This is a genomic window from Bradyrhizobium algeriense (genome assembly GCF_003062295.1).
Taxonomy (GTDB): Bacteria; Pseudomonadota; Alphaproteobacteria; order Rhizobiales; family Xanthobacteraceae; genus Bradyrhizobium; species Bradyrhizobium algeriense.
This window is the reverse complement of sequence record NZ_PYCN01000002.1, coordinates 281,541-338,858: the sequence shown is the minus strand read 5'-3', so window position 1 is coordinate 338,858 and position 57,318 is coordinate 281,541. Positions and strand designations below refer to the sequence as shown.

Annotated in this window: 51 protein-coding genes (2 of these 51 running past the window's edge); 19 read left to right on the top strand and 32 right to left on the bottom strand. The window is 63.6% G+C overall.

Going from position 1 to position 57,318, the window contains the following annotated elements:
* Window positions 1-1,486, top strand: the 3' end of a protein-coding gene (locus C7G61_RS05770) for an error-prone DNA polymerase (protein WP_108513125.1). 1,931 nt of this gene lie to the left of the window's left edge; the window shows 1,486 of its 3,417 coding nt (coding positions 1,932-3,417); its start codon lies beyond the left edge, outside the window; it ends in the stop codon at window positions 1,484-1,486.
* Between the two features lie 53 nt (window positions 1,487-1,539).
* Here the strand turns inward: C7G61_RS05770 and C7G61_RS05765 are convergent, their stop codons facing one another.
* Window positions 1,540-2,772, bottom strand: a complete 1,233-nt coding sequence (locus C7G61_RS05765; protein WP_108513124.1) for an NAD(P)/FAD-dependent oxidoreductase — start codon at window positions 2,770-2,772, stop codon at window positions 1,540-1,542.
* Between the two features lie 163 nt (window positions 2,773-2,935).
* On the opposite strand from C7G61_RS05765, the gene C7G61_RS05760 reads away from it, so the two are divergent.
* Window positions 2,936-3,958 carry an AraC family transcriptional regulator gene (locus C7G61_RS05760; protein WP_108513123.1) on the top strand — a complete coding sequence of 341 codons (1,023 nt, stop codon included), beginning with the start codon at window positions 2,936-2,938 and terminating at the stop codon, window positions 3,956-3,958.
* A gap of 66 nt (window positions 3,959-4,024) precedes the next feature.
* On the opposite strand, the gene C7G61_RS05755 is transcribed toward C7G61_RS05760, so the two are convergent.
* The 4 genes from C7G61_RS05755 to C7G61_RS05740 form a co-directional block, all read right to left on the bottom strand.
* Window positions 4,025-4,240, bottom strand: coding sequence for a hypothetical protein (locus C7G61_RS05755; RefSeq protein WP_108513122.1), 216 nt, complete (start codon window positions 4,238-4,240; stop codon window positions 4,025-4,027).
* A 455-nt stretch (window positions 4,241-4,695) separates the two neighbouring features.
* Entirely contained in the window at window positions 4,696-5,673 is a 978-nt protein-coding gene (locus tag C7G61_RS05750) for a hypothetical protein (protein WP_244608138.1), read from the bottom strand.
* 336 nt (window positions 5,674-6,009) lie between these two features.
* Window positions 6,010-6,255 carry a PilZ domain-containing protein gene (locus tag C7G61_RS05745; RefSeq protein WP_190241681.1) on the bottom strand — a complete coding sequence of 82 codons (246 nt, stop codon included), beginning with the start codon at window positions 6,253-6,255 and terminating at the stop codon, window positions 6,010-6,012.
* Between the two features lie 203 nt (window positions 6,256-6,458).
* Window positions 6,459-7,229, bottom strand: a complete 771-nt coding sequence (locus C7G61_RS05740; RefSeq protein ID WP_108513120.1) for an SDR family NAD(P)-dependent oxidoreductase — start codon at window positions 7,227-7,229, stop codon at window positions 6,459-6,461.
* Between the two features lie 148 nt (window positions 7,230-7,377).
* Between C7G61_RS05740 and C7G61_RS05735 the strand changes: the two genes are divergently transcribed.
* The 5 genes from C7G61_RS05735 (at window position 7,378) to C7G61_RS05715 (ending at window position 15,793) form a co-directional block, all read left to right on the top strand.
* Entirely contained in the window at window positions 7,378-8,775 is a 1,398-nt protein-coding gene (locus C7G61_RS05735; protein WP_108513119.1) for a CoA transferase, read from the top strand.
* 140 nt (window positions 8,776-8,915) lie between these two features.
* Complete coding sequence (locus C7G61_RS05730) at window positions 8,916-10,160, top strand: efflux RND transporter periplasmic adaptor subunit (RefSeq protein ID WP_108513118.1); 1,245 nt, start codon at window positions 8,916-8,918, stop codon at window positions 10,158-10,160.
* A 26-nt stretch (window positions 10,161-10,186) separates the two neighbouring features.
* A complete protein-coding gene (locus tag C7G61_RS05725; protein WP_108513117.1) occupies window positions 10,187-13,309 on the top strand; it encodes an efflux RND transporter permease subunit in 3,123 nt (1,040 codons plus the stop codon).
* A gap of 105 nt (window positions 13,310-13,414) precedes the next feature.
* The gene (locus C7G61_RS05720; RefSeq protein ID WP_244608137.1) at window positions 13,415-14,869 is read left to right on the top strand and encodes a hypothetical protein; all 1,455 of its coding nucleotides are present in this window, start codon (window positions 13,415-13,417) and stop codon (window positions 14,867-14,869) included.
* Window positions 14,870-14,884: 15 nt separating this feature from the next.
* Window positions 14,885-15,793 carry a methylenetetrahydrofolate reductase gene (locus C7G61_RS05715; protein ID WP_108513116.1) on the top strand — a complete coding sequence of 303 codons (909 nt, stop codon included), beginning with the start codon at window positions 14,885-14,887 and terminating at the stop codon, window positions 15,791-15,793.
* On the opposite strand, the gene C7G61_RS05710 is transcribed toward C7G61_RS05715, so the two are convergent.
* Window positions 15,781-16,746, bottom strand: coding sequence for an amidohydrolase family protein (locus C7G61_RS05710; RefSeq protein ID WP_108513115.1), 966 nt, complete (start codon window positions 16,744-16,746; stop codon window positions 15,781-15,783). The two genes, C7G61_RS05715 and C7G61_RS05710, sit on opposite strands and share 13 nt — an antisense overlap.
* Before the next feature lie 277 nt (window positions 16,747-17,023).
* On the opposite strand from C7G61_RS05710, the gene C7G61_RS05705 reads away from it, so the two are divergent.
* Window positions 17,024-18,622, top strand: coding sequence for an FAD-binding oxidoreductase (locus C7G61_RS05705; protein WP_108513114.1), 1,599 nt, complete (start codon window positions 17,024-17,026; stop codon window positions 18,620-18,622).
* 52 nt (window positions 18,623-18,674) lie between these two features.
* Here C7G61_RS05705 and C7G61_RS05700 read toward each other — a convergent pair whose 3' ends face one another.
* The 5 genes from C7G61_RS05700 to C7G61_RS05680 form a co-directional block, all read right to left on the bottom strand.
* Window positions 18,675-19,004 (bottom strand): hypothetical protein, encoded by a 330-nt coding sequence (locus C7G61_RS05700; protein WP_108513113.1) that lies wholly within the window; start codon window positions 19,002-19,004, stop codon window positions 18,675-18,677.
* 28 nt (window positions 19,005-19,032) lie between these two features.
* The gene (locus C7G61_RS05695; RefSeq protein WP_108513112.1) at window positions 19,033-20,133 is read right to left on the bottom strand and encodes a hypothetical protein; all 1,101 of its coding nucleotides are present in this window, start codon (window positions 20,131-20,133) and stop codon (window positions 19,033-19,035) included.
* Entirely contained in the window at window positions 20,126-20,548 is a 423-nt protein-coding gene (locus tag C7G61_RS05690) for a hypothetical protein (protein ID WP_108513111.1), read from the bottom strand. Before C7G61_RS05690 ends, C7G61_RS05695 begins: the two co-directional genes overlap by 8 nt.
* A gap of 149 nt (window positions 20,549-20,697) precedes the next feature.
* Window positions 20,698-21,669 (bottom strand): alpha/beta fold hydrolase, encoded by a 972-nt coding sequence (locus C7G61_RS05685; protein WP_108513110.1) that lies wholly within the window; start codon window positions 21,667-21,669, stop codon window positions 20,698-20,700.
* Window positions 21,670-21,908: 239 nt separating this feature from the next.
* A complete protein-coding gene (locus C7G61_RS05680) occupies window positions 21,909-23,324 on the bottom strand; it encodes a TolC family outer membrane protein (protein WP_108513109.1) in 1,416 nt (471 codons plus the stop codon).
* Between the two features lie 345 nt (window positions 23,325-23,669).
* On the opposite strand from C7G61_RS05680, the gene C7G61_RS05675 reads away from it, so the two are divergent.
* Complete coding sequence (locus C7G61_RS05675; RefSeq protein ID WP_108513108.1) at window positions 23,670-25,517, top strand: acetyl-CoA hydrolase/transferase C-terminal domain-containing protein; 1,848 nt, start codon at window positions 23,670-23,672, stop codon at window positions 25,515-25,517.
* 107 nt (window positions 25,518-25,624) lie between these two features.
* Here C7G61_RS05675 and C7G61_RS05670 read toward each other — a convergent pair whose 3' ends face one another.
* Together C7G61_RS05670 and C7G61_RS05665 are read right to left on the bottom strand one after the other, a co-directional pair.
* Window positions 25,625-26,404 (bottom strand): enoyl-CoA hydratase, encoded by a 780-nt coding sequence (locus tag C7G61_RS05670; protein WP_108513107.1) that lies wholly within the window; start codon window positions 26,402-26,404, stop codon window positions 25,625-25,627.
* A gap of 113 nt (window positions 26,405-26,517) precedes the next feature.
* Complete coding sequence (locus C7G61_RS05665) at window positions 26,518-27,120, bottom strand: hypothetical protein (RefSeq protein ID WP_244608136.1); 603 nt, start codon at window positions 27,118-27,120, stop codon at window positions 26,518-26,520.
* A gap of 451 nt (window positions 27,121-27,571) precedes the next feature.
* Between C7G61_RS05665 and C7G61_RS05660 the strand changes: the two genes are divergently transcribed.
* Together C7G61_RS05660 and C7G61_RS05655 are read left to right on the top strand one after the other, a co-directional pair.
* A complete protein-coding gene (locus C7G61_RS05660; RefSeq protein ID WP_108513105.1) occupies window positions 27,572-28,117 on the top strand; it encodes a sigma-70 family RNA polymerase sigma factor in 546 nt (181 codons plus the stop codon).
* Window positions 28,118-28,119: 2 nt separating this feature from the next.
* Window positions 28,120-28,758 (top strand): NrsF family protein, encoded by a 639-nt coding sequence (locus C7G61_RS05655; protein WP_108513104.1) that lies wholly within the window; start codon window positions 28,120-28,122, stop codon window positions 28,756-28,758.
* 142 nt (window positions 28,759-28,900) lie between these two features.
* Here the strand turns inward: C7G61_RS05655 and C7G61_RS05650 are convergent, their stop codons facing one another.
* Both C7G61_RS05650 and C7G61_RS05645 read right to left on the bottom strand, forming a co-directional pair.
* Window positions 28,901-30,013, bottom strand: a complete 1,113-nt coding sequence (locus C7G61_RS05650; protein ID WP_108513103.1) for a DUF2336 domain-containing protein — start codon at window positions 30,011-30,013, stop codon at window positions 28,901-28,903.
* A gap of 63 nt (window positions 30,014-30,076) precedes the next feature.
* Window positions 30,077-31,222: a GGDEF domain-containing protein gene (locus C7G61_RS05645; protein ID WP_108513102.1), complete on the bottom strand. Its 1,146-nt coding sequence runs from the start codon at window positions 31,220-31,222 to the stop codon at window positions 30,077-30,079.
* A gap of 419 nt (window positions 31,223-31,641) precedes the next feature.
* Between C7G61_RS05645 and C7G61_RS05640 the strand changes: the two genes are divergently transcribed.
* The 4 genes from C7G61_RS05640 (at window position 31,642) to C7G61_RS05625 (ending at window position 35,754) form a co-directional block, all read left to right on the top strand.
* On the top strand, window positions 31,642-32,211 hold the full coding sequence (locus C7G61_RS05640) for a sigma-70 family RNA polymerase sigma factor (protein WP_108513101.1): 570 nt from the start codon (window positions 31,642-31,644) through the stop codon (window positions 32,209-32,211).
* Window positions 32,208-32,921: a zf-HC2 domain-containing protein gene (locus C7G61_RS05635; RefSeq protein WP_108513100.1), complete on the top strand. Its 714-nt coding sequence runs from the start codon at window positions 32,208-32,210 to the stop codon at window positions 32,919-32,921. The genes C7G61_RS05640 and C7G61_RS05635 overlap by 4 nt, the downstream gene beginning before the upstream one ends.
* Before the next feature lie 60 nt (window positions 32,922-32,981).
* Window positions 32,982-34,688 carry a S8 family serine peptidase gene (locus C7G61_RS05630; protein ID WP_420836739.1) on the top strand — a complete coding sequence of 569 codons (1,707 nt, stop codon included), beginning with the start codon at window positions 32,982-32,984 and terminating at the stop codon, window positions 34,686-34,688.
* A 553-nt stretch (window positions 34,689-35,241) separates the two neighbouring features.
* Window positions 35,242-35,754 (top strand): TIGR03809 family protein, encoded by a 513-nt coding sequence (locus tag C7G61_RS05625; protein ID WP_108513098.1) that lies wholly within the window; start codon window positions 35,242-35,244, stop codon window positions 35,752-35,754.
* 18 nt (window positions 35,755-35,772) lie between these two features.
* Here C7G61_RS05625 and C7G61_RS05620 read toward each other — a convergent pair whose 3' ends face one another.
* The 6 genes from C7G61_RS05620 to C7G61_RS05595 all read right to left on the bottom strand — a co-directional run bounded on the left by C7G61_RS05620 (window position 35,773) and on the right by C7G61_RS05595 (window position 42,203).
* Window positions 35,773-37,143: a TIGR03808 family TAT-translocated repetitive protein gene (locus C7G61_RS05620; RefSeq protein WP_108513097.1), complete on the bottom strand. Its 1,371-nt coding sequence runs from the start codon at window positions 37,141-37,143 to the stop codon at window positions 35,773-35,775.
* Between the two features lie 332 nt (window positions 37,144-37,475).
* The gene (locus C7G61_RS05615; RefSeq protein WP_108513096.1) at window positions 37,476-38,120 is read right to left on the bottom strand and encodes a pyroglutamyl-peptidase I; all 645 of its coding nucleotides are present in this window, start codon (window positions 38,118-38,120) and stop codon (window positions 37,476-37,478) included.
* A complete protein-coding gene (meaB, locus tag C7G61_RS05610) occupies window positions 38,117-39,109 on the bottom strand; it encodes a methylmalonyl Co-A mutase-associated GTPase MeaB (RefSeq protein ID WP_108513095.1) in 993 nt (330 codons plus the stop codon). The genes C7G61_RS05615 and meaB overlap by 4 nt, the downstream gene beginning before the upstream one ends.
* Before the next feature lie 53 nt (window positions 39,110-39,162).
* Window positions 39,163-40,674 carry a tripartite tricarboxylate transporter permease gene (locus tag C7G61_RS05605; protein WP_108513094.1) on the bottom strand — a complete coding sequence of 504 codons (1,512 nt, stop codon included), beginning with the start codon at window positions 40,672-40,674 and terminating at the stop codon, window positions 39,163-39,165.
* Window positions 40,675-40,677: 3 nt separating this feature from the next.
* Window positions 40,678-41,163, bottom strand: coding sequence for a tripartite tricarboxylate transporter TctB family protein (locus C7G61_RS05600; RefSeq protein ID WP_108513093.1), 486 nt, complete (start codon window positions 41,161-41,163; stop codon window positions 40,678-40,680).
* Between the two features lie 44 nt (window positions 41,164-41,207).
* Window positions 41,208-42,203, bottom strand: coding sequence for a tripartite tricarboxylate transporter substrate binding protein (locus C7G61_RS05595; protein ID WP_108513092.1), 996 nt, complete (start codon window positions 42,201-42,203; stop codon window positions 41,208-41,210).
* 219 nt (window positions 42,204-42,422) lie between these two features.
* Between C7G61_RS05595 and C7G61_RS05590 the strand changes: the two genes are divergently transcribed.
* The gene (locus C7G61_RS05590) at window positions 42,423-42,893 is read left to right on the top strand and encodes an SRPBCC family protein (protein WP_108513091.1); all 471 of its coding nucleotides are present in this window, start codon (window positions 42,423-42,425) and stop codon (window positions 42,891-42,893) included.
* Window positions 42,894-42,903: 10 nt separating this feature from the next.
* Here the strand turns inward: C7G61_RS05590 and C7G61_RS05585 are convergent, their stop codons facing one another.
* The 9 genes from C7G61_RS05585 to C7G61_RS05545 all read right to left on the bottom strand — a co-directional run bounded on the left by C7G61_RS05585 (window position 42,904) and on the right by C7G61_RS05545 (window position 50,980).
* Entirely contained in the window at window positions 42,904-43,683 is a 780-nt protein-coding gene (locus C7G61_RS05585; protein ID WP_108513456.1) for a DUF3298 and DUF4163 domain-containing protein, read from the bottom strand.
* A gap of 46 nt (window positions 43,684-43,729) precedes the next feature.
* On the bottom strand, window positions 43,730-45,889 hold the full coding sequence (gene scpA, locus C7G61_RS05580) for a methylmalonyl-CoA mutase (protein WP_108513455.1): 2,160 nt from the start codon (window positions 45,887-45,889) through the stop codon (window positions 43,730-43,732).
* Between the two features lie 42 nt (window positions 45,890-45,931).
* Window positions 45,932-46,399 carry a GFA family protein gene (locus C7G61_RS05575; protein WP_108513090.1) on the bottom strand — a complete coding sequence of 156 codons (468 nt, stop codon included), beginning with the start codon at window positions 46,397-46,399 and terminating at the stop codon, window positions 45,932-45,934.
* Window positions 46,396-48,264, bottom strand: coding sequence for a methylmalonyl-CoA mutase subunit beta (locus C7G61_RS05570; protein WP_108513089.1), 1,869 nt, complete (start codon window positions 48,262-48,264; stop codon window positions 46,396-46,398). Before C7G61_RS05570 ends, C7G61_RS05575 begins: the two co-directional genes overlap by 4 nt.
* A gap of 93 nt (window positions 48,265-48,357) precedes the next feature.
* Window positions 48,358-48,849, bottom strand: a complete 492-nt coding sequence (folK, locus tag C7G61_RS05565) for a 2-amino-4-hydroxy-6-hydroxymethyldihydropteridine diphosphokinase (protein WP_108513088.1) — start codon at window positions 48,847-48,849, stop codon at window positions 48,358-48,360.
* A 1-nt stretch (window position 48,850) separates the two neighbouring features.
* Entirely contained in the window at window positions 48,851-49,222 is a 372-nt protein-coding gene (folB, locus tag C7G61_RS05560; RefSeq protein WP_108513087.1) for a dihydroneopterin aldolase, read from the bottom strand.
* Complete coding sequence (gene folP / locus C7G61_RS05555) at window positions 49,219-50,076, bottom strand: dihydropteroate synthase (protein WP_108513086.1); 858 nt, start codon at window positions 50,074-50,076, stop codon at window positions 49,219-49,221. The genes folB and folP overlap by 4 nt, the downstream gene beginning before the upstream one ends.
* Window positions 50,077-50,152: 76 nt before the next feature.
* On the bottom strand, window positions 50,153-50,560 hold the full coding sequence (locus C7G61_RS05550) for a DUF4332 domain-containing protein (RefSeq protein ID WP_108513085.1): 408 nt from the start codon (window positions 50,558-50,560) through the stop codon (window positions 50,153-50,155).
* A 54-nt stretch (window positions 50,561-50,614) separates the two neighbouring features.
* On the bottom strand, window positions 50,615-50,980 hold the full coding sequence (locus C7G61_RS05545; protein WP_108513084.1) for a hypothetical protein: 366 nt from the start codon (window positions 50,978-50,980) through the stop codon (window positions 50,615-50,617).
* Between the two features lie 326 nt (window positions 50,981-51,306).
* Between C7G61_RS05545 and C7G61_RS05540 the strand changes: the two genes are divergently transcribed.
* The 3 genes from C7G61_RS05540 (at window position 51,307) to C7G61_RS05530 (ending at window position 55,781) form a co-directional block, all read left to right on the top strand.
* A complete protein-coding gene (locus C7G61_RS05540; RefSeq protein WP_108513454.1) occupies window positions 51,307-52,938 on the top strand; it encodes a helicase HerA-like domain-containing protein in 1,632 nt (543 codons plus the stop codon).
* 76 nt (window positions 52,939-53,014) lie between these two features.
* The gene (locus C7G61_RS05535) at window positions 53,015-54,337 is read left to right on the top strand and encodes a glycosyltransferase family 87 protein (RefSeq protein WP_244608135.1); all 1,323 of its coding nucleotides are present in this window, start codon (window positions 53,015-53,017) and stop codon (window positions 54,335-54,337) included.
* A 31-nt stretch (window positions 54,338-54,368) separates the two neighbouring features.
* Window positions 54,369-55,781: a M20/M25/M40 family metallo-hydrolase gene (locus tag C7G61_RS05530; RefSeq protein ID WP_108513083.1), complete on the top strand. Its 1,413-nt coding sequence runs from the start codon at window positions 54,369-54,371 to the stop codon at window positions 55,779-55,781.
* 133 nt (window positions 55,782-55,914) lie between these two features.
* On the opposite strand, the gene C7G61_RS05525 is transcribed toward C7G61_RS05530, so the two are convergent.
* Window positions 55,915-56,898, bottom strand: a complete 984-nt coding sequence (locus C7G61_RS05525; RefSeq protein WP_108513082.1) for an NAD-dependent epimerase/dehydratase family protein — start codon at window positions 56,896-56,898, stop codon at window positions 55,915-55,917.
* A gap of 30 nt (window positions 56,899-56,928) precedes the next feature.
* Window positions 56,929-57,318: the final stretch of a class II aldolase/adducin family protein gene (locus C7G61_RS05520; protein ID WP_108513081.1), read on the bottom strand. 390 nt of this gene lie beyond the right edge of the window; 390 of the gene's 780 nt are visible here — the last part of the coding sequence; its start codon lies off the right edge, out of view — the gene reads right to left on this strand; its stop codon occupies window positions 56,929-56,931.

Below are 57,318 nucleotides of genomic sequence, written 5' to 3'. Positions count from 1 at the left end.
TCCGTCACCATCACCCGACCATGGCCCGGCGGATGAACTGTATCGCGTGCTGCACAAGACGCTCGGCGTGCCCTTGTTTCAGGAACAGGCGATGCGGATCGCAATCGAGGCGGCCAGGTTCACCTCTGAGGAGGCCAATGGCTTGCGCCGTTCGATGGCGACCTTCCGCAACCTCGGCACCATCGGCACGTACGAGACCAAGCTTATCGGCAACATGATCGCGCGCGGCTACGATCCCGAATTCGCCAAAGGCTGTTTCGACCAGATCAAGGGTTTTGGCTCTTACGGCTTTCCGGAAAGCCACGCCGCGAGTTTTGCGCAGCTCGTCTATATCTCGTCATGGCTGAAGTATTATCACCCGGATGCGTTCTGCTGCGGCTTGCTCAATTCGCAGCCGATGGGCTTTTACGCGCCGGCGCAGATCGTCGGCGACGCCCGCACCAACGGCGTCGAGGTACGCGAGATCGATGTGTCCTTTAGTTTTGCGCAGAACACGCTGGAGGAGGGGGAGGGAAAATACTGCGCGGTAAGACTCGGCTTCCGACAAATCGATGGATTTAGCTGGGTTGATGAGGATGAGGAGCGGCTGAAGCAACTTCAACTGTCATTCTCCGATGCGCCCTTGCGCATCGTGGGGGCACGTAGCGCGAATGACAATGTGGGGAAAGAGCGAGACTGGGCCGACCGCATCGTCGCCGCCCGTAAACGCCGTCCCTTCACCTCGCTGGAAGAGTTCGCCCGCGACACCGGCCTGCCAAAACGCGCGCTGATTCTCTTGGCCGATGCTGACGCCTTCCGCTCCATCGGGCTCGACCGCCGCGCGGCATTGTGGGCGGTGCGGCGGCTGCCCGACGACGTGCCGCTGCCGCTGTTCGAAGCCGCGGTCGCGCGCGAGCAGCCCGACGAGAACGCCAAGCCGCTGCCTCTGATGCCGCTGCCCGAGCAGGTGGTCGCCGACTACCAGACGGTGCGGCTGTCGCTAAAGGGCCACCCGATGGAGTTTTTGCGCGAGAGGTTTACGAAAGAACGCGTCGTCGCCTGCAAGGACGTCAACCACAAAAACGACAAGCGCCGTATCCGTTGCGCCGGCGTGGTGCTGGTGCGGCAGCGGCCGGGCAGCGCCAAGGGCGTCGTCTTCATGACGCTGGAGGACGAGACCGGCATCGCCAATATCGTGGTGTGGCCCAAGGTGATGGAGCAGTACCGGAAAGAAGTGATGGGCGCCCGCCTGATTCTGGTCGAGGGCTATATCCAGAGCAGCCCGGAACAGGTGACGCACCTGGTGGCGCAGCGGATGTTCGACCGCTCCCACGACCTGATCGGCCTCGCCAATGATGCGCCGAGCCGCAAGCATCCCGTCCCGGCCGGCCCCGCGCTGATCGAGCCGCTCAACGACGACCGCCGCGATCACGTCGACGCGCCCGCGCAAAAAATCCGCCACCCGCGCGACGTTCGCATCCTGCCGCCGTCACGGGATTTTCATTGAGCCGATTTCTTCTGCTGTGGCCATCGGAGTATAGGAGCGCAAAGCTGACGCTTTCACGATGCACTCGCCCTTTGCGTTCTCGCGGCCGCAGCGGCAAGGATCGCTTCGACGTTCTCGGGCGCAAAAAACTCCGTCGGCGATATCGTCCCGGCGTTCAGACGCGCAAAGCCGTCCATGGCCGCCGGGTTGCCGTGAACCGCTTCAAGAATCCGTTGCAGCTCGGGTGGCGGCGGCTCGAGCGTTGCGAGTTCGCAGGTGAAATCGTACATCGCCCCGACCGCCGCGTCGCGGGTGTGCTGGTACTCGCACATGGCCTCCTCGAATGGCCGTGCGCCCGACAATGATTGGTCGATTGCTCCGGCGCAGAGTTCGGCGTCCCGAAAGGCATCGAGAATTCCCTGCGCGGTTATGAAGTCCCTGTTATAGCCGGCGTCGCCCACGAGAGCCCAGCCGGGGCCGTAAGGCTTGCGGAAATAGTTCGGCACCGCCGCGCCGGCGAACGGCGCTTCGCGCGTGGCGCTGCGCAGCCTTTTGGCAAAGTCCGGCGCCTGTTCGATGGCTTTCAAATAATTGCCCTCGATATCCTTCTTGTTTTCCGCAAACTCTGCGTAAGGCCATCCGGCAATGACGAGCGTCAGATCGTCATGGGTCGGCATTGCTGCAAATGCGCGCCTGTCGCGCACAAAGGTTTCGAAGCGGCCGTCGGTCGGCAGCCCGCGCCAATAGCTGTAGTAACCCGCCAGCAGAGGCGGCTTCTCGCGGTACTGCTCGGGGTGAACCGCCTCGCTCAGCAGGGAGTGCCGGCCGTCGGCCCCGACGACAACATCGGCATATTCCGTGACACTGCCGCCTTGCTTCGACCGGCCCTTGATGCCGACGACGCGCTCTCCTTCGATCATGATTTCCTCGACGACAAAACCCTGACGGATCTCCGCGCGGGATTCGGCAGCGGCGTCGACCAGCAGTTTGTCGAGGATGGTCCGCCGCGGGCAGTAGGCCACGGGATCCTTGTTCGTGCCGGGCGCGCCGGCAATGGTGAACGCGCGGAAGTCGAAGGAGTAGGTATGGATCGGCGGGCACCCGGTCGCCACCAGCCGGTCGAGCAGCCCCCATCGCGATAGCGCATTCACCGCAGGGGGATGCACGAGATGCGTTGACACGGTGTCGCTCGGGAAAGAAGCGCGGTCGACCGCCAGCACCCGGTATCCCTTGCGCGCCAGCAACATCGCGGTCGGCGAACCGGCGCAGCGCGCGCCCACGACGATCACGTCGAATGCCTTGCCCATCGAAACCTCCTTGCAAGTTTTTCCGAGCCGGTTCATGGCAGCCAGGCTGACTGATCGCGGCGGTCGAGGCCCACAATCGATTAGCGAGAAACCGAAGCCGCAACTTTGCCGAAACTCCGTGGTTCTTTGCAGGCTGTAGGGTCCACGTTCGGGAGCCAAGGAAATGGATGCCCTATCGGAAGCCCTGGCGTCGGTGCACATGACGGGCGCCATCTTCTACCACGCGGAGTGCACAGCCCCCTGGGGGTTCCGGGTGCCGCACCTGCAAAACGTCGCCCACGTCCTTGCTCCCGGAACCGAGCGCCTGGTCAGCTATCATTTGGTCACAGACGGGAAGGCGGTCGTGCGCTTCCCGGGCGAAGACGACATCGCCGTCGCTGCGGGCGATATCCTGATCATCCCCCACGGCGATGCCCACACCGTTTCGAACGGCTCGCCATCGACCTACCTCGACAGCGGAGCTTCGATCGGTGAGTTCTTGGTCGGCCATCTGACCACGATGCGATTGGGCGGCGGAGGCGAGGCAACAAGGTTTGTCTGCGGCTATTTCGGCTGCGAACGTCATGCCGATCGACTTTTCCTTGCCGGGCTGCCGCTGATGATCAAGATCAACCTGCGCGGAGACCCAGCCGGCGAATGGCTGGAGAGTTCGGTTCGCCATCTGGTCTCCCAGGCTGGATCGGAGCGACCGGGACAGGCGGTCCTGCTCTCCAAGATGGCGGAGGCGCTCTTCATCGAAACTATTCGGCGCTACATGGAGGCGTTGCCGCCGGAACAGACCGGCTGGCTCGCGGGTGCGCGGGATCCGGTCGTCGGCGGTGCACTGGCGCTGCTGCACCGAAAACCCTGTCGTCATTGGACCGTGGAGCAACTTGCCGCCGAGACCGGCGTTTCGCGCTCGGTGCTTGCCGAGAGGTTCTCCCGGTTTCTTGGCGAGCCGCCGCTGACCTATCTTGCGCGCTGGCGATTGCAACTCGCTGCCAGGATGCTGCAAACCACCCGGGAGGCGGTGATACAGGTGGCCTCCGAGGTAGGCTACGACTCTGAGGCGGCGTTCAACCGGGCGTTCAAGCGCGAGTTCGGCGTTCCGCCAGGAGAATTCAGGGGCCAATTCAGGCGATCGTGCGCCCGATCGGATCTGGTTGGAGGTAACGGGCCAACTCGCATCCCCTCGGACGCGGCGTGAGAGCAATCAAAAGGTATCCCTGTGGTGTATGCCTTTTCCCACGATCCCCGATCAACTGGTTCCGATCTACCAGTAGATCAATCCCCCTTTCGTCTTTCCGACTCCGCTTCCGGCAAATGCTGCTGCGAGCCTTTGCTTTTCGGCGCAATGTGCAGCCAGGGTCTCGTATAGCCTTGCCTCCATGAAGTGGGTGTGTTCGCCGCTGGTGGACGCTGCATCGGCGGTCGCAGATATCAGCGCACTGATTTGGCGTATCAGCAGATCGTCTGTCGATGGCTGCATAACCTTCTCCTTCGATCGCGGTCCGACAAGATCACTCCTGATTTCGGTTCACTGCAAGTCGGCAAATCACAGGAACCGCAGATGCCGGCTGCGACAGATTGCGCGCGCTTCATCTGGCTTCAGCGAGAAACCTGCGCATCCCCCGTAGTCGAGCCTGGCAGTGTTTTCGGTAGAGCAGGCAATATTCCCGGTAAAATATTTCGATGAGGTTCCACATGATCGATTCCATGTCTAATCAAAGGATCATGGTACGACGACATTGTTTCGGGATTTCTTCTTGGTCCGAGAAAATGGCTTCGCGCAAGGCGCGGAATATTTCATGCATTCGCGAGCGGCGAAACATCCTCACGGTGCGGTGACTGCTATGTATCGTGCGTGAGATTGCTCCTCGCGGCGGACGAGCACCCGTCACGCAACCATGCGACGTAAAGTTTTTTCGGGCAACCGCGATGGCACTACGGCGCCGCGTTCTTTCTCAACGCATCTGCCGCGGAAACATTCACGGCCGTAACGGCGCTGATCGCACCATGACTAGCCGCGGCATCAGGCGACACGCTGACGATCGCCGTTTGGGTCCGGTACTGCGGCAGATGATTTTCGAGCGCGTAGAACACGCACAGCGCGAGGCTCGACCAGACCGCCAGGCTGAAATAGAGCGACATCCAGGCAATCTCGTCCTTCCACTCGGCCAGGTCGTGCGTCACCACCCAGCGCGTGCTGACGTCACGCAGGCCCTCGCGGGGCGTCAGGCGCTTGTCACCATCGGCATCGCCGGTGCGCCAGCGGTTCAAGTACATCGGGACGTCGATCGTCATCAGAAACGCCAGGAAGCCCGCAATGCCTGCGATGGCTATGGTAAGCATCACGCGAACCGCGCCGTGGAATTCCGGCAGCAGGCGGCAAAGACCTGCACCGATGATAAAGAACGCAACCGCCCACAGCGAATTTTCAATGGCGTTGCCGAGATAATTCCTGGTCAGCACCGCATACCATGAGAGGCATTCCGCGATCAGGATCAGAGGTACGATCACCCATGCGGCATTCACGGTCGTTTCCGCCCCGGTCATCGTGCCGAGTTGGTGCAGGAGCATCGCCCATTGCACCACAAAACAGATCTCGGCCACGGTCGCCACCGTCCGTCCGACCAGAACGCTCGACCACCAGGTGTCGAACAGGCAGATCCGTTGAACATCGGCGCGCGGCAGAAACGACCTGAAGGCGCAGCCAAAAACATAGGCCGCACAGAACAGCAGCATGGCCCCGATGCCGGACGTGCTGCCGACAGCGCCAGTCGGCAAGACGGGAAGCTCGCGATACAGCACGAACCAGACGGCGATATTGACGCCGCTCACCAGGGTCAGAAGCCCCCACCACCAGGACACGGGATTCGACCAGGTCAGGGAACCCGACCGTGCCTGCCATTCCAAACTCATTCGTCGCTCCGCCGTAATCGAACTGACATCTGACTGTAATAATACAGTCATACGTCGAGGCCAATCACGAGTATGTCGGCAGGAGGGGATGGAGGTGGCGGGTGTGCCGACGGTCGACGTCGGCCGCCGGTCCGATCTCTGAAAAATGACTCACTTTTCATCATGGCCGGGCATAGCCGTCCGGAAGGACGGCGTCGCTGCCGCTAGCCTATGCCCGGCCATCCACGTCTTTTCTGGTTAGAGCAAGACGTGGATGCCCGGCACAAGGCCGGGCATGACGGACGGAGCAAGGGCCCGAGGGCCTCATTTCATTGGCCGCTCTTTCGAGTCAGACTCTCAGGACAGGAATTTCACGCCGTAGGTCTTGCCCCGGCGCCAGACCACTTCGCACGACTGGCGCGTCGTATGTTCGGGCACCAGCGCCAATTCAAAGCTGTCTCTGACATCAAGCGCAGTATCGGTCGCGATCTTGGCGCCGCCCGGCGAGACGTCCAGGACGAAGCATTCAAGCTTCGTGATCCCGTTGTCGATCGTCATCCATGTCGGCCGTTTGCGCAGCTCGCGCCGCGGTTCGCGCTGCACCTTTGTCCTTTGTTCGTCGACAATCATCCTGCCCATCCGTCGTTGGACCCAGTCGTCTGGGTCTTCGAAACAGGCCGCCAGAATGAAGGTAACTTCGTAAAGTTCCCTTAGTTTATCGTTTCAAATTTACCGGTTTGCTTCGCGAGTTGTAAATCGATCTCTCTCTCTCTCTCTCTCTCTCTCTCTCAACCCTGCCATATGCCTCAGAAATTTACGCGGTTCGAGATCGCGCCGTCGACGACGAGGTTCGAACCGGTCGTGAAGGAGGAGGCCGGGCTCGCCAGGAACACGGCGGCATTGGCGATCTCCTGCGGCGTTGCCATGCGGCCGGTCGGGTTGCGCGCCAGCGCATCCTGGTAGCGCTTCGGCATGTTCTGCTCGACCATGTTCCAGATGCCGCCCCTGAAATAAACGGTGCCCGGCGACACCACGTTGACGCGAATTTTCTTGCCCGCGTATTGCCGCGCCAGTCCCTTGGCCATGTGGATCAGTGCCGCCTTGATCGGGCCGTAGGAGCTGGCGCTATCTGCCTGCGCCGCCGAGATCGATGAAATGATGATGAAGGCCGCGTCACCGGTCTTCTCGCCGCTGGCTTCGAGCGAGGGACGCGCGGCCTCGAACGCGTTGACGGCGCCGAGCACGTCGAGCCGAAAGTTCTGCTCCCATGAAGCGGGATCGCCGCCTTGCGCCATGGCCCCGGCATTGGAAAACAGCATGTCGACGCTGCCCAGCTGCCGTGCAACATCGGCGATCCACGACTTCAATGCGGCGGCGTCGGTGATATCGACGGACGCGCCGGTCGCCTTCACGCCCATCGCCTGCAGTTCGGCAACGCTGCCGGCGACCTGATCGGCGTTGCGGGCGCACACCGCGACGCCTGCGCCTTCGCCCGCCAGCGTATCCGCAATCGCCCGCCCGATGCCGCGCGTGCCGCCGAGCACGACGGCATTTCTGCCCTTCAAACCCAAGTCCATTCTGTTTTTCCTTATGTGATTCCGCCGCATTGTAGCGGCCAAGTTGACCCGGGAGAAAGCTCAAATCGCTTTACCCGGATTGCGCTTCGCGTGCGCCGGGCTACGTTGCGTGGGATGTTAAGAAGGACGTTAGGGAAGAGACACGCTTATGCAAAGCCCCAGAGAAATCCTCCGCGATATCTGGACCTCTGCCGGCGGCGAAGCTTCCGCGCTCGACGCGCTCACGCTGACCGGCGATGAGCCGCAACTGCCGTCGTCGTTTCGCGTCGCTGCCGCCGCACAGGTCAGCGTCGCCGCGACCGGGCTGGCGGCGGCCGAGATCTGGAAAATGCGCAGCGGCGAGGCGCAAGGCACGGCGGTCGATATGCGTCATGCCGTGGTCGAATGCCGGAGCGAACGTTATCTGCGCGTCGACGGCAATCCGCCGCCACCGGCCTGGGATGCGATCGCCGGTGTCTACAAAACCCGCGACAATGGCTTCGTGCGCCTGCACACCAATTTTCCCCATCATCGCGACGCGGTCTGCAAGGTGCTGCACTGCAAGCCGGAGCGTGACGCGGTTCAGGCCGCGCTGATGCAATGGGACGGCGAAGCGTTCGAGACCGCCGCCTATGCCGGCGGCGGCGTCGTCGCCTTCATGCGCTCCCATGACGAATGGTCGGCGACGCCGCACGCCAAGGCGCTTGCCGGATTGCCGCTGATCTCGATCACGAAAATCGGCGAGGCTGCGCCGAAGCCGTGGCCCAAAGGCGATCGTCCGCTCGCGGGGCTTCGCGTGCTCGACCTGTCGCGCGTGATCGCGGGCCCGGTGGCGGGCCGGACGCTCGCCGCGCATGGCGCCGATGTGCTGCTGATCTCCGGCCCAGAGCTACCGGCCATTCCGTGGCTCACCATCGACACCGGCCGCGGCAAGCTGACGAGTTTTGTCGAACTCAAGAACGAGCAGGGGCGCGGCGTGCTGCGCGACCTGTTGGCTGCGGCGGATATTTTTTCGCAAGGCTACCGGCCGCGCGCGATCGCAGGTCTCGGCTTCTCGCCGGAGGACGCCGCGCGCATCAATCCCGGCATCATTTATGTCACGCTGTCGGCCTACGGTGCCGCAGGTCCCTGGGCCGGGCGGCGCGGCTTCGACTCGCTGGTGCAGACCGCGACCGGATTCAACCATGCCGAGGGGCAGGCCGCCGGTATCGATGGACCGAAGGAATTGCCCGCGCAGATGCTCGACCATGCCACCGGCTACTTCATGGCGTTCGGCGCCATGATGGCCAAAGCGCGCCAAGCGCGTGAAGGCGGAAGCTGGCACGTCCAGGTGTCGCTGGCGCAGACCGGCCGCTGGCTGTGGAATCTCGGCCGGGTCGCCGGCGGTCTTGCGACCGAAGACCTGAAGGGGGAGGCGGTGAGGCCTTTCGTCGAGGAAGCCGGTTCGGGCTTCGGCGTGCTGCGATCGGTCAGGCATTCGGCGGTCCTGTCGAAAACCCCGGCGTTCTGGACGCGCCCGGCCATGCCGCTCGGTAGCCATCCGCCGCAATGGCCGCCACGCCAATAGGGATTCGATGGGCGTTCGACCCAGCCTCTCCAAACTTTAACGTCGACCGCTAACGCATTTTCACTTTTGGGGTTGTGTGAAACGCCAATTGGGCCCTATTAGCGCGAGGTGAGGCAAATTGTCGCGGAGCTTCAGGTCGCATGTTTATAGAATTCTACAAGCGATTGCAAATGGTTAACCCCCGGCGATGGGCCGTGGCGGCAGCGCTTTTGGCGCTGGCCGGCGGGGCCGTTTACGGCGCCACCTACATCGGCGGCGCCAAGCGCGGGCATTCGGAAGTCTCGAGCCAGTCCCGCAAGGGATTGCAGCGCTACACGCCGAGCGCCGCCGAGTGGGCCAGCCTGACCATTCAGCCCGTCACCGAACGCGGCTTCCGCGCCGAACACGTCACTGAAGGCAAGATCGCGATCGATGAAGATCGCTCGACGCCGGTGTTCTCGCCCTATGCAGGCCGCGTCACCAAGCTGCTGGCCAAGCCGGGAGATAGCGTCGTCAAGGGCCAGCCGCTGTTCGTGATCGAGGCCGCCGACAACGTTCAGGCGCAAAACGATTTCATCGCCGCGATGGCCGCCATGAACAAGGCGAAGTCCGCGCTCGATCTGGCGCAATTGCAGGGAACGCGCGCCAAGGACCTGTTCGAGGGCAAGGCCGTTCCGCTGAAAGAATACCAGCAGAGCCAGGCGACCCTGATCCAGGCCGAAAACGACATGCGTTCGTCGCAGACGGCGATGGAGGCGGCGCGCAACAAATTACGCATTTTCGGCCTCACCGATGAGGACATCGCGACCTTCCAGGAAAAGCGTCATATCAATCCCGAGACCACCATCTTCGCGCCGATCGCCGGCACCGTGGTCCAGCGCAAGGTCGGCCCCGGCCAGTATGTCAACGCCGGCGCCAGCGACCCCGTCTATGTGATCGGCGATCTCTCCACCGTCTGGATGACGGCCTTCGTCCGCGAGAGCGATTGCGCGAGCGTCGCGATTGGGCAGGAGGTGACGTTCAACGTGCTGGCGCTGCCCGGCCGTCCGCTGTCGGCGCGGCTCAACTATGTCGCCACCGCCATCGATCCGGCGACGCGCCGGCTGCTGGTCCGCGCCACCATCGACAACAAGGACTTCGTGCTGAAGCCGGAAATGTTCGCCAACGTCACGATCTATTCGGCGGGCGACCGTCCGGCGGTCGGCGTGCCGAAGCAGGCGTTGATCTATGAGGGCGATCAGGTGCGGATCTGGGTCGCGCATCCGGACAAGACGATTGAATTGCGTCAGGTCAAGCCCGGCCTCACCAATGGCGATCTCGTCGAGGTGGTCGGCAACCTGAAACCCGGCGAGCAGATCGTCACCAAGGGTGCGCTGTTCATCGACCGCGCCGCGTCCGGCAGCTGACCTCCTCATTGAAAGCTCCGGTCTGAATGCATCGCCTGGTCGCCCTAGCCGTCAGCCGCCGCTATTTGATGGTCGGCATGTTCGTCGCCGTGCTGGTCGGCGGCCTGATCGCGTTCAAGCAGCTCAACATCGAGGCCTATCCCGATCCGACCCCGCCGATGGTCGACATCGTGACGCAAAGTCCGGGCCTGTCGTCGGAAGAGATCGAACGCTACATCACGATACCGATCGAGACCCAGGTTGCCGGCATCAAGAACCTGCGCACCATCCGCACCATCTCGCTGTACGGATTGTCCGACGTCAAACTCCAGTTCTCGTTCGATTACACCTATGAAGAGGCGCTGCAGCAGGTGTTGAACCGGCTGTCGCAGCTTGCGCCGTTGCCGGGCAATGCGCAGCCGACCATCTCGCCGCTCAGTCCGACCGGCGAGATTTTTCGTTACCGCCTGAAAGGCCCGCCGAACTACAGCGTGCTCGATCTCAAGACGCTGCAGGACTGGGTGTTGCAGCGCCGTTTCCGCGCGGTGCCCGGCGTTGTCGACGTCACCGGCTGGGGCGGCAAGACCAAGACCTACGAGCTGCAGGTCGATTTCAACAGACTGGTCGCCAACGGGCTTATGTTGCCGCAGGTGCTGCAGGCCGTTTCCAACGCCAACATCAATGTCGGCGGCAACACCATCAACATCGGCGCGCAATCCGCCGTGGTGCGCGGCGTCGGCCTGATCCGCTCGATCGACGACCTCAACAACACCATGGTGTCGCAGTCGGGCGGCAATCCGGTGCTGGTCCGCGACATCGCGCATGTCACGATCGGCGAAAAGCCGCGGCTCGGCATTGCCGGCCTCGACCAGGATGATGACATCGTGCAGGGTATCGTGCTGATGCGCCGCGGTGAGCAGAGTTCGCCGACCATCGCCCGGGTCGAAAAGCTGGTTCACGAGATCAATCATTCCTCGATCCTGCCGCCCGGCGTGAAGATCGAGCGGGTCTATGACCGCAAGGACCTGATCGACATCACCACGCATACGGTGCTGCACAACATGGTGGTCGGGATCATCCTGATCGTGCTGCTGCAGTGGATCTTCCTCGGCGATCTCCGCAGCGCGCTGATCGTCGGCGCGACGATCCCGTTCGCGCTGTTCTTCGCCGTCATCATTCTCGTCCTGCGCGGCGAATCCGCCAATCTGCTGTCGGTAGGCGCGATCGATTTCGGCCTGATCGTCGACGCCACCGTGATCATGGTGGAGGCGATCTTCCGCAGGTTTACTCAAACTACCGCGCTCTCCGCGGCCGAGCAGAGCCACATCTCCTTCGACGCCACGATGGGAATGAAGAGCCACGCCATCCTGTCGGCTGCTGCCGACGTGTCGCGCTCGATCTTCTTCGCCGCCGCCATCATCATCGCCGCCTTCCTGCCGCTGTTCACGCTGAGCGGCGTCGAAGGCAACATCTTCGGCCCGATGGCGCGGACCTATGCCTATGCGCTGGCGGGCGGCCTGCTGGCGACCTTTACCGTGACGCCGGCGCTGAGCGCGATCATCCTGCCCTCGCATCTGGAAGAGGCCGAAACCTGGGTCGTGAAAAAGCTCGACCGGCTTTATGTGCCGGTGCTGAAATGGGCGGTCGCGAACCGCAAGGTCGTCATGACCGGTGCTGCGGGTCTCGTGGTGCTGACCATCGTGTTCGCGCGGCTGCTGGGACTGGAATTCCTGCCGAAGCTGGAAGAAGGCAATCTGTGGATCCGCGCCACGCTGCCGCCGACCATTTCGCTGCAGGAGGGCAACGCCTACGTCAACGAGATGCGCAGGATGATCCGCAGCCGACCCGAAGTGGAATCGGTGGTGTCGCAGCACGGACGCCCCGACGACGGCACCGACGCCGCCGGCCTCTTCAACGCCGAATTCTTCGCGCCGTTGAAGCCCAACAGCGAATGGCCCGGCACCCGCGACAAGGATGAACTGACCGCGCAATTGCTGGGGCAGTTGCAGGACAAATTCCCGGGCGTCGAATTCAACTTCTCGCAATATCTGCAGGACAACGTCTCGGAGGCCGTCTCAGGCGTGAAGGGCGAGAACTCGATCAAGCTGTACGGCAACGATCTGCAGGCGCTGACCGATACCGCCAACAAGATCAAATCCGTACTCGGCACCGTGCAGGGTGTCACCGACCTCGCGGTGTTCACCTCGCTGGGCCAGCCGACCATTCAGATCGATATCGACCGTGCGCGTGCGGCGCGCTACGGCCTGTCACCCGGCGATATCAACGCCACCATCAAGGTCGCGGTCGGCGGCGACAGCGCAGGCGATCTCTACGAGCCCGGCAGCGACCGGCATTTCCCGATCATCGTTCGGCTTGCCCCGGAATACCGCAAGAGCGCCGAAGCTATCCATAACCTGCGGATCGGCGTGGCAGGGCAGGGCGGCGCGATCACCCAGATCCCGCTCAGCGAGGTCGCCTCGATCAACCTGATCTCGGGCGCCGCCTACATCTACCGCGAGCAGCAGGAACGCTATCTGCCGATCAAGTTCTCGGTGCGCAACCGCGACCTCGGCAGCGCGATCCAGGAGGCGCAGGAAAAGGTCGCAGCTCAAGTCCAGCTGCCGCCGGGCTCGCGGGTCGAATGGGTCGGCGAGTTCGGCAATCTGCAGGACGCCATCAAGCGGCTGTCGATCGTGGTGCCGATCAGCCTCGCGCTGATCGGGGTGCTGCTGTTCTTCAATTTCGGCTCCATCGTCGACACCCTGCTGGCCATGAGCGTGATCCCGATGGCGATCTTCGGCGGCGTGCTCGGTCTGTTGATCACGGGCATCCCCTTCAGCGTGTCGGCCGCGATCGGATTCATCGCGCTGTTCGGCATTGCCGTGATGGACGGCATCATCATCCTGTCGCAGTACAACCAGCTCATCGACGAAGGCTATGAGCGGATGCGCGCGGTGATCCGCGCCGGCGAACTGCAACTGCGGCCGGTGCTGATGACCTGCGTGGTGGCGGGTGTCGGGCTGTTGCCGGCGGCGCTCTCGGAGGGGATCGGTTCGCAGGTGCAAAAGCCGCTGGCGATCGTGGTCGTCACCGGCATGATGCTGGCGCCGATCGTGATCCTGGTGACGCTGCCGGTGCTGATCTCGGTATTTTCGCGCCGGGCGAGGTAGATGCGTTGTGGGCACATGCCCATGTTTCCTGCCCACTCGGTTTGTGGTTGACGCAATCCGGTGGCCGTCCCCAGATGTCGGCAGGGACAACCGCGGGAGAACACCATGCGGATCGAGGAAAGCCAGGGATCGAACGGCGGGCAAAACGGCCACGCGCAGCCGACGAAATCGCCGCCGACCGCCGACCAGATTCTCGGCGAGATCCGCGATTATTGCCGCGAGACCCAAACCGCTGAATCGACCTTCGGGCGGCTGGTGGTCAATGACGGCAAGCTGGTGTCGCGGTTGCGCGATGGCGCCAGGATCACGACGGGCACGCTCGACAAGGTCCGCGCCTATCTCGCCGAGCACCGGCCCGCTTCGAACGAAGCGGCAGGCCAGCCGTCACCGGCCGCCAAACCGCTGAACGGCGCGGGCGCTGCCAACGCCGTCGCGCCGCCGGGCTTCCGGTTCTTCGACAACCGCCAGAAATACCTGCTGTTCGTCTCGACCTGCAGCGAGAAGACCGAGGTTGGGAATCGTATCTCGCTCGAGCTTGGCAATCTGCAGCCGGCGCCGCCGGCGCTTCGCATCTTCGACGCCGGCGTCGGCGACGGCACCGTGCTGTCGCGGGTGATGCGGGCGGTGCATGCGCGCTTCCCCACCATGCCGCTCTATGTCGTGGCGAAAGAGATCAGCTACGAAGACGTCCGCCTGATGCTGGAGAAGATGGCGGACCGCCTTTTCGAGCATCCCGCCACCGTGCTGGTCGTGACCAACCTCTATTACGCCGAGGCGCCATGGCTGACGCCGCGCTCGGTGACGTCGGCACAAGGCCTGATCTGGAAAGATGTCATGCTGACCGGCAACACCGCGCATGGCTTCGCCGAGCAGATCGGCGAGCTCGAAGGCTTCCTCGCCGAGAACTGGCGCGCGGGCATCAGCCCGACCACGGGCAATCCGGTCTATCAGCGCCCCGTCATCCTGACGCTGCGGCGTGAGGATCATTCCTTCCTGCTCGATCCGATCATGCCGCGGCCCGGCCGGGTGATGGCCGACTACGATCTGGTCATTGCTTCGCAGCCCTATCGGGCGCGGGCGAGCGTGGAGTTCAAGGCCTCAAAAGTGTTGACACCGCTGGTCAAGTCGCTGCGGCCGGGCGGGCGGCTGATCGGCATCCATTCGCACGGCAAGGATCCCGGCATCGAAATCATCGACCAGGTCTGGCCGGGCGATGATCCCTTCAAGACCGACCGCTATGCCATCCTGCGCCAGGTCAAGCACGAGCTTGGCGCGGCGGCCCGGCATTACAATTTCAACGCCTCCTCCGACGCGCGCTCGATCTTCCGCTATCGCATGCACACGCTGCCGGACGAGGTCAGCGGACCGATCGGGACGTCGACGCTGTTCGCGGCCTGGAACGCGGCGATCTACGTGGCGCAGATCGAGGACAACAGGTTGTCGGAAGTGGTCCGCGACGGCCGCTACCTCGAAGCCACCGACCGCGTGCTGAAGAAGCATGGCGGCCTGTGGTTCAACGACGAAACCTATGTGATCTCGCGCCGCCGCACGCCGGCGTGATTTTGGGAGGCGCCCTTGACCGTCGCCGATCAGGCATCTCCCAGACTAGCCGCGCTGCTGTCATCGGCCTCAGTCGAAATCTCCTCGCGCGGGCATCAGATTGCGGAACTGCGCGATCATTTCGCTGCCGGCACGGAGGTCACCATCACGTTCCTGCCCGGCGACCATTATCGCCACAATGTCGAAACCGCCACGGCGCTGCGCCGGGCAGGCTACAATCCGGTGCCCCATATCGCGGCGCGTGAAATGGCTTCGCGGGAGGCGCTCGACGATTTCCTGGCGCGGGCGCGGGGCGAGGCCGGTGTGTCGCGCATTGTCCTGATCGCGGGCGACGTCGCCGCTGCAAGGGGCCCGTTCAAATCGACGCGCGATGTCTGCGCCAGCGGATTGATCGAGACGCACGGCATCGCCTGGGTGAGTGTCGCCGGTCATCCCGAAGGTCATCCATTTCTCGAGTTGCGCGACGCGCTGAACGGGCTCAAGGCGTGGCGCGACTGGGGAGGGCGGACCGGAACACGTGTCGATGTCGTCACGCAATTCTGCTTCGAGAGCACCCCGATCCTGCAATGGATCGCTGAACTCGATCGGGCCGGCATCGATCTTCCCGTGATCATTGGCCTTGCCGGTCCGGCCACGCCGGCGACACTGACAAAATTCGCGCTCCGCTGCGGCATCGGCAATTCCATCCGCGCGCTGCGGGCCCAGATCGGCCGGTTCGGCCGGCTGCTGACGGATACCGGGCCGGACGACGTCGTGAGGGGATTGCGCGGCGCGCCCGCGGCCGCAACGGCTTCGATCGCGGGATTTCACCTGTTCCCGTTCGGCGGCCTGCGCAAGGCCGGCGACTGGCTGCGCACCCGCGACCGCGACCCGCTCGGACTTGAGCGGACCGCGATGTCGAGTGCCGGGCTTCAGAACCCGTAAAGCTGCGCCGGATTGTCGACCAGGATCTTCTTGCGGATCGCAGCATCCGGCGCCCACACCGGAAGCTGGTTCAGGAGTCGCCCGTCGTCGATCTGGAATAGCGGCGTGACGTCGGTAATCTTCTTGTCGGCAGGCGTGACCGAGTTCGGGTGCGGCCAGTCGGTGCCCCAGACGATCCGGTCGGGATTGGCACCGATCAACGCCTTGGCGAGCGGGATGCAATCGGCATAGTCAGGGGCGAGCTTCGAGGCGCGATAGGCGCCCGAGATCTTCACATGAGCTCTGCCCGATTTGACGAGATCCACGAGGTCGGCAAAGCCGGGCTGCTCGACCCCAAGGGCCGCCTGCGCGCCGCCGAAATGATCGAACACGACCGGCACCGGCGAGGTCATGACCAGATCCTTGATCGCGGTGATCATCGCCAGATTAGTATAGAGCTGCACATGCCAGCCGCGCGCCTTCATGCGCTCGACGGCGGCCGTGAAGCGTGGCCTGGCGACACTCGGATCATTGACGCCGCCGGTTGCGAGATTGAGGCGGACGCCGCGAATGCCGGCCTTGCCCATCAGGTCGAGATCGCTCTCGGAAGTCTTGTCGTCGATCACGGCGACCCCGCGCGCGGTCGGCCCGCGCGCCGCCATGCCGAACAGCGTGGCCGCGTTGTCGGTGCCGTAGATCGAGGGCGTGACGATCACGACGCGCTCCATGTGCAGCGCCTTGTGCAGCGCGGTCATTTCCTCCGGCGAGGCCAGTTCGGGCGTATAGACGCGGCCGGAGAAGAACGGGAATTTCTCAGGATCGGGATGGATATGCGTGTGGCAGTCGCAGGCGCCCGCGGGCACGTCGAAATTCACCGGCGTCGCTGGCTGCGCCGCTTTGGCGGAGGCGGTTCTGTTGTTCATGATCACTCCGGCTGCGATGGAGGCAAGCATCATACTGCGTCGCGTCAGCATTGGTGTTCTCCCAGGATAATGTTGTTGATTGTTGGTGTCCGGGACAGGCCGTGGTGCCCCGTCGACTTCCGCGTTCCTCCTCGGCGCCGGGCGTTGCTTCGCCCGTTATGGGGTCGGGAGATTATCGGGAGAAGTGAGGCGCGGGAAGGGCGGCCGTCATCTGGCTGCATCGGGTTATCGGTTCAGTAACGCTGCCGGCCTATCGAACCGGAAGGCGCTCCGATTTGACTAATTATCCGCCCGCCCGGAATATCACGTAATCCTCTGGAATCAGTTCATGCGAAAATTTTCACAAAAGTTCAAAACCGGCGTGTCCGTTGCCGCCGTGGTCGTCGTGTTGCTGGGTGTTTACAGCTATCGCAAGCTCCAGGCGCTGGCGGCGGATCCCACCGGCGAAAAGGATTGCGGGCCTGCGGTCGGCGGCGGCGAGCAGGCGAAAATCGATCTGGAGCGGATCAAGGCGATTGCGCCGCTCAAGGATGTGAAATGGTCGCAGCTTGGCGGCAGCATCAATGATGCGAGCTGCCTCAACAAGACCGAAATCTACGGCATGGTCGAGGTGCGCAGCGTCGAGGATATCGCGAAAACGCTCACATTTGCGCGCGACAACAAGCTCTCGGTGACCACCGCCGGCGTGCGTCACAGCATGGGCGGGCACGCCTTCCGCAAGGGCGGCATCGTGCTCGACATGCGCGGCTTCAACAAGATCGTGCTGAATGAAAACTCGCGATCGGTCACGGTGCAGCCGGGCGCGACCTGGCACGATATCCAGAACGTGCTGCACCCGCGCTTTGCGGTCCGCGCCATGCAGTCGACCGATATTTTCAGCGTCGGCGGATCGATCTCGGTCAATGCCCATGGCATGGACCATCAGGCCGGTGCGCTTGCGAAGTCGATCAAGTCGATGAAGGTGATGCTGGCGGACGGCTCGCTGCGTACGGTATCTGCGACGGAGAACAAGGACCTGTTCAACCTGGTGGTCGGCGGCTACGGCCTGTTCGGCGTCATCGTCGAGGCCGAGCTCGATATATCAGACAATCTGGTCTACCAGACCGGGCGCCGCATGATGGACTACAAGGAATTCCCGGCGCTGTTCGCCAAGGATATCGAGAAGGACGGCAATATCGGGCTGATGTACGGGCATCTCTCGACCGCGCCAAGCTCGTTCCTGAAGGAATTGCTGCTCTATACCTACACCAAGGTCGACGGCACCGATTTCAAGCGCGAACCGCTCGGCGAGGTCTCAGGCACCAAATTGCGGCGGCTGACTATCAACCTGTCCAAGCAGGGACCGCTGTTTCAGGAAATGAAATGGCTGTCGGAAAAGCACATCGAGCACCGGATGGAGACCTGCACGGTGACGCGGGCGCAGGCGATCGGATCGGCGGAAGCCTGTCTCGTCAACCGCAATGATCCGATGCACGATTCCGTGCCGTACTTGCGCAACGCGCTGCCCAACGATACCGATATCCTGCACGAATATTTCATCCCGCGCAGCCAGTTCGTCTCGTTCGTCGACGGCATGCGCAAGGTGCTGACCGACAACAGGACCAATCTGTTGAACGCCTCCGTGCGCGTCGTGCATCAGGAGAACAATTTCCTGACCTACTCGCCGGAGCCGGCATTCTCGCTGGTGCTCTACATCAACCAGACCACGGACGATGAAGGCAACCGGCGCATGAAGAAGGCGACGGAAGAACTGATCGACCTCACCATAGCGCACAAGGGCCGGTTTTTCCTGCCCTACCAGCTCTATTATTCAAAGGATCAGTTGCAGCGGTCATATCCGCAGATCAACGATTTCTTCGCGGCGAAGCGGAAGTATGATCCGAGCGAGCTGTTCACCAATACGTTCTATCAGAAGTACGCGTCGTAACTGCGAGGGCCGTCATTGCGAGGAGCGAAGCGACGAAGCAATCCAGTATTGCTTATCCCAGCGATGGATTGCTTCGCTTCGCTCGCAATGACGACAGAGGGGGCAGGCCGCTGCAACCGCCGGCCTGTTCGGCATCCAGCACAAGTAGCGCGCCAGCCGAGTAGAGGCGTGCGACGAAGCCGACGTCGTCGGAGCGGGCAATGGTGACATAATCGTTTGAGGCGAGGATGCGGCCATTGGCTTTGGCGATCGCGGCTAACGCTTGTGACTGTGGGCCGACAATGGCCATCGACTTGCCGGGTGCCGATCCGAAGGTCAGGGCGACAACGACGGCCAGCCAGCCAGCCACGACGAGCGCGATGGCGCCGGCGATCCGACTCAACGGCAGGGTTCGTTTCTGCTGACGCCCGTCAGTAATCATAGAAGTGCTCAATGCTCGCGCCCCCGGCCTTGAGCTCGCGGTTGATATCCACGAGGCGGTCGATCCTGGCTTTCAGGCCGGCCCTGCGAAACCCGGGGCGGGCATCCAGCTCCTGCGAAAACAGCTCCGTCGTGCCCTTGATGTCGAGTTTTGCAGCATTGGGCGCAACCACCGTGATGAAGATGTCGTGATTGCCGGCGATTTCCGCAAGGCCAAATCCCTGGTCCAGCAGGCTCTGCAGGATCTCGGTGAAAGCCTTGTAGCGCGGCGTCTGCACCAGCTGCCATTGCGGCGTCAACGCGCGGACCGGCTTGATGCGCGGTTCTTTCGCCAACACGGCAGGCGGCAGCGTTGCCACCGCAAACATGATGTCGCGCGGCTCCTCGTCACCACCGGCATCGAGCGCCTTCTGGATCAGCGAGGCGTAGCCGATCTTGACGAAATATTCCGCGCCGAGCGTGAAGTTGCGCTCCCAGCTGCGCAGACTGCTCGGCGTCGGCGCCGAGATCGCCATCAGGCCGTCGAGCTTTTCGCGGAACGGATATTTGTACCAGGGGACGGTGTAGAGGAAGGCGGCATAGTCCTGCAACACGGCGCGGCCGAACTCGTCCTGTGGCGTGCGCTTCTCGCCCCTGATCCATTCGAACACGCGTCCGACGGTGTTTTCATAAAGCCCCTTGATCGTGTATTCGGCAGAGTAGCTGATGCCGATCACGTAGATCATGGTCTTGACCTCCGTGAGCTGCTCGCCGGTTGCGGGCACCGCGCGGTTGATGGTGCAGAAGCTCCGCCAGAACCCGAAGATGTGACCGAGATAGTTGAAATGGCTTTCGCTGGAGCGATCGAGGAAGCGGCCGAAATCCTCGAAGGAATAGACGATGTACCATTCGGGGAAGGTGAAGAACGTGTTGTTCAGTTTGCGCCGATAGCCTGCCTCATCGATCGCGGGCAAGGTCACGGCCGGTGTACTGGCCGTTGCGGCGCCGGAAGAGGGGCGGCATGTCCCCTCGATATAGGCCAGCGGCACAAGCACCGACAGCGCGATCAGAATCGCGATGCCGGCCAGGATGCGCCGCAACCATTTAAGCATGAACAGCGGTCCGCGTCCGCGGCGCGAGCATAAAGCCTATCAGTATCGCCACGCCGCCGAGGCCGAGATGCGGGGCATTGGCGAAAAACCGCGTCGCGAGCGGCAGGTTGAGGACGCCGTTGATCAGGATGCCGAAGTCGAGATAGCCGCTGCCGGTAGCCAGCCCGAGCAGGCCATCCGCAAAATAGAACACGCCGAACAATTGGAAGAACAATTCCGAGGCGCGGCGCGAAGTGATCGCCGCCGCAGCAGCCCACAGCGCCGAGACGAGATGCAGCCCGTCGGCGTACCAGGTGCGGCGAAACAGGCCGAAGATCATGTCATTGGCGTCGATGAAGGCCGGGATGTAGCCGGTGAGGATCACGAAGCCGAGCAGGGCGGCATAGCCCCAGGCGCACAGTCTGATGATGTCCATGATGTCTCCGGCGGCGATCTGCAAGACTTGTCGAATCTCTGCGCAGTCTAGAGCGTTTTCAAGCGAAGTGGACACCGGTTCGCGTAAAGAAAACGCGTCAAAACAACAATCTAGAGCCCGGTTCTGATTCAATCAGAACCGAAAAGGCTCTAGAGTTTTCCGAGTGTTTTGAGCAGGGCATCGTTGAACATGCCGGGGTCCTCGATCTGCGGGATGTGGCCGAGCCCTGGCAGCAACGTCAGGTCCGTCTCCGGCGGCAGCAGCGTTCGGAGATCGAGAGCCTGCTCGACGGGGGTGATCGTATCCTTGTCGCCCCACAGGATCGCGACGGGGACTTCCAGCTTCGCATAGGCATTGCGGTCCGCGCTCGCGGCATTGGTGTCGGCGCCGAGGAAATAATACAGCCAGTCGGCGATATCGCTGGTGCTGTCGCGCTGCGTCAGCGGCCTTTGCAGGATCGCGACATATTCCGGCAGCGCGCGCTCCTTCTTCGCGATCATCGATTGCAGCAGCATTTGCGTCGCCACGGGATTTGTGATGGTCAGCGACACCAGGATTTCGCGAATCCATTGCGGCTGGATAACCCAGGGCGCGTCCGACGGCGCAGCCGTCAATCCGAGCGCCGCATCGACCAGCACCAGCGCGCGCGTCCGATCCGGATATCGCATCGCGAGTTCGGTCGCCGCACCAGCGCCGAAGGAGTGACCGACGATGATGGCGCGCTCAGCTTTCAGTGCATCAAGCACATCGTTGATCCGGGCGGCTTGGTCCTGCCGCGTGTAACTGCCGGAACGGTCCGAGAATCCAAACGGCGGCAGATCGAGGGCGATCACATGAAAGCCTGCCGCGGCCAGCGCGTCGCTGGTACGACGCCATAGCTCGCTCCAGGCCGCCGTGCCGTGAAACAGCACCACGGGAACGCCGTCCTCCGGACCCTTCTCCTGCACGAAAACGGCGCCTGAACGCGTCGGCACCAGGTGGCCGGTCTTTGGCGCCAGTTGGGCGCGCACGCCGGTCTCGCGTATCGACGCCGCCATGCGAAATGAGATGATCACAAGGATTACGGACAGGAGCAGGACCAACAAACCGTTGGCCGACCAGCGCAGAATGTTTGAAACCACGAGGCCTCGCAAAGCGATCGATCAAAACGGAGGGCGGAAACGAATCGAGTTTTAGGCAAACTCAGGTTACTGGCGACTGAAGATACCAGACATGATCAGCGCCCGGTTAATACCGCGCTTGTCGTCATTCCGGGATGGTGCGTTAGCACCAGACCTCAGGTGCGCAATTGCGCACCGGGGAATCTCGAGATTCCGGGTTCAATGCTTCGCATCGCCCCGGAATGACAGGGGAATACAACCTACTGCCCTGACGGCGTCCGCAGGCCGTGCCAGGCGTCGCGCACCTGATGGTAGTGCACTTCCGGCAGATAGTCCGGCGTGTTGAGGCCGAGGTTCTTGACGTCGAGCCGGCCGATTGCGCTCAGCAGCGTATAGGAGGCGATCACGCGGTCGCGCTGCGCGCCGATCAGGCGAGCCTTTGCCAAAATCAGGTCCTGTTGCGCATTCAGCACGTCGACCGTCGTGCGCTGGCCGCCGGCCGCCTCCCGCTGCACGCCCTGTAGCGCAACGGTGGCGGCGCGGACTTCGGCTTCCGATGCCGTGACCGCAATCTTGGCGCCTTCATTGGCTACCCAGGCGCCGACCGCGGCAGTGCGGGCCTGGTTGCGGAATTGATCCAGCACTTGGCGGCTTTGGGCCGCGACTTCCTTGGCCTGTCGGGTCTGCGAGGCCGCCATGCCGCCATCGTAGATTGGTTGCGTGAGCTGGCCGGTGACCGAAGCCTGGTCGGTCCCTGAGCTGCTGAGGGTAGGATCGGACTGCCTGCTGCGGCTGGCGCTGCCTTGCAGCGTGATTGTTGGCATCAGGCTGCTTTCGGCGACGCGGATAGAGGTCGAGGCGACGTCAAAGTCATAGCTCGCCGCCATCACCGTGGGGTGCTCCCGGAAGGCAAGGCCGGTGGCGTCATCGCGGCTGCGCGGCAAGAGCCGGTCCACGGTTTCAGCGGGGCGGAGCGAGTTGGGCGCGTTGCCGATCACCTGGGCATAGGTCGCCTGGCTGATGGCGAGGTTGACCTCGGCGGCATTCAGATCGGCGCGGCCCCGACTCAGGCGCGCCTCGGCCTGCGCGGTGTCGGTCGGAGTGACGTCGCCGGCATTCAGGCGTTTCTGGGTGATGCCGAGCGTTTCCTGCAGAAACGCGACGTTGGCGCGCTGCGCTTCGACCAGCGATTGGTTAGCGAGAACATTCGTATAGACGGTGACCGCGTCGAGCAGCACGCCCTGGCCGACGTTGCGCAGGGCCTCGCGACCGGACTGCACCTGCAGTTCGGCCACGCGCACGCTGTTGGCTGTCTTGAAACCGTTGAAAAGTGTCTGCGTCACGGTGATGCCGACGGTCCAGGGCTTCAGGTTTGCGGACTGGATGGTGTTGTCGGGCAGCAGGTTCCGTACCGACTGAAGGCCGGCGGAGAGGCCGGCGATGATCTGCGGCCGGTAGGCCGAAAGCGCCTGCGGCACGTTCTCGTCGGTGGCGCGCTGACGCGCCCGTTCCGCATTGAGCGCGGGATTGGTCTGGTAGGCCTTGGCCAGCGCCTCGGGGAGGTTTTCGCCATGCGCGGCCGGCGCTGCAAACGCAAAGCAAGCCGCTGCAAGGCAAATGCCCGATCGAAGCAACCGCCTTTCAACGTGGCCAACCCTAGCGGCACGCTTAGCCATTTGATCCCGTAGCCAACACAAGAACGTGATAACCCTGCTTCGAGCCATTCCGCTCCATCTGCTTGTTTGGGCATGGTCTTCGTGAACGCCGGTCACCCGTCATTCCGGATCATGCATTGCTTGTCCGCCCCCGCCGACAGCCTCGGCTCGTCTACCTGTTTAGGGGGCGTCGCCGCTACAGGCAAACTGCCGCGCGACATCAGTACATTAATTCGGTGAAAATCAGCGCTTGGCTGTTGCCGGTTCGTCACAGACGAAGTTCGGCGGCAAATACGCTATAGCTTCGCTGGCTGGCGTCCGATTCAGGGCGGTTGGCTCCCCAGCTATTCCCGGGTCCGCAACTCGATGCCAAAATTGTTTTCCGACCCCGAAGCGATCGCGGAGGATATCATCCGCGACGTCGGAACCAACCTCGTGGTCGGCTTGCCGCTCGGGCTTGGCAAGGCCAACCACATCGTCAACGCGCTGTACGCGCGCGCCGCCGCCGACCGCTCGATCAACCTGACGTTCTTTTCGGCGCTGACGCTGGAAAAGCCGCGGCCCTCGAGCCTGCTCGAGCGGCGCTTCATCGGCCCGGTGATCGATCGCCTGTTTGGTGGCTATCCCGACCTGACGTATGCCAGCGCGCTGCATGCCGGCGAATTGCCGCCCAACATAGAGGTGATCGAGTTCTTTTTTCTGGCCGGCAAATGGCTGCACGTGCCGTTCGCGCAAGAGCGTTACATCTCCGCGAACTATACCCATGCCTCGTCCTATCTGCTGACGCGCGGGCTGAATGTCGTCACCCAACTGGTTGCGAAGCGTGTGGTCGATGGCGTGACGCGCTACAGCCTGAGCTGCAACACCGACACCACGCTCGACATCCTGCGCGCCCGCGGGCAAGGCCGGGCATCGTTCAAGCTGATCGGCCAGGTCAATTCCGAGCTGCCGTTCATGCCGGGCGCCGGCGATCTGCGGGGGGACGAGTTTTCTGCTGTTCTCGACAGCCCCGCGACCGACTTCCCGCTGTTCGCCCCGCCGGCCGAGCCGGTCAGCGACACCAAATACGCGATCGGGCTTCATGCAGCTGGCCTCGTGCCCAACGGCGGCACCTTGCAGATCGGCATCGGGCAGGTCGGCGATGCGCTGGCGCAGGGGTTGATCGTTCGTCACCACGACAACGCGCAGTTCCACGCCATCATGAAGCGGCTTGCGCCGGGAGCGGCACCTGCGGAGAGCGCGCCGTTCACGAAGGGGCTCTATGGGGTCAGCGAAATGCTGATTGAGGCGTTTCTCTGCCTGATCGAGGCCGGCATTCTCAAGCGCGAGGTCGATGGCGTGACGCTGCACGGCGCGTTTTTCCTGGGACCCAAATCGTTCTATCGCGCGTTGCGCGAGATGCCGGCCGAGCAACTCGCGCGCATCCAGATGATGCCGGTATCCTTCACCAACCAGCTCTATGGCGACGAGGATGCCAAGCGCCGCGCGCGCGTCGGCGCCCGCTTTGTCAACACCGCGATGATGGCGACGCTGATGGGGGCCGCGATTTCGGACGGCCTCGAAGACGGCCAGGTCGTGAGCGGCGTCGGCGGCCAGTACAATTTCGTTGCGCAGGCGTTCGCGCTTGAGGGCGCGCGATCGGTCCTCGCGCTGGAAGCGACACGGCCGGCGGGCCGCAAAACGCTTTCCAACATTCGCTGGAATTACGGGCACCAGACCATCCCGCGGCATCTGCGCGACGTGTTCGTCACCGAATACGGCGTTGCCGACGTCAGAGGCAAATCAGACGCCGAGACCATCGCGGCGATGCTGGCGGTCACGGATTCCCGTTTCCAGGATGAACTGGCCGGGATCGCCAAGGATGCCGGCAAGCTGCCGAAGAGTTTTGAAATTCCGCGCAGCCACCGCGAGAATTTTCCGGAGCGGATCGCGCAAGCCTTAAAGCCTGCGCGCGATGCGGGCCTGCTGCCGTCATTCCCGTTCGGCAGCGATTTTACCGAGGTCGAGCAACGGCTGATCCCGGCGCTGCAATTGCTGCGAGAAGCGCAGCGGACACCGCTGCTGTTGCCCGGGTTGCTGTGGCAGGGGATGAGGCAGCCGCCGGACGCCTCGAACCGCGAATGCCTGGCGCGGTTGGGTCTCGATCGCCCGACGACGTTTGCCGAGCGTGGCTATCGCGCGCTGGTCAACGCGGCGCTGGCGCGAGTGAAATAGCGAGGTGCCGTAGGATGGGTAGAGCGAAGCGAAACCCATCATTCACTGTTGAGGACTGTTGATGGGTTTCGCTGCGCTCTACCCATCCTACGAATCTCGGCGCCGCGTCATCTGTTCTTGTTCACCGGCTTGCGCTTCTCGATGAACGCCGCCATGCCCTCGGAGCGGTCTTCCAGCGCAAAGGTCGAGTGGAACAAATTGCGCTCGACATTCATGCCTTCCGACAATGGCGTCTCGAACGCGCGGTTGATGGCCTCCTTGGCCATCGCGGCCGCGGGACGCGACATCGAGGCGATCTTTTCCGCAGCCGAGAGCGCCTCTTCCATCAACTTGTCCGCCGGCACGACGCGGCTGACGAGGCCGGAGCGCTCGGCTTCCGCCGCATCCATCATGCGCCCGGTGAGGCACAGATCCATCGCCTTGGATTTGCCGATCGCGCGCGTGAGCCGCTGGGTGCCGCCGATGCCGGGAATGGTGCCGAGCGTGATTTCCGGCTGGCCGAATTTTGCGGTGTCGGATGCGATGATGATGTCGCACATCATGGCGAGCTCGCAGCCGCCGCCGAGCGCATAACCGCTGACCGCCGCGATGGTCGGTTTGCGGCAGGCGGCGACGCGGCCGCCGCCGATCGCGGCGAAATCGCTGGAGAACATGTCGATGAAGGTTTTCGGCTGCATCTCCTTGATGTCGGCGCCGGCGGCGAACGCCTTTTCGCTGCCGGTGAGCAGGATGCAGCCGATCTTGTCGTCGGCCTCGAGGTCATCGACGGCGGCCGCGATCTCGCGAAACACGCCGAACGACAACGCGTTGAGCATTTTTGGCCGGTTCAGCGTGATGATGCCGACCGCGCCCTTGCTCTCGACAATGATGTATTCGAACGTCGCCATGATCCACCCCGGGTCCTGATCTTGTGGGCAATGTGCCCGCTGCCGGGGTGGGCTTCAAGTGGGGCGGGAACGGATCCCTGACAGCGGTGTGGCCCGCGTCCGTACGCCGGTAGCTACGCCATGAACATCCGCGCGGCCGACGCCACCGTCAGCAGCGCGCCGAAGGCGATAAAGATCTTTCCGATCAGTGAGGTCTTGTCCAGAGTGGAACTATCGTTATTCGCGGCCTGGCCGGTCTCCGATGCCGGTCTGCTGGTCGAGGCCATCGCAACCGTCTTAGTGGAGGTGGCGGGGGGCTCCTGTAGATGCAGCGCCCGATCGGTCTCGTTGAGCTGGTCGGGGGCCGCCACGGCGGGATCGGCCGGCGCCTCCGCGTCAGCCGGCTTGTCCGCCGCCGCCTGCAGGACCGTGTTGGCTTTCTCCGACATGGCCGCCGACATCCCCATGGCGCTATCCGGGGCCGCATCGGTGGCAGTCATTTGCGCGTTGGCGTTGGCGAGCCATTGGGGAATCGCGGGCGGGGTGGCGCCGCTGGCATCGGCGACCTGCTTTTCGTCGGCTTTCTTGTCCTCGGTGGATTTCGATGCCGCGCGCGTGTCTTTGCGATGGGCGTAGCGCTTCTTCAGGTAACGCGAACCCGATTTGACGGACTTGCCGGACGTCGCATTCTCCGACTTCGAGGTCGGGGCGCTATCCGTATCCGTGCCGGCAGCCATCGCCGCCGGTGGTCCTGCGAAACTTACCAAAAGTCCTGCTGCGAGAATCAAGGCCGACCGCGCGCTGGCTTTGATCGTCATGTAGAAATCTCCCCATTGGCGCCCGCCCAACCACGAAAAAAGACCCCACGCCGTGTCCACAGTTCGGCAGAAAAAGGGAATCTTCGGGCAACACCGGGCAAAAGCTGGGCAATGGTGTTGCAGCGAGCATGTGCCGGCGGCATTTTTGCCGGGCCGGACCTCCCTCGGAGGGGCTGCGCTGGATGCGAGCCTGTGCAATCGATGTTATGAGCCTGCCGTCCGCGCAGCCGGCCGTCCCGATTCCCGGATAGGGCGCGGGGCCGGGTGGTGCTGGGCCTTGTGCGTCAAGACTTTCGATCACGACTTCGTGATCGGATCGTCCTGATGTAACAAATTGAAAGATCGACCGAATTGCAGGGTAGGAGCGCTCTTGCGCGAACGGGATGACGAATGGACCGGCCTGATGCGGTCGGCCATTGCAGGCGACAGTGCGGCGTATCATCGCCTGCTCAAGGCCGTCACGCCGGTGCTCCGGGCCGCGGCGCGCCGCGGACTGGCGCGGGCAGGGCAACCGGTCGATCAATCCGAGGACATCGTGCAGGACATTTTGCTGGCGGTCCATCTGAAGCGGCACACCTGGGACGTTACCGCCCCGCTTGCCCCATGGCTGTTTGCGATCGCCCGCAACAAGCTGATCGATGCGTTGCGCCGCCGCGGCCGGCGCATTTTCGTCGACATTGACGATTTCGCCGAGACGCTGCCGGGCGAGGCGCCGGCCGAGACGGCGTCGGCGAGCGAGGTCGCCGCCCAACTCCAGACGCTGCCGGCGCGGCAGCGCGACGTGCTGCAGTCGATCGCAGTCGACAGCGCCTCGATCAAGGATACGGCGGCGAAATTTTCGATGACGGAGGGCGCGGTGCGGGTGGCGTTGCATCGCGGCCTGACCAGCCTGACGGCGAAGTTACGGGAACAATGAGAATGGATACCGATCGTCTCATTCGAACGCTGGCGGCCGACAACGAGCACCGTGCGCGCCCGGTGGGATACGCGCTGATGCTGGCGCTGCTGGCCGCGGCACCGGTTTCGCTTCTGATGTTCTTTACCGAACTCGGCGTCAGGCCCGACGTGATGATGGCGATGCGTAACCCGTTCTTCGACCTGAAATTCGCGGTGACGCTGGCGCTGGCGATTGCGGCGATTGCCGTCAGCCTGCATCTGTCGCGGCCCGAGGCCTCGCTGCGCGGATTTGGCTGGCTGCTGCTGGCCCCGGTCGGGATCCTGGCGGCGGCGATCGGCGGCGAGATGATGATGCCGCAGCGGTTGCCGATGATGACGCGGCTGGTCGGCAAGAACTCCTCGGTCTGCATGGTGGCGATCCCGGTGCTGTCGCTGCCGCTTCTGGCTGCTGCGCTGATCGGGCTGCGCCACGGCGCGCCGGCGCGGCCGGCGGTCGCCGGCGCCATCGCGGGACTGTTGTCGGCGGGACTGGCGGCGACGCTCTACGCCTCGCATTGCACGGACGATTCACCGCTGTTCGTGGCAGCCTGGTACACGATCGCGACCGCGCTGGTGACCGCGATCGGCGCGCTCGCCGGAGCGAAGCTGCTCAGGTACTAGGCGCCAGCGCGTAGCCCGGATGGAGCCAACGGGTCGCGCGAACGCGCGCCCGATGACAGGCTCCGCGCAAATCCGGGGCTCTTTCTAGCGGCAGGAACCCCGGATTGCGCTGCGCTCCATCCGGGCTACGGGAGCAGAGTACTCACGCCACCGGCGCGTTCTGCTGCATGCGGTGGAAGCGCAGCACCTGCTGCGCCGTCGACGGCCGCAGCCGCTCGTAGGTGTCCTTGCAGGCCATAAGATCGGCCGGCTCCGCGCCGGAGAGTTCGTCGCGCATCTTGATGATGGTCTTGACCGTCGGCCACGACAACCCTGCGACCTTCGCCAGGATCATCACGCCTTCGGCCCGGGTTTCGATCATCATGTTCTCGGCGATCGCCACCGGCACGTTGGCGAGCGCTGCGATCGAGGCATTGGCCTCGTCGAATTTTCCGGCCGCGGCAAACGACGCCACTTCGGATTCGTCGAGCCGGCCGTCCTCATACAGCGACTTGACCAGCGCGTGCGCAATCGGGGTGTCCTTGGTGATCGTCGAGGTCGCCGAGCGCGCGCGACGCGTTGCTTCCTTGACCACGGTCGGCACTTCGGCTGCCTGCTGCGGGTTGGCGGCCTCCAGCCGCTGCCGCACCGTGTCGGAGGCCTTGGCGAGCAGTTTCAGATAGAGATGCCGCGGCACGGACGGGCGCAGGCCGATGCAGCTCGTGAGATTGTCGTCGCCGTCGGCGCGCCTGACGAGGCGGGTAAAGCCGCGCTCGGTGAACTCCGCGCCCGGATTGTTCACGGTTGACTGAATCACCTCGTCGTTGCCGCGCTGGACCAGCACGTCGGTGACCGCGCCGCTCAGGGTCCTGCGCGTCGAAATCGCCATCAAATGCGCCTGGCTCTTGCTGCGCGCATTCTCGATCAGGGTCTTGTCGTCGAGCCGCATCGACTGCGACAGCACCGGACCTGCCACCTCGATGACATCATCGAAAGCAAGCGCGCGGATGGTGAGCGGCGGGGCGGTGTCGACCGCGGCGAGACGGTTGGCCAGGAGCATCCTGGCCGAGGTTTCGATGTGGTCGATCAGGCACTGGAATACGTCGTCGAACAGCCCGACCTGCTCGTCCGAATAGTCCACCGCGCCATTGATGAAGAGATCGGTTACCCGGCGCAGGGTCTCTACCCGGCGCGCGACGGTGCCGTGCGCGAGCGTCGACTGCAGCTCGTCGAGCAGACTTCCGAGAGAAGGGGACTTGGCGGCTTTCGAAATCATGACTCTGTCCTGGAGCAAAAGCTGGCGGCGTATTCTGCGCCGCCGGAGCTGAAATATGTCGGATCAGGCGCGGGTAACGCGGTTGCGTCCCTGCGCCTTGGCTGCATAAAGCGCGCTGTCGGCGCGCGCGAGAAATAGGTCTGACGTCTCGTTCGGATTAAGCGTTGCGACGCCGGCCGACATCGTCACCTTCATGCCCGGCGAGAACGCGCTCCAGTCGAGATCGGCAATAATGGCGCGCAACCGGTCGAGTGCCCGCATGGCCTGGTCGGCGTCCATGTCGGGCAGCACCAGCAGGAATTCCTCGCCGCCATAGCGGCCGAACCGGTCGACGCTGCGGACGTTGGCGAACATGGTGATCGAGAATGTCCGCAGCACCTCGTCGCCGGTCGGATGGCCGTAGGCGTCGTTGATCCGTTTGAACCAGTCGAGGTCAATCAGCGCGATGGAGCAGGGCGATCCGCTGCGGGTCGCGCGGGCAATCTCCTCCTCCAGCATTCGCATGATGCAGCGCCGGTTGGACGCCCCCGTCAATTCGTCGAGTTCGGCAAGCTCCTCGATCCGCTTGTACGCCGCTTTCAGTTCGAAGCTGCGGTCGTAGAGCATCTTGCGCATGGTGCTGCCATACAGTCCCACGAAGGCGCACTGTCCGATCGTGAGGACAAAGGAAAGCATGGCCGCGACGCGTTCGGTCTGGGTGGTAATCGGCAGGCCGATCGGGGTGCTGCTGAAGAGGAAGATCGGCGCCAGGCCGATCATGGTGAGCGTCCAGGAGGTGATCGCCTGCCGGGAGGTCATTCGCAGCGCGCCGAACCCGAAAATGAGAAATACCACGCTCAGGAAGGCAAATCCGATTTCAGGCGCCGCCAGCAGGAAACAGAGCTGGAGCGCGACGTGGCCGGCAACCTGGAAGATCGTCAGATAGTGGTCTTCGAACCGGTCGTTGAAGTTGGCTTCCGACAACACGACAAAGACCGAGACCAGTCCGATGCCGGAAAGGAAATAGGTCGACGGAATGACGATCGGGATGGTGCCGGCGTAGCAATAGGCCAGCAGCACCGAGGTGATGAGCGCATAGCTGACGACCTGGACGGCCAGCATGTGCCGGCGCTGGCCGACCCGGCGCTTCAATACCTCCGGCGGCAGTCGGACCGGCGCGGCCGTACTGTGGGAGCCTTGCCCCTGAAGCAATGAAGCCGCGCTGCTCATGTCCCGTCGCTATTGGAGGATACCCGACGAAACTTTAGGGAATAAAGCCTTTAGGTTTGGTATCTTTTGCAGTCGAATCGGGCCCGTTAAAACCCTGCCATTGCACTGTTTCGTAACGGAAATCTGCCGAATTCCGATAGCGCGAAACCCGCTTGCGCGGGAAACCTTTGTGCGTACGCAGATGCTGCCCCGCCGGCGAAGCCTTGCTAAGGTTGGGGTGGCGCGTCTTTAAGAAAGTTTTTCCGTATTATGGTACCAATTCTAGAGTTCAGCTCGTCTTTGCCGGGAAAATGGCCTGGTAATGTCCGTCTGTGCGGTAGGTCACACATGCGCTCCGGACATTGCCGTAATGTGAAGAATCTCACCTTTCACATCGAACCGCCGGCCTCTCCCGTCAGACCAACTTTGCGAGACGGCCATTGAACGCGGCACAGGCGGCTTCAGACGAAATTCTGATCGCTCGGATCGCTCAAGGCGACCGGCTCGCCATGCAGGTGCTTTACGGAAGGCACCATGTCAGGGTGTTCCGTTTCGGGCTTCGGCTCGTAAGGGATGAACAGATTGCGGAAGACCTCATCAGCGAGGTTTTTCTCGATGTGTGGCGTCAGGCCGGCAAGTTCGAAGGCCGATCCGCCGTTACCACGTGGCTGTTGGCGATTACGCGGTTCAAGGCCCTTTCGGCACTAAGGCGCCGCAAGGACGTTGGACTGGACGACGAGACTGCGAACGCGATCGAGGATACGTCCGACGATCCCGAAGTGGTGGTGCAGAAGAAGGATACGGGTGAAGCGTTGCGCAAGTGCCTGACGGCGCTTTCGTCAGATCATCGGGAGATCGTCGATCTCGTCTACTACCACGAGAAGTCCGTGGAAGAGGTGGCCGAAATCGTCGGAATTCCGGAGAACACCGTCAAGACGCGCCTGTTTTATGCGCGCAAGAAATTGGCCGAGTTGCTGAAGGCAGCCGGCATAGAGCGAGGTTGGCCATGATGGCGGCGAGCAAAAAAATGCTGGATCACGAGCCCAGCGAAATCGAGATGCTGTTGCCGTTCCATGCGGCCGGCACCTTGAGCGCGCGCGATGCTCGCCGCGTCGAGGAAGCACTCGCCGGCGATCCCGAGCTTGCCCGGCAATACGCCGTCATCCGCGAGGAATACGCCGAGACGATCAGCCTCAACGAGAGCCTCGGTGCGCCGTCCACGCGCGCCATGACGAAGCTGTTTGCCGCGATCGACGGAGAGCCCGTGCGCAAGCCATCGCTTTCGGTCAGCCTGTCCGCCCGGATATCTGAATTTTTCGCACGGTTGTCGCCGCGCACGCTGGCCTGGTCGGCGAGCCTCGGCGCCGTGGCGCTGCTGTTGCAGGCCGGCGTGATCGGCGCCGTACTGATGAAGAACCAGACCGCTTCGTTCCAGACCGCTTCGCTGAGCATAAACGAACGGTCGTCGGCGCCCATCACCCGCGATCTCGGCATTAGCGCCGCTCCGCCGCGCGCGCTGGTACGGTTTGCGCCGGAAGCCCGTATCGCCGACATCACCGCTTTGCTCGACAATTACCAGGCCTCGATCGTCGACGGCGCCAAGGGCGGCATGTTCCGCCTTCAGTTCGGCAACAAGGCTGTTGGAAAGGACGAAGCCGCAGCCCTGCTGGGCAGGCTGCAGCGCGAGAAGATCGTCAGCCTGGCGGTCGCAACGCCGTAAGAGTTCGCGGCGCCCCGGGAAGGCCGAGGTTCCATGGTTCACGATTGTCCGAATTGGCTGATGAAGACGCGCCGCGCGGCATTGATTTTGTCGGCGGCGCTTTTGCCATTGATGGCGTTCGCAGCCTCGGCGGTTCATGCGCAGGGCATTATGCGCACGCCCAATCTCAATGTCGGGGCGCGGACGCCTACCATCAATCCGACGATAACGCCGCGGATTAATCCCGGTGTCGCGGCCCGGCCGAGCATAAGCGCCGATCGCGTGGCGCGGACGCCGCCGTCCCGGATCGGCACCATGAGTTCGACTCTGCGAGTCCGCCCGGGCGCCGGCGTGTCGTCGACGCTGCCCCATGCGCGGTTTTCGCCCAATCTCTATCCGGCCTGCCAGAACGCGTTTCGCGGTCCCGACGGCGAGTGCTTCGATCGTCCGGTCATGTCGGCCGGCGGCGGCAACGGCAGCTCGGCCAAGAAGGGCAATGGCGGATCGCGCAATAATAACGCGCAGGCCGCGGTCAATACGCGCGCGGTCCAGAACGAACTCGTCGCCGAAATCGACGGCGCATTATCCACCGCCGAGGCCGATGAGCTGGCGCGGCGTCACGGCCTGGAGCGCATTTCATCGCAGAGTTTCCCGCTGCTCGGCGGCACCATCGGCCTGTTCCGCATCGTGGATCGGCGGCCGGTGGACACCGTGCGCCGCGAACTCGCCGCCGACGGCAGCGTGCGCTCGGTGCAGCTCAATTTCCGTTACTTCCTGCAGGATGCGAGGAAGCCCGCAATCGAGGGGGACGCTGCGCAATACGCCGTCGCCCAGCTTCGGCTGCCGCAGGCGCATGCGCTCGTCCGCGGCATGAACGTCACCATTGCGGTGATCGATTCAGGTGTCGACGTCAAACATCCCGAACTCGCCAATTCGGTCGCCGACAGTTTCGACGCGCTCGGCAGCAAGGAAGGTCCGCATGTCCACGGCACCGGCATTGCCGGCGCGATCGTTGCGCATGCCAAACTGATGGGCAGCGCGCCGGAGGCGAGGTTGCTCGCGATCCGCGCATTCGGCGCGGGATCGAAGGGCGCGGAGAGCACGTCCTATGTGATCCTGAGGGGATTGGACTACGCGACCGAGCATGGCGCGCAGATCATCAACATGAGCTTTGCCGGCCCGAAGGATCCGCTGATCGAGCGCGGGATCGCCGCAACGGCGAGCCGCGGCATCCTGATGGTGGCTGCGGCCGGCAATGCCGGCGCGAAATCGCCGCCGCTGTATCCGGCCGCCAATCCGAACGTCATTGCAGTGAGCGGAACCGACGCGCAGCAAAGGCTGTTCGCGGCGTCGAACCGGGGCAACCACATCGCGATATCGGCGCCGGGCGCCGATATCTTCCTGCCGGCGCCGGATGAAAAATATCAGATCACGTCGGGCACGTCGTTCTCCGCCGCCTATGTCAGCGGCGTTGCGGCGCTGATGCTGGAGCGCAATCCTGCGTTGAAACCAAACGATGTTCGTGCGCTTCTAACGAAGACCGCCCGCGATCTCGGCACTCCCGGCCGCGACGATCAGTTTGGAGCAGGGGAGGCCGACGCCTTTGCCGCGGTCACTGCGGCGACCGCCCCGCCGGCGGTTCCGCTTGCCTCCGTTTCCGGCAAGCCAGCGGGAGAAAAAACGCCGGCGCTCGACCCGTCTGCCGATAACGCTTCCGTGAGCCGGGCGCTGAATGACTCCCCGCCGTCGATGGCGTCGGACAAATCGGCCGCAAACGCCGCGAAATAGCCTGCTGTGCAGCGGTTTTCCGGCAATCGTTCCCGAACACAAGGTTAAAAAAATCGTCCGGCGTTTTGAACGTCCGGCGAGGGTGCTGCGACTTATCTATGTGGGAGCGGTAATCCCTCCCCATCGGCTGTATTCGGCGCGAGCGCCCATCCACCCCAAGCGCCCCATATGGCTTGACCCGTCCGGTTGTCCCCCCGGACGGGTCTTTCATTTTCGGAAACAGGTTTCTTGGAAGACGCCGCGTCGTGTGTGGCGTCCGCGTGGGCTTGCCGACCGCAGGCGTTCCGTTCGTCTGCGTGGACGGCGCGATATTTCCTCGCGTCTTCCCAACGAAATGATCGAGGCGCGCCTCGCAACGCGGCCATGCTGCCGTGCAGCTTGACGGTGAAGAGCGATGACAACTCCGTATTTGTGCGGATTTCTTCGATCACGGTGTCGTCCGTAGCTTCACGTACTGGACAGTGAGAAAAGTTTTCCACAGAATATACCTGTCACTTCCAATTGATTCGTCTCAGGTTGCGTCTGCGTCCGTCTCTCTCTTACGGGCTGATTTATGGCACATCCTGCAGACGTGGCACGTGGCCGCAATATTGTTGCGCGCTGGTGCAACCTTGCCGAGCAACGGCTGGAATACCTTACTGAACTGTTCGAGACCGGGCGCTGGCGCCGATATCACACCGAACTCGAATTTCTCGAAAACATCCAGGAAGCCAAGGCCGCCGTCGAAACCTGGCGCGACCTGTTGAGCCGCGAAGCCTCGCTCGAAAACACGGCGATCGACCTGGCCTGGCTTGGCCGCCGCCGCACGACGCCGCGGCTGCTGACGCCGCTGCCGCGCGATGAAGGGTTCCGTCAGCCGGTTGTGCACCTGCAGCCGGCGCCGATTGCCGCAACGCCGCCGCGCGAAATTCCCGCGGATGTTCTGGTCGCGCTGGAAAGCCGGCTCGCCGTGGCGGACGAGGCGCCGTCCGTGCCTGACGCGCCGGCGCTGGATGAGGTGCCGTTGCCGCCACTCGATTTCGATACGATGAAGGAACGCTATCCGCTGCTGCGCAACGCGCTGTAAGGCGGCGTGAGGGGCGAGCTAGCGCCGCACCGCGTTGCCCCCGACCACCACCTGCGCGTAACGCTGCGCGCCTTCGGCCGACAGGTCGGTCGTGATGGTGCGGGCGTGGTCGAGCCCGACCACGGCGCCGCGCGGGGTTTCCGAAATCATGTTGTTGTTGACCAGCGCCGTCCCGGCGCCGGGCATTACCGACACGCCGACGCCGACAAAGGCGTTGCGGATCACGTTGCCGGTAATGGCGACATCACGCAGATACTTTCCCCAGCCGGCGATGATGCCGAACGAGGGCGCGTTTTCGATCACGTTGCCTGTCACCGTCGAGTCCGCCTCGACATAGATGCCGATTCCGGCGTCATCGTCTGGCGCAGTGCCGATCGGCCGCTTCGGCAGCAGGTTACGGATGATGTTGCCCTGCACGACGGCGATGCGGCCGCCCTCGTTGAAATTGCAGACGGAGACGCCGACGGCCGCGCCATCAACGGTATTGTTGGCGATCACGGCGCCTTCGAACGCGAACTCCGAATAGAGCGCGACCTCGCGGACATTGCTGACGCTGTTGCCGGTGATCTGGATGTTCGAGGCCGAATTGCCGCGCACCGCGGAGTAGTCGCAATTCCTGATGCGGTTGCCGCGCACGATTACATTGCCGGCGCGGAACGCATTGATGGCGTTGCCATACTGCCCGGAGCCGCCGGGCCCGGCCTTGATGTCCTCGATGCGGTTGTCGAGAACGAGCGTGCCGTCGTCGCCGATCGACGTGCGCAGGATCTCGATGCCGTTGTCGTTGGTATCGATGATGGTGTTGCGCGAGACGACCAGGCCCAGCGCGTCGAACGATACAACTGCTGTTGTCGCGATCTTCCTGAAGATGTTGCCGGAGATCTCGCCGGAGACCTGCTCCAGCCAGATGCCGTTGCCGCCGCTGCCGATGACTTCGCAATCGGCGATGCGAACGTCGCGACCGCCGAGGCAATGCACGAGCCCGCGCCGCTCCGGCAGCGGAATGCTGCCGCCATCGAAGGTGATGCCGGTCAGGCCGACATTGTTGGCGCCTTCGCCCTGCAGCATCGAAGGGCCGCCGCTGAATATGAGTTTGGTGGCGCCGCGCACGCCGACCAGTTGCGTGCCGCTTTGCAGGCGAAGCATGCCGGTGCGATAGACCCCCGGCGGCAGCGCCAGCGGTGCTTGCGCGCGCGCAGCTTCGTCGATGGCGCGTTGGAGTTTGCCGGTCTGATCGTCGGGACTGCCGGGGCGGACGCCATATTGCGTGGCGTCGCGGCCGAGCGCCGAGGCGGGCGGAGCGGCGCGCGCTGGCTCCGGCGACATCGCAAGTGCGCCTGCTACTCCGGCGGCGGATGCTCCAATGAGATGGCGGCGGTTCATGTCCATGGTGGCCCTCGCGCAATGCAGATCGCGGCATTTGCATCTTCATAGGTATCGCGAAAATGCGGCCGGGCATGGTGAAGACCGGGAAGAAAGGCGGCGATTGTTCGGGGTAGGGTTAATGTTGGGTACGGCTGATCCGTGGTGGAATGTTAAACCCTCATGGTGAGGAGGCGCGATAGCGCCGTCTCGAACCATGTAGCCCGGCTCGTGCCATTCATCCTTCGAGACGCGCGTTCCGCGCTCCTCAGGTCCGTAGGATGGGTGGAGCGCAGCGATACCCATCGCCACAGCACCGGCATTGATGGGTATCGCTGCGCTCCACCCATCCTACGAATTCACGAAGTTCTGCGCGCCAGCCGCACCATTTCCAGCAGCATCGCTTCGCCGGCGTCGACCAGCTCTTCCAGCGTGATACGTGCAAATCCCTTGCGCCTGGACGCGCCGCCGCGTGCCAGCGGTGGGATGTGAATGAAGGCGGCGAGGCGGGGGCCGTTGTCGGCATCGACGGCCTCAATCGCGCGCCAGCTCAGGTAGTTGCAAAGATAACTGCCGGCATCACGCGAGGCGCGGGCATCGAGCCCGGTCCCCTTGGCGGCACGCAGCAGCTTTGCGGTATGCGGGCCGAATCTCTGCGCATCGGCACCGTCGGCGATCGATCCCTTGCGGGCGCGGGTTTGCGCGGCGTCGGGCCACAGCATGGTGATGGCATTGCGGGCGCGGGTCTCGACCCGGAGATATCCGGTGCGGCCGGCGAGGCCGAACATCAGCAGCGCGTGAGGTTGGTGCTTCTTCAGAGCCAGCGGCAATTCGCGATCGACCGCTCTGTAGGTGACCGGAAAGATATGGCTGGACAGTTCGACCTCGGCGAAAGCAGGGCGGCGCAGCCGCGTCAGCCGCGCCACCAGCGGCTGCGTTGGATTGTAAGGCGCCCCGGGAAACGGCCCGAATCCGGTGACGAGAATGCGAAGTTTTTCGCTCACCGCAGCCACTCCGCGATCTGTTCGGCGGCGACCGCCGGCGTGATGCGGCCGTCAGCGACTTCGGCTTCGGTCTTCTTCACCCTGGCGCGGATCGCGGCGTCGGCGCGCAACCGCGCCATCATCCGCTGCTCCAGCATCGACCACATCCATTTCACCTGCTGCTCGCGCCGCCGACCTGCGAACTCGCCGGAGGCATTCATGGCGGTGCGGTGATCGAGAATCTTCTGCCACAGCGTGTCCATGCCGGTGCCCGTCAATGCCGAATAGGTCAGCACCGGCGGATGCCAGTGTTCCGAGCGGGGGCTCAGGATGTGCAGTGCGCCGCGGTATTCGGCCGCCGCCAGATTGGCGCGCTTGACGTTGTCGCCGTCAGCCTTGTTGATCGCGATCATGTCAGCGAGTTCGACCAGGCCTTTCTTGATACCCTGCAATTCGTCGCCGGCGCCGGGCAGCATCAGGGCCAGGAAGAAATCGGTCATGTCGCAGACCGCGGTTTCGGACTGGCCGATGCCGACGGTCTCCACCAGCACGACGTCGAACCCGGCGGCTTCGCAGAGCAGCATCGCCTCGCGGGTTTTGGCGGCGACCCCGCCGAGCGTGCCTGATGACGGCGAGGGCCGGACGAAGGCATGGTCGGAATTCGCCAGCCGCGCCATCCGCGTCTTGTCGCCGAGGATCGAGCCGCCGGTGCGCGCCGAGGAGGGGTCCACCGCCAGCACCGCGACCTTGTGGCCGCGCTCGATCAGGAACATGCCGAGCACGTCGATCGTGGTGGACTTGCCGACCCCGGGCGAGCCGGTGATGCCGACGCGCACCGCCTTGCCGGTGTCAGGCAACAGCGCCTGCACCAGATCGCGCGCCGCCGCCTGGTGGTCGCCGCGCCGGCTCTCGATCAGCGTGATCGCGCGGGCCAGCGCCGCGCGGTGGCCGGCGCGGAGTTCTTTGGCGAGTTTCCCGACATCGGGGGAAGGATTCTTCGGCAGGGTCATGGCTTGGTTTACAACGCCCGCGCCATGCAGGCGAGGGGGCCCTGCGCAGTCCTTCAGCGCGCCGATGTGGCGGGGACGGGTGCCCGTTTGAGCTTCCGCCATACCCAGACCAGCACCGGCCAGATCAGCGCGCCGATCGCCATGGCGGCCAGAATCGCGGCGATCGGCCGCTCGAAGAACGGGAATACGCTGCCGTCGGATTTGATCAGCGAGGTGACGAAACTTTGCTCGATCATGGTGCCCATCACGATGCCGAGCACCATCGCGGCGACCGGATAGCCGTTTTCTTCCATGACGTAACCGATGACGCCAAAGGTCGCGACGATCACGACGCCGAATATGTTGTTGCCGATCGCGAACGAGCCGACGGCGCAGCACAGCATGATGACCGGCATCACGGTGGAACGCGGCGCGCGCAGCACGTAACTTGCAACCCTGATCATGACGATGCCGAGCGGGATCATGATGATGTTGGCGATGATGAACATCAGGTAGATCGCATACATGCTCGACGCTTTTTCGGTGAACAGCGTCGGGCCGGGGTTGAGGCCCTTCATGTAGAGCACGCCGATGGCGATCGCCGCGATGGTATCGCCGGGGATGCCGAATAGCAGCGAGGGCACCCAGCCCGAGGCGATGCTGGCGTTGTTGCTAGCGCCGGCCTCGACCAGGCCCTCGACATGGCCGGTGCCGAACTTCTCGGGCTCTTTCGAAAAGCGCTTGGACATGGCGTAGCTGACCCAGGCCGCCATGTCGGCGCCGGCGCCCGGCAGCACGCCGATGATGATGCCGACGATGTTCCCTCGCGTCATCTGCCAGTTGTACTTTTTGGTGAGCTTCCACTGGCCCGCCAGGATGCTTCCGAATTTGCGCCGCGGGATCGGCGGCGGCTCCGGCGTCAGCATCGCGCGCATCACCTGCGCCACGGCAAAGACACCGACCAGCGCCGGGATCGGTTCGATGCCGCCGAACAAATTGGTCATGCCGAAGGTGAAGCGCGGCACTCCACCGGGGTTTTCGATGCCGATGCACGCGACCAGGAGGCCGATGAACATGCTGGCGATCGCCTTGACCGGAGAGGAGCGCGCGACCAGCGTGGCGCACATCAGGCCGAGGAATGCCAGCCAGAAATATTCGAAGGTCGAGAACGACAGCGCGATCTCGGCGAGCGGCGGCGCCAGGATCATCAGCGAGAGCGTGCCTGCGATGCCGCCGACGGCGGAGAACCACACGCCCGCGCCGAGCGCGAGTTCGGCCTCGCCCTTGCGCGTCATCGCATAGGCTTCGTCCGCATAGGCCGCGGAGGCGGGGGTGCCCGGGATGCGAAGTAACGCGCCGGGGATGTCACCGGCGAAGATCGCCATCGTGGATGCCGCCACGATGGTGGCGATCGCGGCGATCGGCGACAGATAGAACGTGACCGGGACCAGCAATGCGGTCGCCATCGTGGCCGACAGGCCAGGCAGCGATCCGATCACGAGGCCATAGACCGATGCCGCCAGCATCGCGACGATGACTTCCCAGGTGGTGATGAGCGCGAAGGCTTGCGTCAGGGTATTGAGCATCGATCACCAGGGCATTGGCAAAACGCCGGGCGGCAGCGGCACGCGCAGCAATTTTGAGAAAATCAGGTGGACGCCGATCGGCGCCAGCACGGCGAGCGGCAGCGCAACCTTCCAGCGGGCTCCGAGCGCGGTTGCGGTCACGTACACGATCAGGGTCGCCGTAAGGATGAAGCCGAGCCGGTCGGCGATCGCCACGTAGAACAGCAGCAGCGCCGGCGGAAGCAGGGCGCGCAGGCCGTAGAGCTTTCCGGTCGGTGGCGGAGGCTGGCCGCCCTCGACCGGAATAAGCTCTTCTTTCTCTTCGAAGTTGTGGCCGACCCCGAACGCGATGGCGAGCCCGCACAGCGCCAGACCCGAGCCGATCACCAGCGGGAAGACGTTCGGTCCGACCGGCTGACCAGGGACCGGTGGCAACTGCCATCCGCCATAGGCGGCAGCCGCGCCGAGACCAACGAGAAACAATCCCGTGACGCGATCGGGAAGACGCATGAACGAGCCCTATGGTTTCCGGTGAAGGGGGCCGCCGGAATGGATCAAGCCTTCGACAGGCCGGCGGCCTTCATCGCCACGCCCATCTGGGCGTCGCCCTTGTCCATGAAGGCCGCGAATTGGGCCGCATCGCCCCACACCGTTCCGAAGCCGCGATTGCTCATGAAGTCCTTGAACTCCTTGGAGTCGTAAACCTTCTTCAGCGACGCCGTGAGCTTGGTCGCGACATCAGCCGGCAGGCCTTTGGGACCGGCAATGCCGCGCCACGCACCGGTCGAATAGTCGATGCCTATGGCTTCCTTCAGCGTTGGCACGTCGGGGAATGCAGGATTGCGCGCCGTAGCCATGACGGCGAGGCTGCGCGCCTTGCCGGCCTCGATGATCGCGCGGGCTTCCGGCACCGAGCAGGTGGTGAGGTCGAGGCCGCCTGCCGCGAGATCCTGCATCGCGGGCGCGGCGCCATTCGAGGGCACCCACGCCACGTGGTTCGGCGCAAGCCCCATCGCCTGCATCCAGCCGACCAGCGCTAAGTGCCAGATGCCGCCCTGGCCGGTGCCGGAGGCTTTGAACTTGCCGGCAGGCGCGGCCTTGATGGCGTCGGCGAGCTCTTTCACGGTCTTGTAGGGCGATGCGGAACTGACCTGGATGCCGGGCGGATCCTCGTTCATCAGCGCCAGCGGCGTATAGCTCTTCGGTGCCAGTTCCGTGAGCCCCTGCCAGTGCATCATCGAGATTTCCACCGTCAGCATGCCGATGGTGTAGCCGTCGGGCTGTGCGGTCGCGATCGCGGAATGGCCGACCACGCCGGAGCCGCCGGTGCGGTTGACCACGTTGAACGGCTGGCCGAGGTCCTTCTCCAGCAGCGCCGCCACGATGCGCGCGGTCGCGTCGGTGCCGCCGCCGGCGCCCCACGGCACGATCACCGTCACCGGCCGTGCCGGATAGGCCTGCGCCAAAGCCGGCTTGAAGCCAAAACCCGCGACGGCCGCGGCAGCAGCGGATGAAGCCGCGAAGGCGCGGCGCGTGATCTTTTTGGACATCGGTGGTCCTCCCTGCGGCATCCGTGAGGCCGGACGCTCTTGTGATGAGACATTCTAGGCGGCTTTGCGTTGTTGTCGCAAGGCATTGGCTCGTGAGGAGGGTCGTCGCCGATGGGCATCTCGCCGCATCCGGAAATCGGGTGGCGGCGACCGGGCTACCCGAAATAGGTATCCATGTGCGGCCCAGTCATCGGGTCGCGAATGATTGCGGAGAGAACCATGACGACAGCCTATTACAGCACCGTGCTGAACCATCCCCTGGAAACCGTGTGGGACCTGATCCGCGACTTCAACAACTATCCGGCCTATATCGATGGCGTCAGCGAAAGCATGATCGAGGACGACAAGGGCGGCGACGAAGTCGGCGCGGTCAGGCGCTTCTGCTACCTCGGCAACTGGATCAGGCAGCGGCTCGCCGGCCATTCCGACGAAGCGCATGCGCTGACCTATGCGGGCATCGAGCCGCTGCCGTTTCCGGCCGAGGCGACGCCGCATGCGCCCGCGCCGACGCGCTACGAGGGGACGATGCACCTGCTGCCGGTCGTCGAGGGCAACCGGACCTTTATCGAATGGAAAGTGCAACTCGATACCGCGCCGCAGGATGCCGATCGCTGGCAGACGCTGTTCGAGTCATGGATTCCGGACTGGACGCATTCGCTCGAACGGGCGCTGGGCCGTCAGGCTGCGTGATGGTGCGGCCTCACTGCGGCCGGTCTTCGTCGTCCTTCGGTCGCGCGCCGCCGAAAATTTTGGCGCCTTCCGACGTCAGATACGGCTTCAACGTCTCCCAGGGTACGAAGGCGATGTACTCGCCTTCGGCGTAGGAGCCGACAGCATAAGGTGAGTAGTGGAAGGTCAGGCCGGAGCTCTTGCCTTCCTCGGTCGATGGCGCCAGCGAGACCGGCCCGATCTTGAGAAGCTTCGGCTCGATGGCTTCGATGGCGCTGGCATCCGTGCCTTCCGCGCCGCGCTTCTTTTTCTCTGCCTCGAGCGATGCAATGACGCCTCGCCGCATCGCTTTCAGCGTCGGGCCGTCGTCGGCTGTTTCGGTGAAGAACGGACGGATGCTGATGCGTTTGCCTGCTGACCTGTCCCACAGGATCGTGTCGGACGAGCTGTTGGGGTGCGCGCCGCCCGTATATTCGTAGTCGGCCCTGACGATGCTGACATAGCGGCCGTCGACCACCGAGCGCGTCTCGTATTTCCGCTCAAACGACCACGCGTTGCGGAACAAATCGGGGTCCTGCTTGCGCTCCTTGTCGGCATCGGTGCGGTTTTTCTCTGTCCACTTCTTTCCCTCAGCCAGGCAGTTCGCCGCCAGTGCAGGATCGGCCTTGATCTTCGCGTCGAGGATGACGGTGGCCTCGACCCATTTGGTCTTGATGGAAAAGTCCGGCTTGGGCTCGGCGGCCAACGCTGGGCCGAGCGCCGCAGCGCCTGCGATGGCGCCCGCTAAAGCTAATGTCCGGGCGAATGCGATGTTGCGCAAGGGCGATCCTTTGAAGGTAGCTGCGCCCGGCGGAAAATTACTCCGCCGCCTCGCTGCTGTGGCCAAGCCTTGCGTTGAGCTTGTGGATCAGCTCTTCGGCGGCGTCGGAGATCACGGTGCCCGGCGGGAAGATCGCTTCGGCGCCGGCCTTGTACAGCGCGTCATAATCCTGCGGCGGCACCACGCCGCCGATGATGATCATGATGTCCTCGCGGCCGTGCTTCTTCAGCGCGGCCTTCAATTCCGGCACAGCCGTAAGGTGGGCAGCCGCCAGCGACGACACGCCGAGGATATGCACGTCGTTCTCGACTGCCTGCCGCGCCGCCTCGTCGGCGGTGGCGAACAGCGGCCCGATATCGACGTCGAAGCCGACATCGGCGAAGGCCGACGCGATCACCTTCTGGCCGCGATCGTGGCCGTCCTGGCCGATCTTGGCGACGAGGATGCGGGGGCGGCGACCCTCGGCATTCTCGAACGCATCGATCAGCTCCTGCACTTTTTCGACCCGGTTGGACATGGCGGACGCCTCCCGCTTGTAGACGCCGGTGATGGATTTGATTTCGGCGCGGTGACGGCCGAATACTTTTTCCATCGCGTCCGAAATTTCGCCGACGGTGGCCTTTGCGCGCGCAGCATCAATCGCCAGCGCCAGCAGATTGCCGTTGCCTTCGCCGGCGCTGCGCGTCAGCGCCGCAAGCGCCTGATCGACTTCCTTCTGGTCGCGCTCGGAGCGCAGCCGCTTCAGCTTGTCGATCTGCAGCCGCCGCACGGTGGAGTTCTCCACCTTGAGCACGTCGATCGCCGCTTCATTGACCGGCTTGTACTTGTTGACGCCGATCACGGCCTGCTTGCCGGCGTCGATCCGCGCCTGCGTCTTCGCGGAAGCTTCCTCGATGCGCAGCTTCGGCACGCCGGCTTCGATGGCCTTGGCCATGCCGCCGAGCGCCTCGACTTCCTGGATATGTCCCCAGGCTTTCGCCGCGAGGTCGCGGGTCAGCCGCTCGACGTAGTAGGAGCCGCCCCAGGGATCGATGATGCGGTTGGTGCCGCTTTCCTGCTGCAGGAACAATTGCGTGTTGCGCGCGATGCGGGCCGAGAAATCCGTCGGCAGCGCCAAGGCTTCGTCGAGCGCATTGGTGTGCAGCGACTGCGTATGGCCTTGGGTCGCCGCCATCGCCTCGATCGTGGTGCGCATCACATTGTTGAAGACGTCCTGCGCGGTCAGCGACCAGCCGGAGGTCTGGCAATGCGTGCGCAGCGACAGCGAGCGCGGATCCTTCGGATTGAACTGCGTCAGCAGCTTGGCCCACAACAGCCGGGCGGCGCGCATCTTGGCGACTTCCATGAAGAAGTTCATGCCGATCGCCCAGAAGAACGACAGCCGCGGCGCAAAGCGATCAACATCGAGGCCGGCAGCAAGACCGGCGCGTAAGTATTCGACGCCGTCGGCCAGTGTGTAGGCGAGCTCGAGATCCTGTGTCGCGCCGGCTTCCTGCATGTGATAGCCGGAGATCGAGATCGAATTGTACTTCGGCATTTTTTGCGAGGTGTACGCAAAGATGTCGGAGATGATCCGCATCGAAGGCGCCGGCGGATAGATGTAGGTATTGCGCACCATGAACTCTTTCAGAATGTCGTTCTGAATGGTGCCCGAGAGTTTCTCCGGCGGCACGCCCTGTTCCTCGGCGGCGGCGACGAACAGCGCAAGGATCGGCAGCACCGCGCCGTTCATGGTCATCGACACGCTCATCTGGTCGAGCGGAATGCCCGCAAACAGCGTCCGCATGTCGTAGATGGAATCGATCGCGACGCCGGCCATGCCGACGTCGCCGGAGACGCGGGGATGATCGGAGTCGTAACCGCGGTGAGTGGCGAGGTCGAACGCGACCGAAAGGCCCTTTTGCCCGGCCGCGAGGTTGCGACGGTAGAATGCGTTGGAATCTTCCGCCGTGGAGAAGCCCGCATATTGCCGGATGGTCCAGGGCTGGTTGACGTACATGGTCGGGTAGGGGCCGCGCAGATAGGGCGCGACGCCGGGCCATGTCTCGAGGAAGTCGATGCCTTCGAGATCGGCCTCGCTGTAGCCGGGCTTCACCGGAATGCCCTCGGGCGTTAGCCACGGCTCGGCGCTGCCGGCGGGCTGCGCGGGCGCGGTGGCTTCAAAGGCGATATCTGCGAAGTTCGGTATGCGGCTCATGGTACCCATCATAGCACATGTGAACGTCGGGGATCGTTACCCCTAATCATGGTCCGGATGCTGGTGGCCGGTGATGGTCGCCATCTTCTCCGGCCCGTAATTCTGCTGCGTGGTCTGGCTCGGCAGGTTGGCGATGCCGACCACCCAGCCGAGCCGGGATTCGGTTCCATATTGCCGCGTCGGCACCACCCGGTCAGGCCGGTCGAACGTGCCCGTCATGATCTCGATCCGGGGACCGCCGATCAGGCGAAAGCTTAGGGGCGTGCCGCAGGCCGCGCAGAAATCGCGCTCGGCGATCGAGGAGGATTGGAACGAAGCCGGCTTGCCGCGGGTCCAGGTGAAATGTTCGTGCTCAATGTCGGCGAAGGAGGCAAACGGCGCGCCCGATGCCTTCTGGCACATCCGGCAATGGCAGATGCTGATCTTGGTCGGTGCCTTCGACATCGCAAAGCGGATGGCTCCGCACTGGCAGCCGCCGGTCAGGACCGTCTTGTGGTTGTTTTCCGTCATGCTCGCTCCATCCGCCGCCAGGCTTCCTGCAGCATCGCCAGCGCGTCACCGCCGGCAAAGATGAAATCGCCGACGCCAGCCGTGCGCAGTGCGGCCTCTTGCTCGCCGGGCCGCCCTGCCAGATAGATATGCTTGGCGCCGGCCGCTTGAAGGGCCTTTGCCGCGGCCACCGCGTGTTCCGCATAGACATTGTCGGACGAGCACAGGCAAACAATAACCGCGCCGGACCCCTTGAACGCGGCGGCCAGCGCCGCCGGGTCGGCAAAGCCTTGGGTGTCGATCGCCTCGATGCCGCCGGTCTCGAAGAAGCTCTTGGCGAAGGTGGCGCGCGCGGTGAAGTCGGCCGCCGTGCCGAGATTGGCCAGGAAGATTTTTGGCCGGGCACCATCGCGCTTTAGTCTGGTATCCGACTTATCCCGCAGCGCCTCGAACGGCGCGGCCAGCCGCATCGGCGGCAGGGGATCGAATTTGAATTTTGCTTCGCCATAGGGCGGCAGCACGATCGGCTTCGCATCGAGCACGGCGATTTCAGCCTCATGCAGGTTCGGAAACTCACTCGCGCCCGTCAACACCTCACGTCGCTTGGCGATATTGGCCTCGCGCACGGCCCGCATTGCGGCGACCTTGCGCTGGATCAGATTTTGTTCGAGCGCGGCGAAGATCCCGCCGGCCTTTTCGATCTCCTGAAACAGCGACCATGCGGCTTCGCAAAGCTGTCTTGTCAATGTTTCGATGCCGCCGGAGCCGGCGGCGGGATCGCTGACCTTGGCGAGGTTGGACTCTTCCAGCAGCACCAGTTGTGTGTTGCGCGCGGCACGCCTGGCGAACGGATCGGGCAATCCCAGAGCCAGCGTGTGCGGCAAAACGGTGATGGTATTAGCGCCGCCGAGGCCGGCGGAGAAGGTCGCCATCGTCGCGCGCAGCATGTTCACGTAAGGGTCGCGCTGCGTCAGCATGCGCCAGGCCGTATCAGCCGCGATGAACAGCGGTTTTGGCGTCAGGCCGCAGGCCTGTTCGACCCGCGCCCACAACAGCCGCAGCGCCCGGAATTTCGCCAGCGTCAGGAACTGGTCGGCGTCGGCGGCCAGCCGCGCATACACCATGCCTTGCGCATCTTCGAGCGCAACGCCTGCCTGTTCGGTCGCGCGCAGATAGGCTGTGCCGGCGGCCAGCACAAATGCCAGTTCCTGCACCTCCGATCCGCCGGCATCATGGATCACCCGCCCATCGGCAGCTGCGAACGGGCCTTTGAAGCCCATCGCGGCGAGGCCTTTGATCGCGCCCGTGACGGCGGGCACGATCTCGGCCCAACTGTCGGGACTTGAGCCCCACACCGCGCAGGACCCGAGCGGGTCCAGTCCGAAGCGGATATCGCAGGCGGCGGGGTCGATACCTCTGCGCTTGATATATTCCGCCACGTGAATGGCCGCCATTCGCGACTGCGGGCCGATCTGAAGCTCGATTCCGATCCCGGCGTCGAGATAGATACCGTCGAGAACCTGCGCGACCGCCTCCGCCGAAGGATCGAGCCCAAACCCATGGGCGCCATTGGCGCCGGCGAACACGAGTGTCAGCCCCGTCGCGCCGTTCTCCAGATCGTGCAGCGCCTGCGCGTTGGCCGCTTTCGCGTCGGGATGATCGATCCGCTGCATGATCTGCCAAGGCGCAGCCGCGGCACGGCCGGCGACCGGCGTGGCGCCTTGGGCGCGGCGATAGATCGGATCGATCTTCAACCCATCGGACGTCCTGCTGACCAGTTTCTCGAACGGCACGCCCTTCAGCACCCCGTCGACCAGCTTGCGCCAGTCCTCGTAGGTCGCCTGCGGAAACTCCGCGGCCAATGTCAGCTCGTCAGTTTTGGTCATACGGCCCATTATTCCCTGGTCGTCTCTTGATTTGGCTGGAAATTGCCACGGGGCGGCCGCCAAGCCAAACGGTTGTTTTGGGATCTTTCGGCGTCAATCGAGGTCGGGCAACCGCTGGATACCCTCGGTCGAAAGCTGGGCCAGCGCATCGGCGACGCGGCGTCCCGCAATGATACGGTCGGGCGCGATCTCGGCCAGCGGCACCAGCACGAAGGCGCGCTCGAAAGCCCGCGGATGCGGCAGCGTCAGTTCCGGCTTGTCGAGCCTGACGTCATCATAGGCGATCAAATCGAGGTCGAGGGTGCGCGGACCCCAGCGTGTCTCATGGGTGCGGTCGCGGCCGAATTTTTTCTCGATCTTGTGCAGCGTGAACAGCAGCGCATGCGGGTCGAGGCTGGTTTCGATCTCGATGCAGGCGTTGGTGAACGGCGCCTGGTGTTCCTCGCCCCAGGGCGGGGTGGTGTAGTCGGAGGAACGCGCGAGCAGGGCGGCCTGCGTCATGCCGCAAATATTGGAGATGGCTTTCTTGAATGTGGCGCGGACGTCGCCGACATTGCCGCCGAGTGCGATCAGCACATCCGCCATGTCAGGGCGATTGCCGCTTGCGCGTCAGCACGACGCCGACATCCTCGAAGATCGCGGCGATCGGTGCATGCGGCTTGTGCACGGTGACCTTGACCGCATCGACGCGCGCAAACGCCGCGAATATCGCGTCTGCAACGGCGCCGGCGGCGCGCTCCAGGAGTTTGTAATTGGTGTTCTTGAACGCTGCCGTCGCGGTCGAAACCACACTGGCATAGGACACGGTGTCGGACAGGTGATCGGTGTGCGAGGCTTCCGACAGGTTGACGGAGAGTTCGAGATCGATGACGAAACGCTGCCCGACTTCGGTCTCGTGCTCCATCACGCCGTGGCGGGCATGGATGACGACGCCGGTGATGAAGATCGTATCGCTCATCCGTGTTCCCTGATTGCGGCGGTGACGCGCAGCGCCTGTACGGTCTCGGCGACGTCATGCGCCCGGATGATCCGCGCCCCGTTCTGGGCCGCCAGCAGATGCGCGGCAATCGAGCCGCCGAGGCGCTGATGCGGCTCCGACGGCGTCACCGTGCTGATGAAACGCTTGCGCGAGGCGCCGACCAACAGTGGAAGTCCGAACGACTGCAACTCGCCGAGCCGCGCCAGTGCGGTCATGCTCTGCTCGGGCGTCTTGCCGAAGCCGATGCCGGGATCGAGGACAATCTTGTCAGGTGAAATTCCCGCTTTCGCCGCGATGTCGAGCGAACGCACGAAGAAGTCGGCGATGTCCTGCATGATGTCGATGGCGGGATCGGCGCTATCGCGGTTATGCATGATGATGACGGGCGCGCCGCGCTCGGCGATGAGGCCAGCCATGCCGGAATCGCGCTGCAGGCCCCAGATATCGTTGGCGATGGCGGCGCCCTGATGGAGCGCCCAGGCGACGACGGCCGATTTCATGCTGTCGATTGACACGGGAATGCCGAGCGCGACGACGTCAGGCAGCACCGGCTGCAGGCGCTTCAATTCTTCATCCGCCGAGATCGGTTCCGACCCGTAGGGCCGGGTGGATTCCGCGCCGATGTCGATGATGTCGGCGCCCTCGGCGATCATCCGCCGGGCCTGGGCCAGCGCGTGCTCAGGGGCGGCGAATTGCCCGCCGTCCGAGAATGAATCGGGCGTTACATTCAGTACGCCCATCACCGCCGGATAGGGCCTGGACAGCAGCGCAGGCAGCACCGGATGGCCGGCCGGACCGGTCGCCGCGGTGGGTCTGGGCTTGGCTGCGATCATGCGGTGGCTTTGCGCGGTCCGCGCCGGGGAGTCAAGGCGTGAGAGCCGGCCGCCGCGGGCCAGGCCTGACCGGCTTTTAGTAGCTGATCATCGGCGGAAGCTTGCGTGCCTGCTCGATCAGTTGTTCGACCGATCTTTCGGAGGGCAGAACCCGGACCAGTTTGCGCTTGGTATTCACGTCTTTCAAATTCTGGGCGAGCCGCGCCGGATTGCGGAGCGCGAGTTCGCGCACGGTGGTGACGCCGGCCGCGCGCACCAGACCTACCTTGGCCTTGCCCATGCCGGGAATTCGCATGTAGTCGGAAAAATTTGCCCATTCGAGCAGTTGCTGTTCGCTGATGCCGGTCTTCGCTGCGAGCGCCTTACGCCCCTTGACCGTGCGGGCGGCTTCCAGCAGCGCTTCCGTGGTGCGAATGCCCTGCGATTTCAGCTTCGAGGCAGAGTAGGCGGTCAAGCCTTCGATCTCGGAGAGGGGATATGTCATGATACTCAATGAAAAAAATGTGCTCAGGCCGAATGTGCTCAGAAGAGATGCGATTTACGCGAACTGGCTGAGCCCCGGCGTCCCTGAAATGATTTCGCCCATTTGATCCGCTCCGATTTTGTCGCGGCCGAACCTGAAAAGTTCACGCGCCACGTTTTGAATCTCGCTCATGCCCAGACCAAGCGCCATCAGTCGGGTGCCCACCGCCATCAAACCTCCGCCCATCAGCCGCGAGAATCCGCCATTGCTGCTGGAAGCCGCAATCGCAGCCTCGGCACCCGGAATTTGGTCGATCAGGGCCTGAACCTTGTCGGAGGGTCCCTCGTTACGGAGAAAACCCAGAACGATGCCGATGGTCTTTTCAGCGACAGCGCTATCGATGCCGGCCTTGGAGGCCAGCCGTCCTACCAGTTCGTCCATATTTGCCCCGTCCCCAACCGGTTTAACCGGGTCGTGTACTTCTAAATTGATCTTGAGCGCCTGCGATCTGAAATACAAGCGATCCGCGCGTGTGAAGACCTAGATCGAGTCGCGAGTGTTGCAGCAATGCAAGACTGAATGCCGGATTCACGCTTACTTGTTGCGCTGCGCTCTCGATTTCTCCGCCGGAGGTTGGAAAAAAGTATGAGAAGTGCGAACGATGAGGCGGGCGAACGCTCACATGTGCGCTGGCCGACAGTTTCAATCGGCGGGCAGGATGCGATATGATTGCCAACAAATTCCCCGGCGCGCGAAGAGGCGATGCGATGGCGACTTCCGATAGCAAGACGGCCGACACCGACGAGAAGATTTTTATCGGAAAAGGCGAACAAACGGCCTGGCTTACGCTTGCGCTTGCCAATCGGCATGGCCTTGTCACCGGAGCGACCGGGACCGGCAAGACCGTGTCGCTGCAGGTGATGGCGGAGGGCTTTGCCCGCGCCGGTGTTCCCGTGTTCGCGGCCGATATCAAGGGTGACCTGTCCGGTATCTCCGAAGTCGGCGAGGCCAAGGACTTCATCCTCAAGCGCGCCGGAGAGATGGGCCTCAAGTTCGAGCCCGATCAGTTCTCGACGGTGTTTTGGGACGTGTTCGGCGAGCAGGGCCACCCGGTTCGCGCCACGGTCACGGAGATGGGGCCGTTATTGCTGTCGCGGATGCTCGATCTGAACGACGTGCAGGAAGGCGTCCTCAATGTCGCATTCCGTGTGGCGGATGAAAACGGCCTGACGCTGATCGACATGAAGGATCTGCGCTCGCTGTTGGATGCGATCGTTCCCGATGGCCGCAAGAAGGGCCCGGACGCCGAGGACGATCCGTTTGCCGAGATCCGAAAGGTTGCCCAGGGCTACGGCAATGTCAGCAAGGCGACAGTTGGGACCATTCAGCGCCAGCTTCTGGTGCTGGAAAACCAGGGCGGAACGAAATTCTTCGGCGAGCCGGCTCTGGCGCTGAAGGATTTCATGAAGACCGACAGCGATGGTCGCGGGATGGTTAACATTCTGGTCGCCGACAAGCTGATGGAGAGCCCCAGGCTCTACGCCACCTTCCTGTTGTGGTTGCTGTCGGAACTGTTTGAGGAACTGCCGGAAGCCGGCGACTTGCCGAAGCCGAAACTGGTGTTCTTCTTCGATGAGGCGCATCTGTTGTTCAACGACGCGCCGAAGGCGCTGATGGACAAGATCGAGCAGGTGGTCCGCCTGATCCGCTCCAAGGGTGTCGGCGTCTACTTCGTCACACAGAATCCGATCGACGTGCCGGACAAGGTGCTGGCCCAATTGGGCGGCCGCGTGCAGCACGCGCTGCGTGCTTTCACGCCGCGCGACCAGAAGGCGGTGAATGCGGCGGCGCAGACCTTCCGGCCGAATCCGAAGCTCGACACCGCCCGCGTCATCATGGAACTCGGCAAGGGTGAAGCGCTGGTGTCGTTCCTCGAAGGCGGCGGCACGCCGACCATGGTCGAGCGCGTCATGATCCGGCCGCCGACGGCGCGGATCGGGCCGATCACGCCGGAAGAGCGCAAGGCGATCATGAACAAGAGCCCGGTCAAGGGCAAATACGACACCCCGGTCGATGCCGAATCCGCCTATGAGATGCTGCAGAAGCGCGTGGCTGAAACGGCGGCGCCTGCGGATGGAGCAGATGGCGGTGCGGGCGCCGGCGGTGGCGGGATCCTCGGCCAGATCGGTTCGATCGTTGGCACGATCTTCGGCACCAACGTCAAGCGCGGCAGGCTGTCGACCGGCCAGGTGATTGCGCGAGACGTTACGCGATCCGTCACCAACAAGGTGGTCGGCGGCATCGTCGCCGATCTCGGCAAGTCGGTCGGCGGATCGCTTGGCGGTTCGGTCGGGCGCGCGCTGGTGCGCGGCGCGCTCGGCGGCTTGCTGCGGCGGTAAGAGTTTTTCGAGCGAAGTGGCGGTCGGTTCGCGTGAAGAGTTGTGACGTAATCTCCTCTGAATCCGGAACGAGCGCGTGCTGAGATATCCATCGCTACGAAGGCCGCTCGATCTCCTGTTTCTGGTCTGCTGCATCGCGCTGACGGCCGACGTGCTGGTCCCGGAAATCTGGGGCAACGGCAAGACCAAGGACTATCCGCTGTGGTTCTGGGCGGGGCAGCAGGTGCTGCAGGGCAGGAATCTCTACCCCGACGATCCCGCCGCCTATTTCGAATTCATCTATCCGCCGTTGTCAGCGGTGCTGCTGGCGATCCCGAGCTGGTTTGGCAAGATCCCGCTTTATCTGTGCCTGTCGTTCCTCAACATCGTCGCGTGGTGGATGACGGCGCAGTTCTCGCACGCGATGGCGGGATCGGGGCGCAAGCCCGGGCCGTGGCTGGAAGCGCTGCCGGGCTTCGTCACCGTCACCTTCGTGTTCGACATGTTCGACCTCGGCCAGCCGAACCTGGTCTTGCTGGTGCTGATGCTTTACGGATTCTGGCTGCTGCGGGATCAGCGCGGATGGATGGCGGGATGCATGTTTGCGCTTGCTACCGCCATCAAGGTGTTTCCGGTGGCGGTGTTGCCTTATCTGGTGTGGCGAAGGCAGTGGGCGGCGGCCGCGAGCATGCTGGTGTTCATCGGCGTGTTTCTGTTCGTGTTGCCGGCGCCGTTTCGCGGCTTCCAGCACAATGTCACGGAGCTGAAGACCTGGTACCAGGGCATGGTGGGGTCGAGTTCGGAGAAGGGGTTCGGACAGCGCGACGAGCAGAACTGGTCGTGGGTCAACCAGTCGATCATCGCGGTGACGCACCGGCTGACGCGGCCCGTCAACTACAATCAGGACGATCCGTCCAAGCCCGCGCGCACGATGAATGTCGCCAATCTCGATTTCAGGACGACGAACTGGATCGTGCTGGCGATCTCGCTGGCGATCGGGCTCGGCTATCTCGCCGTCATGCCGCCCGCGTCGCGCCGGACCGAGCGGTCGGACGCCGAGGAACTCGGCATTCTGTTCTGTCTGATGACGGTCGCTTCACCGCTGGCTCGCCAATATTACTTTCTGTGGCTGTTCTTTCCGATCACCGTGCTGGCCCATCGCGCGGCGTATGATCCGAGGCCGGCGGTCAGGGCCGGCACATGGGTATTGCTCGCCTTGGCGGGCGGTTTGTTGTGCCTCTCGCTTCCGCTGTTTCCGATCGACCTGCAGGCGTATGGCAATAATCTCGCCGCCACCGTCCTGCTGACGGCGGGGCTGGTCTGGCACATGTTGCATCCGCCTGCCGCGGATGTCGCCTTGCCTCAGGCCGCGGGCGAGCTACAACTTGAGGTCAACAACAAGGCCCACAGCCAAGGGTAACTTCAAGGGTAACTTCAAGGGATAGTCAGCCATGTCCAACGCAAAGATCCAGCCGGTTCTCGATCACATCGACGCCGATTTCGACAACAGCCTCGAGCGGCTGTTTGCGCTGCTGCGGATCAAGTCGATCTCGGCCGACCCGGCCTTCGCCGGTGATTGCAAGGCGGCCGCTGATCATCTTGCGAAAGATATCGCGACGCTCGGCTTCAAGGCTGAGGTGAGGCCGACGGCGGGGCACCCCGCGATCGTCGCCAAGAACAACGACAAGGCGAACGGTAGCACCGATGGCCGTCCGCATGTTCTGTTCTATGGGCACTATGATGTGCAGCCGGTGGATCCTTTGAACCTCTGGCACCGCCCGCCGTTCGAGCCTGTGGTCACTGACCACGCCGACGGCCGCAAGATCATCGTCGCGCGCGGTGCGGAGGACGACAAGGGACAACTGATGACCTTCGTCGAGGCCTGCCGCGCCTGGAAGAAGGTGACGGGATCGCTGCCGGTCGACATCACGATCCTGATCGAAGGCGAAGAAGAAGTTGGTTCGAAGAATTTCGTGCCGTTTATGGAGTCGATCAAGGATGAGTTGAAGGCCGACTTCGCCATGGTCTGCGACACCGGCATGTGGGACCCGAACACGCCCGCCATCACAACCTCGCTGCGCGGCTTGATGTATGACGAGGTCTCCATCAAGGCCGCCAACCGCGACCTGCATTCCGGTGTGTTCGGCGGCGGCGCGCGCAACCCGATCCGCGTGCTGACCAGCATCCTCGGCGGCTTGTTTGACGACAACGGCCGCATCACCATTCCCGGGTTCTACGACGGCGTGAAGGATCTGCCGCCGGACATCCTGGCGCAGTGGAAGAACCTGAACCTCACGCCTGAGTCGTTCCTGAAGCCAATCGGCCTCTCGATCCCCGCCGGCGAAAAGGATCGCCTGCTGATCGAGCAAGTATCCTCGCGTCCGACCTGCGACATCAACGGCATCATCGGCGGCTATACCGGCGAGGGCTCGAAAACCGTGATCCCGGCGGAAGCTTCCGCAAAGATCTCCTTCCGTCTGGTCGAAGGCCAGGACCCGCAGAAGATCAAGAAGGCGTTCCGCGACTATGTCACCGCGCGGCTTCCGGGCGATTGCAAGGCCGTCTTCACCGAGCACTCCAGTGGGGCGGCCATCGCGCTCGACTGGAACATGAAGCCGCTGGCGGCTGCCAAGCGCGCGCTGACCGAGGAATGGGGCAAGGAGGCGCTGCTGGTCGGCTCCGGCGCCTCGATCCCGATCGTCGCCGATTTCAAGCGCACGCTCGGCCTCGACAGCCTGCTGATCGGCTTCGGTCTCGATGACGACAACATCCATTCGCCGAACGAGAAGTACGACCTCAAGAGCTTCCACAAGGGCATCCGCTCCTGGGCGCGGATTTTGGGAGCGTTGGCGGAAGCGAAGTAGCGAGGGACGGCTACTGAAATGAAAACGCCGCCCGGGATTGGGCGGCGTTTTGATTCCGGACGTGTAGAGGGTGTATGGCGGGGAGTTTAGCGCATCCGCCCGGTGCGATCCATCGGTATTTCTCGCCGCGCTCTCACTCCACCGGGTAGGGTCCCTCGCCAAAAGCGCGATCGTGATAACCCTTGCTGCCGATCTCGCGTGCGAGCGGGCTGCGGATGTCCTCGTCGGCCCGCAGCCGCGCAATCAGCGTGCGGAAATCATGGCGCGGCTGCCAGCCGAGTTCGGCGCGCGCCCGGTCGTTGACGTAGATGCGATCGATGCCCGGGATCATCGTCCAGCCGCGCCGGGCAAACTCGGCCTCATAGTCCGGCGCGTAACGGCGGACGACAAGCGGCGCGCCGTTGCGCAGTTCCGCTGCATCTTGGCGCGCGAAGGGCGTGGTGGCGCTGATGATGTATTTTGCAAAACCGGCCGAGGGCGCGTGTTGGGCGGCGAGCAGGTGGGCGCTGACCACGTCTTCGATATCGACGCGGCGATAGAGGAACTCGCTGGTCTTGATGTTGGCGTCGGTATAGGCCTCGCGTATCGCGCGATTGTCGTCCTCCTCGGGAAAGAATCGCGAGGTGCGCAGCACAATGGCGCGCAGCGAATGATTGCGCGCGAACAGCTGGCACAGATCCTCCGCGGCCGCCTTGGTGACGCCATAGATATTTTTCGGCACTGCCGTGACGTCTTCGGTTATCCAGGCCGCCGGCTCGCCCGGCGGCGGCACCAGCGCATCGCCGAACACGCTTGTGGTGCTGGTGTAGACAAACGCCGTAACGCCGGCTGCGGTAGCTTCTTCGAGCAGATTGAGCGTGCCTGAAATGTTGACGTCGACAAAATCCTGGCGGCTGTGGGTTGCCACATGCGGCTTGTGCAGCGTCGCGGCGTGCAGCACGGTGGTGACACCCTTCATGCAACGCCGCACGAAAGCGCGGTCGGCGATCGAGCCGACATGCTGCGTGAACATGCCGGGCAGAACATCGATGCCGATGGCCTCGCGCCGTTGCGCCTGCAACGTGCGCATCAGCGCCTCGCCGAGATGGCCGGAACTGCCGGTCACCAGTACTTTCACGCCCTGTAACCTTTCGCGCGCCCGTCGGCCTCAGGTCTTGTAGCTGGGATCGATGCGATCCAGTTTCCGCAACAGCGGCGGCCACACCAGATTGGTCGAGCGCCGTTCCGCGAAATCGGCATTGCCAAACAGTTGTTCGTTCTTGTCGATCACGGCCTGTTCGATCGGGTAGGCGGTCGGCCCCAGCATGCGGGTGCGCACCTGCATCGTGCAGGCCCGCTCCAGATGGTACATGCGCTCGAAGGCGGAGGCGACCGAGCGGCCGACCGTCAGCGTGCCGTGATTGCGCAACAGCATGTGGTTCTTGCCGCCGAGGTCCTTTTGCAGCCGCGGGCGCTCGTCATGGTCCAGTGCCACGCCTTCATAGTCATGATAGGCGAGGTCGTGGGTGACGAATTGCGCGGTCTGATTCATCGGCAG

Bases quoted from the DNA above. Each gene is read 5' to 3' on its own strand.
- C7G61_RS05765 (WP_108513124.1), bottom strand. From the start codon at position 2,772: ATGGGCAAGGCATTCGACGTGATCGTCGTGGGCGCGCGCTGCGCCGGT.
- C7G61_RS05760 (WP_108513123.1), top strand. From the start codon at position 2,936: ATGGATGCCCTATCGGAAGCCCTGGCGTCGGTGCACATGACGGGCGCC.
- C7G61_RS05755 (WP_108513122.1), bottom strand. From the start codon at position 4,240: ATGCAGCCATCGACAGACGATCTGCTGATACGCCAAATCAGTGCGCTG.
- C7G61_RS05750 (WP_244608138.1), bottom strand. From the start codon at position 5,673: ATGAGTTTGGAATGGCAGGCACGGTCGGGTTCCCTGACCTGGTCGAAT.
- C7G61_RS05740 (WP_108513120.1), bottom strand. From the start codon at position 7,229: ATGGACTTGGGTTTGAAGGGCAGAAATGCCGTCGTGCTCGGCGGCACG.
- C7G61_RS05735 (WP_108513119.1), top strand. From the start codon at position 7,378: ATGCAAAGCCCCAGAGAAATCCTCCGCGATATCTGGACCTCTGCCGGC.
- C7G61_RS05730 (WP_108513118.1), top strand. From the start codon at position 8,916: ATGTTTATAGAATTCTACAAGCGATTGCAAATGGTTAACCCCCGGCGA.
- C7G61_RS05725 (WP_108513117.1), top strand. From the start codon at position 10,187: ATGCATCGCCTGGTCGCCCTAGCCGTCAGCCGCCGCTATTTGATGGTC.
- C7G61_RS05720 (WP_244608137.1), top strand. From the start codon at position 13,415: ATGCGGATCGAGGAAAGCCAGGGATCGAACGGCGGGCAAAACGGCCAC.
- C7G61_RS05710 (WP_108513115.1), bottom strand. From the start codon at position 16,746: ATGCTGACGCGACGCAGTATGATGCTTGCCTCCATCGCAGCCGGAGTG.
- C7G61_RS05705 (WP_108513114.1), top strand. From the start codon at position 17,024: ATGCGAAAATTTTCACAAAAGTTCAAAACCGGCGTGTCCGTTGCCGCC.
- C7G61_RS05695 (WP_108513112.1), bottom strand. From the start codon at position 20,133: ATGCTTAAATGGTTGCGGCGCATCCTGGCCGGCATCGCGATTCTGATC.
- C7G61_RS05690 (WP_108513111.1), bottom strand. From the start codon at position 20,548: ATGGACATCATCAGACTGTGCGCCTGGGGCTATGCCGCCCTGCTCGGC.
- C7G61_RS05680 (WP_108513109.1), bottom strand. From the start codon at position 23,324: ATGGCTAAGCGTGCCGCTAGGGTTGGCCACGTTGAAAGGCGGTTGCTT.
- C7G61_RS05675 (WP_108513108.1), top strand. From the start codon at position 23,670: ATGCCAAAATTGTTTTCCGACCCCGAAGCGATCGCGGAGGATATCATC.
- C7G61_RS05670 (WP_108513107.1), bottom strand. From the start codon at position 26,404: ATGGCGACGTTCGAATACATCATTGTCGAGAGCAAGGGCGCGGTCGGC.
- C7G61_RS05665 (WP_244608136.1), bottom strand. From the start codon at position 27,120: ATGGCTGCCGGCACGGATACGGATAGCGCCCCGACCTCGAAGTCGGAG.
- C7G61_RS05655 (WP_108513104.1), top strand. From the start codon at position 28,120: ATGGATACCGATCGTCTCATTCGAACGCTGGCGGCCGACAACGAGCAC.
- C7G61_RS05650 (WP_108513103.1), bottom strand. From the start codon at position 30,013: ATGATTTCGAAAGCCGCCAAGTCCCCTTCTCTCGGAAGTCTGCTCGAC.
- C7G61_RS05645 (WP_108513102.1), bottom strand. From the start codon at position 31,222: ATGAGCAGCGCGGCTTCATTGCTTCAGGGGCAAGGCTCCCACAGTACG.
- C7G61_RS05635 (WP_108513100.1), top strand. From the start codon at position 32,208: ATGATGGCGGCGAGCAAAAAAATGCTGGATCACGAGCCCAGCGAAATC.
- C7G61_RS05630 (WP_420836739.1), top strand. From the start codon at position 32,982: ATGAAGACGCGCCGCGCGGCATTGATTTTGTCGGCGGCGCTTTTGCCA.
- C7G61_RS05625 (WP_108513098.1), top strand. From the start codon at position 35,242: ATGGCACATCCTGCAGACGTGGCACGTGGCCGCAATATTGTTGCGCGC.
- C7G61_RS05620 (WP_108513097.1), bottom strand. From the start codon at position 37,143: ATGGACATGAACCGCCGCCATCTCATTGGAGCATCCGCCGCCGGAGTA.
- meaB (WP_108513095.1), bottom strand. From the start codon at position 39,109: ATGACCCTGCCGAAGAATCCTTCCCCCGATGTCGGGAAACTCGCCAAA.
- C7G61_RS05605 (WP_108513094.1), bottom strand. From the start codon at position 40,674: ATGCTCAATACCCTGACGCAAGCCTTCGCGCTCATCACCACCTGGGAA.
- C7G61_RS05600 (WP_108513093.1), bottom strand. From the start codon at position 41,163: ATGCGTCTTCCCGATCGCGTCACGGGATTGTTTCTCGTTGGTCTCGGC.
- C7G61_RS05595 (WP_108513092.1), bottom strand. From the start codon at position 42,203: ATGTCCAAAAAGATCACGCGCCGCGCCTTCGCGGCTTCATCCGCTGCT.
- C7G61_RS05590 (WP_108513091.1), top strand. From the start codon at position 42,423: ATGACGACAGCCTATTACAGCACCGTGCTGAACCATCCCCTGGAAACC.
- scpA (WP_108513455.1), bottom strand. From the start codon at position 45,889: ATGAGCCGCATACCGAACTTCGCAGATATCGCCTTTGAAGCCACCGCG.
- C7G61_RS05575 (WP_108513090.1), bottom strand. From the start codon at position 46,399: ATGACGGAAAACAACCACAAGACGGTCCTGACCGGCGGCTGCCAGTGC.
- C7G61_RS05570 (WP_108513089.1), bottom strand. From the start codon at position 48,264: ATGACCAAAACTGACGAGCTGACATTGGCCGCGGAGTTTCCGCAGGCG.
- folK (WP_108513088.1), bottom strand. From the start codon at position 48,849: ATGGCGGATGTGCTGATCGCACTCGGCGGCAATGTCGGCGACGTCCGC.
- folB (WP_108513087.1), bottom strand. From the start codon at position 49,222: ATGAGCGATACGATCTTCATCACCGGCGTCGTCATCCATGCCCGCCAC.
- folP (WP_108513086.1), bottom strand. From the start codon at position 50,076: ATGATCGCAGCCAAGCCCAGACCCACCGCGGCGACCGGTCCGGCCGGC.
- C7G61_RS05550 (WP_108513085.1), bottom strand. From the start codon at position 50,560: ATGACATATCCCCTCTCCGAGATCGAAGGCTTGACCGCCTACTCTGCC.
- C7G61_RS05545 (WP_108513084.1), bottom strand. From the start codon at position 50,980: ATGGACGAACTGGTAGGACGGCTGGCCTCCAAGGCCGGCATCGATAGC.
- C7G61_RS05540 (WP_108513454.1), top strand. From the start codon at position 51,307: ATGGCGACTTCCGATAGCAAGACGGCCGACACCGACGAGAAGATTTTT.
- C7G61_RS05530 (WP_108513083.1), top strand. From the start codon at position 54,369: ATGTCCAACGCAAAGATCCAGCCGGTTCTCGATCACATCGACGCCGAT.